This window comes from Enterobacter sp. E14S, from assembly GCF_055666685.1.
This window is the reverse complement of the sequence record NZ_JBVODQ010000001.1, coordinates 851,524-909,194: the sequence shown is the minus strand read 5'-3', so window position 1 is coordinate 909,194 and position 57,671 is coordinate 851,524. Positions and strand designations below refer to the sequence as shown.

General features: G+C 56.5%; 48 protein-coding genes and 1 tRNA gene (2 of these 49 only partly in view). 31 read left to right on the top strand and 18 right to left on the bottom strand.

The window, feature by feature from the left end:
* Positions 1-405, top strand: the 3' portion of a protein-coding gene (locus ACZ6J2_RS04360; protein WP_471724914.1) for a hypothetical protein. 21 nt of this gene lie to the left of the window's left edge; 405 of the gene's 426 nt are visible here — the last part of the coding sequence; the start codon falls outside the window, past its left edge; its stop codon occupies positions 403-405.
* Positions 406-466: 61 nt separating this feature from the next.
* Here ACZ6J2_RS04360 and ychF read toward each other — a convergent pair whose 3' ends face one another.
* Both ychF and pth read right to left on the bottom strand, forming a co-directional pair.
* Positions 467-1,561 (bottom strand): redox-regulated ATPase YchF, encoded by a 1,095-nt coding sequence (gene ychF, locus ACZ6J2_RS04355; protein ID WP_010432886.1) that lies wholly within the window; start codon positions 1,559-1,561, stop codon positions 467-469.
* A gap of 126 nt (positions 1,562-1,687) precedes the next feature.
* Positions 1,688-2,272: an aminoacyl-tRNA hydrolase gene (pth, locus tag ACZ6J2_RS04350; RefSeq protein ID WP_023336005.1), complete on the bottom strand. Its 585-nt coding sequence runs from the start codon at positions 2,270-2,272 to the stop codon at positions 1,688-1,690.
* Between the two features lie 274 nt (positions 2,273-2,546).
* Between pth and ychH the strand changes: the two genes are divergently transcribed.
* Positions 2,547-2,822, top strand: a complete 276-nt coding sequence (ychH, locus tag ACZ6J2_RS04345; protein WP_023312132.1) for a stress-induced protein YchH — start codon at positions 2,547-2,549, stop codon at positions 2,820-2,822.
* Positions 2,823-2,943: 121 nt separating this feature from the next.
* Entirely contained in the window at positions 2,944-4,002 is a 1,059-nt protein-coding gene (locus tag ACZ6J2_RS04340; RefSeq protein ID WP_471724913.1) for a MerR family transcriptional regulator, read from the top strand.
* Here ACZ6J2_RS04340 and dauA read toward each other — a convergent pair.
* The 4 genes from dauA to lolB all read right to left on the bottom strand — a co-directional run bounded on the left by dauA (position 3,988) and on the right by lolB (position 8,342).
* A complete protein-coding gene (gene dauA, locus ACZ6J2_RS04335) occupies positions 3,988-5,667 on the bottom strand; it encodes a C4-dicarboxylic acid transporter DauA (RefSeq protein ID WP_471724912.1) in 1,680 nt (559 codons plus the stop codon). The two genes, ACZ6J2_RS04340 and dauA, sit on opposite strands and share 15 nt — an antisense overlap.
* Positions 5,668-5,791: 124 nt before the next feature.
* Positions 5,792-6,739: a ribose-phosphate diphosphokinase gene (prs, locus tag ACZ6J2_RS04330; RefSeq protein WP_003856663.1), complete on the bottom strand. Its 948-nt coding sequence runs from the start codon at positions 6,737-6,739 to the stop codon at positions 5,792-5,794.
* Between the two features lie 125 nt (positions 6,740-6,864).
* Positions 6,865-7,734, bottom strand: a complete 870-nt coding sequence (gene ispE, locus ACZ6J2_RS04325) for a 4-(cytidine 5'-diphospho)-2-C-methyl-D-erythritol kinase (protein WP_471724911.1) — start codon at positions 7,732-7,734, stop codon at positions 6,865-6,867.
* Positions 7,731-8,342 (bottom strand): lipoprotein insertase outer membrane protein LolB, encoded by a 612-nt coding sequence (gene lolB, locus ACZ6J2_RS04320; RefSeq protein ID WP_471724910.1) that lies wholly within the window; start codon positions 8,340-8,342, stop codon positions 7,731-7,733. Before lolB ends, ispE begins: the two co-directional genes overlap by 4 nt.
* A gap of 201 nt (positions 8,343-8,543) precedes the next feature.
* Between lolB and hemA the strand changes: the two genes are divergently transcribed.
* The 6 genes from hemA to kdsA are packed head-to-tail and all read left to right on the top strand — an operon-like array spanning position 8,544 to position 13,847.
* Entirely contained in the window at positions 8,544-9,800 is a 1,257-nt protein-coding gene (hemA, locus tag ACZ6J2_RS04315; RefSeq protein WP_023335999.1) for a glutamyl-tRNA reductase, read from the top strand.
* A 41-nt stretch (positions 9,801-9,841) separates the two neighbouring features.
* A complete protein-coding gene (prfA, locus tag ACZ6J2_RS04310) occupies positions 9,842-10,924 on the top strand; it encodes a peptide chain release factor 1 (protein ID WP_023335998.1) in 1,083 nt (360 codons plus the stop codon).
* Complete coding sequence (prmC, locus tag ACZ6J2_RS04305) at positions 10,924-11,754, top strand: peptide chain release factor N(5)-glutamine methyltransferase (protein ID WP_471724907.1); 831 nt, start codon at positions 10,924-10,926, stop codon at positions 11,752-11,754. Before prfA ends, prmC begins: the two co-directional genes overlap by 1 nt.
* Positions 11,751-12,143 (top strand): invasion regulator SirB2, encoded by a 393-nt coding sequence (gene sirB2 / locus ACZ6J2_RS04300; protein WP_471724905.1) that lies wholly within the window; start codon positions 11,751-11,753, stop codon positions 12,141-12,143. Before prmC ends, sirB2 begins: the two co-directional genes overlap by 4 nt.
* A 3-nt stretch (positions 12,144-12,146) precedes the next feature.
* Entirely contained in the window at positions 12,147-12,956 is an 810-nt protein-coding gene (sirB1, locus tag ACZ6J2_RS04295; RefSeq protein ID WP_023312124.1) for an invasion regulator SirB1, read from the top strand.
* Between the two features lie 36 nt (positions 12,957-12,992).
* A complete protein-coding gene (gene kdsA / locus ACZ6J2_RS04290; protein ID WP_023335996.1) occupies positions 12,993-13,847 on the top strand; it encodes a 3-deoxy-8-phosphooctulonate synthase in 855 nt (284 codons plus the stop codon).
* Positions 13,848-13,935: 88 nt separating this feature from the next.
* On the opposite strand, the gene chaA is transcribed toward kdsA, so the two are convergent.
* Positions 13,936-15,036, bottom strand: a complete 1,101-nt coding sequence (gene chaA, locus ACZ6J2_RS04285) for a sodium-potassium/proton antiporter ChaA (RefSeq protein WP_471724903.1) — start codon at positions 15,034-15,036, stop codon at positions 13,936-13,938.
* A gap of 270 nt (positions 15,037-15,306) precedes the next feature.
* On the opposite strand from chaA, the gene chaB reads away from it, so the two are divergent.
* The gene (chaB, locus tag ACZ6J2_RS04280) at positions 15,307-15,537 is read left to right on the top strand and encodes a putative cation transport regulator ChaB (protein ID WP_023312121.1); all 231 of its coding nucleotides are present in this window, start codon (positions 15,307-15,309) and stop codon (positions 15,535-15,537) included.
* A gap of 177 nt (positions 15,538-15,714) precedes the next feature.
* Positions 15,715-16,410, top strand: coding sequence for a gamma-glutamylcyclotransferase (locus ACZ6J2_RS04275; RefSeq protein ID WP_047061041.1), 696 nt, complete (start codon positions 15,715-15,717; stop codon positions 16,408-16,410).
* 30 nt (positions 16,411-16,440) lie between these two features.
* Here ACZ6J2_RS04275 and ACZ6J2_RS04270 read toward each other — a convergent pair whose 3' ends face one another.
* The 3 genes from ACZ6J2_RS04270 to ACZ6J2_RS04260 all read right to left on the bottom strand — a co-directional run bounded on the left by ACZ6J2_RS04270 (position 16,441) and on the right by ACZ6J2_RS04260 (position 19,136).
* Positions 16,441-16,680, bottom strand: coding sequence for a DUF1883 domain-containing protein (locus ACZ6J2_RS04270; RefSeq protein WP_010432930.1), 240 nt, complete (start codon positions 16,678-16,680; stop codon positions 16,441-16,443).
* A 211-nt stretch (positions 16,681-16,891) separates the two neighbouring features.
* Positions 16,892-18,676 carry a methyl-accepting chemotaxis protein gene (locus ACZ6J2_RS04265; protein WP_471724902.1) on the bottom strand — a complete coding sequence of 595 codons (1,785 nt, stop codon included), beginning with the start codon at positions 18,674-18,676 and terminating at the stop codon, positions 16,892-16,894.
* Between the two features lie 106 nt (positions 18,677-18,782).
* Positions 18,783-19,136 carry a DsrE/DsrF/TusD sulfur relay family protein gene (locus ACZ6J2_RS04260; RefSeq protein ID WP_471724901.1) on the bottom strand — a complete coding sequence of 118 codons (354 nt, stop codon included), beginning with the start codon at positions 19,134-19,136 and terminating at the stop codon, positions 18,783-18,785.
* A gap of 72 nt (positions 19,137-19,208) precedes the next feature.
* Here ACZ6J2_RS04260 and nasR point away from each other — a divergent pair, with 72 nt between their 5' ends.
* From nasR to ACZ6J2_RS04225, 7 genes are all read left to right on the top strand, one after another.
* Positions 19,209-20,393, top strand: a complete 1,185-nt coding sequence (nasR, locus tag ACZ6J2_RS04255) for a nitrate regulatory protein NasR (protein WP_471724899.1) — start codon at positions 19,209-19,211, stop codon at positions 20,391-20,393.
* A gap of 225 nt (positions 20,394-20,618) precedes the next feature.
* Complete coding sequence (locus tag ACZ6J2_RS04250) at positions 20,619-21,866, top strand: CmpA/NrtA family ABC transporter substrate-binding protein (protein WP_471724898.1); 1,248 nt, start codon at positions 20,619-20,621, stop codon at positions 21,864-21,866.
* Between the two features lie 2 nt (positions 21,867-21,868).
* Complete coding sequence (gene ntrB / locus ACZ6J2_RS04245; protein WP_471724897.1) at positions 21,869-22,747, top strand: nitrate ABC transporter permease; 879 nt, start codon at positions 21,869-21,871, stop codon at positions 22,745-22,747.
* A 9-nt stretch (positions 22,748-22,756) separates the two neighbouring features.
* Positions 22,757-23,545, top strand: coding sequence for an ABC transporter ATP-binding protein (locus ACZ6J2_RS04240; RefSeq protein WP_471724896.1), 789 nt, complete (start codon positions 22,757-22,759; stop codon positions 23,543-23,545).
* Between the two features lie 13 nt (positions 23,546-23,558).
* On the top strand, positions 23,559-27,545 hold the full coding sequence (nirB, locus tag ACZ6J2_RS04235; protein ID WP_471724895.1) for a nitrite reductase large subunit NirB: 3,987 nt from the start codon (positions 23,559-23,561) through the stop codon (positions 27,543-27,545).
* Positions 27,542-30,067: a nitrate reductase gene (locus ACZ6J2_RS04230; RefSeq protein WP_471724894.1), complete on the top strand. Its 2,526-nt coding sequence runs from the start codon at positions 27,542-27,544 to the stop codon at positions 30,065-30,067. The genes nirB and ACZ6J2_RS04230 overlap by 4 nt, the downstream gene beginning before the upstream one ends.
* 47 nt (positions 30,068-30,114) lie before the next feature.
* Positions 30,115-31,521, top strand: a complete 1,407-nt coding sequence (locus ACZ6J2_RS04225; RefSeq protein WP_471724893.1) for a YchO/YchP family invasin — start codon at positions 30,115-30,117, stop codon at positions 31,519-31,521.
* Positions 31,522-31,524: 3 nt separating this feature from the next.
* Here ACZ6J2_RS04225 and narL read toward each other — a convergent pair whose 3' ends face one another.
* Both narL and narX read right to left on the bottom strand, forming a co-directional pair.
* Complete coding sequence (narL, locus tag ACZ6J2_RS04220) at positions 31,525-32,175, bottom strand: two-component system response regulator NarL (RefSeq protein ID WP_471724892.1); 651 nt, start codon at positions 32,173-32,175, stop codon at positions 31,525-31,527.
* Positions 32,168-33,964, bottom strand: a complete 1,797-nt coding sequence (gene narX, locus ACZ6J2_RS04215; RefSeq protein ID WP_471724890.1) for a nitrate/nitrite two-component system sensor histidine kinase NarX — start codon at positions 33,962-33,964, stop codon at positions 32,168-32,170. Before narX ends, narL begins: the two co-directional genes overlap by 8 nt.
* A 309-nt stretch (positions 33,965-34,273) precedes the next feature.
* Between narX and ACZ6J2_RS04210 the strand changes: the two genes are divergently transcribed.
* The 5 genes from ACZ6J2_RS04210 to narI all read left to right on the top strand — a co-directional run bounded on the left by ACZ6J2_RS04210 (position 34,274) and on the right by narI (position 42,712).
* Positions 34,274-35,671: a NarK family nitrate/nitrite MFS transporter gene (locus ACZ6J2_RS04210; RefSeq protein ID WP_033145765.1), complete on the top strand. Its 1,398-nt coding sequence runs from the start codon at positions 34,274-34,276 to the stop codon at positions 35,669-35,671.
* Between the two features lie 381 nt (positions 35,672-36,052).
* Positions 36,053-39,796 (top strand): nitrate reductase subunit alpha, encoded by a 3,744-nt coding sequence (locus tag ACZ6J2_RS04205; RefSeq protein WP_471724888.1) that lies wholly within the window; start codon positions 36,053-36,055, stop codon positions 39,794-39,796.
* Positions 39,793-41,328 (top strand): nitrate reductase subunit beta, encoded by a 1,536-nt coding sequence (narH, locus tag ACZ6J2_RS04200; protein WP_471724886.1) that lies wholly within the window; start codon positions 39,793-39,795, stop codon positions 41,326-41,328. The genes ACZ6J2_RS04205 and narH overlap by 4 nt, the downstream gene beginning before the upstream one ends.
* Positions 41,325-42,035, top strand: coding sequence for a nitrate reductase molybdenum cofactor assembly chaperone (gene narJ / locus ACZ6J2_RS04195; protein ID WP_039263578.1), 711 nt, complete (start codon positions 41,325-41,327; stop codon positions 42,033-42,035). Before narH ends, narJ begins: the two co-directional genes overlap by 4 nt.
* Complete coding sequence (gene narI, locus ACZ6J2_RS04190; RefSeq protein ID WP_023312107.1) at positions 42,035-42,712, top strand: respiratory nitrate reductase subunit gamma; 678 nt, start codon at positions 42,035-42,037, stop codon at positions 42,710-42,712. The genes narJ and narI overlap by 1 nt, the downstream gene beginning before the upstream one ends.
* Here the strand turns inward: narI and ACZ6J2_RS04185 are convergent.
* Positions 42,709-43,605: a DMT family transporter gene (locus ACZ6J2_RS04185; RefSeq protein WP_471725071.1), complete on the bottom strand. Its 897-nt coding sequence runs from the start codon at positions 43,603-43,605 to the stop codon at positions 42,709-42,711. The genes narI and ACZ6J2_RS04185 overlap by 4 nt on opposite strands.
* Positions 43,606-43,713: 108 nt before the next feature.
* Here ACZ6J2_RS04185 and ACZ6J2_RS04180 point away from each other — a divergent pair, with 108 nt between their 5' ends.
* Complete coding sequence (locus ACZ6J2_RS04180; protein WP_029740417.1) at positions 43,714-44,157, top strand: Lrp/AsnC family transcriptional regulator; 444 nt, start codon at positions 43,714-43,716, stop codon at positions 44,155-44,157.
* 108 nt (positions 44,158-44,265) lie between these two features.
* On the opposite strand, the gene ACZ6J2_RS04175 is transcribed toward ACZ6J2_RS04180, so the two are convergent.
* From ACZ6J2_RS04175 to ACZ6J2_RS04165, 3 genes are all read right to left on the bottom strand, one after another.
* A tRNA-Tyr gene (locus ACZ6J2_RS04175) sits at positions 44,266-44,350 on the bottom strand.
* Positions 44,351-44,507: 157 nt separating this feature from the next.
* On the bottom strand, positions 44,508-45,350 hold the full coding sequence (gene purU / locus ACZ6J2_RS04170) for a formyltetrahydrofolate deformylase (protein WP_023312104.1): 843 nt from the start codon (positions 45,348-45,350) through the stop codon (positions 44,508-44,510).
* Positions 45,351-45,396: 46 nt separating this feature from the next.
* Complete coding sequence (locus ACZ6J2_RS04165; protein WP_471724883.1) at positions 45,397-45,855, bottom strand: YchJ family protein; 459 nt, start codon at positions 45,853-45,855, stop codon at positions 45,397-45,399.
* 114 nt (positions 45,856-45,969) lie between these two features.
* Here ACZ6J2_RS04165 and rssA point away from each other — a divergent pair, with 114 nt between their 5' ends.
* From rssA to galU, 3 genes are all read left to right on the top strand, one after another.
* Positions 45,970-46,872 (top strand): patatin-like phospholipase RssA, encoded by a 903-nt coding sequence (rssA, locus tag ACZ6J2_RS04160; protein ID WP_023312102.1) that lies wholly within the window; start codon positions 45,970-45,972, stop codon positions 46,870-46,872.
* A gap of 91 nt (positions 46,873-46,963) precedes the next feature.
* The gene (gene rssB / locus ACZ6J2_RS04155; protein ID WP_471724881.1) at positions 46,964-47,977 is read left to right on the top strand and encodes a two-component system response regulator RssB; all 1,014 of its coding nucleotides are present in this window, start codon (positions 46,964-46,966) and stop codon (positions 47,975-47,977) included.
* A 200-nt stretch (positions 47,978-48,177) separates the two neighbouring features.
* On the top strand, positions 48,178-49,086 hold the full coding sequence (gene galU / locus ACZ6J2_RS04150) for a UTP--glucose-1-phosphate uridylyltransferase GalU (protein ID WP_008502780.1): 909 nt from the start codon (positions 48,178-48,180) through the stop codon (positions 49,084-49,086).
* A 201-nt stretch (positions 49,087-49,287) separates the two neighbouring features.
* Here the strand turns inward: galU and hns are convergent, their stop codons facing one another.
* Positions 49,288-49,701, bottom strand: coding sequence for a histone-like nucleoid-structuring protein H-NS (gene hns / locus ACZ6J2_RS04145; RefSeq protein WP_008502781.1), 414 nt, complete (start codon positions 49,699-49,701; stop codon positions 49,288-49,290).
* 549 nt (positions 49,702-50,250) lie between these two features.
* Here hns and tdk point away from each other — a divergent pair.
* Positions 50,251-50,865, top strand: coding sequence for a thymidine kinase (tdk, locus tag ACZ6J2_RS04140; RefSeq protein ID WP_032656689.1), 615 nt, complete (start codon positions 50,251-50,253; stop codon positions 50,863-50,865).
* 66 nt (positions 50,866-50,931) lie between these two features.
* On the opposite strand, the gene adhE is transcribed toward tdk, so the two are convergent.
* A complete protein-coding gene (gene adhE / locus ACZ6J2_RS04135; protein WP_023312099.1) occupies positions 50,932-53,610 on the bottom strand; it encodes a bifunctional acetaldehyde-CoA/alcohol dehydrogenase in 2,679 nt (892 codons plus the stop codon).
* A 478-nt stretch (positions 53,611-54,088) separates the two neighbouring features.
* Between adhE and ACZ6J2_RS04130 the strand changes: the two genes are divergently transcribed.
* The 3 genes from ACZ6J2_RS04130 to oppB form a co-directional block, all read left to right on the top strand.
* Positions 54,089-54,736, top strand: a complete 648-nt coding sequence (locus tag ACZ6J2_RS04130; protein WP_023312098.1) for a YchE family NAAT transporter — start codon at positions 54,089-54,091, stop codon at positions 54,734-54,736.
* A gap of 752 nt (positions 54,737-55,488) precedes the next feature.
* Positions 55,489-57,135: an oligopeptide ABC transporter substrate-binding protein OppA gene (oppA, locus tag ACZ6J2_RS04125; protein ID WP_471724878.1), complete on the top strand. Its 1,647-nt coding sequence runs from the start codon at positions 55,489-55,491 to the stop codon at positions 57,133-57,135.
* 84 nt (positions 57,136-57,219) lie between these two features.
* Positions 57,220-57,671 carry the 5' portion of an oligopeptide ABC transporter permease OppB gene (gene oppB / locus ACZ6J2_RS04120; protein ID WP_008502786.1) on the top strand. Its footprint extends 469 nt past the window's final position, so only the first 452 of its 921 coding nucleotides appear in the window; the start codon lies at positions 57,220-57,222; its stop codon lies beyond the right edge, outside the window.

The following is a 57,671-nucleotide window of genomic DNA, read 5'->3' as shown; positions in this document are numbered from 1 at the left end:
AAAATTGAATCCGAAATTAACTCCTTTGTTGAAAAAGGAAACGAGTTTCACGATGACAAAAAATACGCCGAGGCTTTAGAGCAATACCAAAAAGCATGGCAAGCTCTCCCTGAACCAAAGCTTGAATGGGAACTCGCCAACTGGATCTCTGCGTGCATGTACAGCGCTTACTTTGATCTTGAGGATTACGATGAGGCGAAGAAATGGGGAGAGACGACTTTGCGCACACGTGGATCGGATATAGACACCGCACCATCAATCGACCTCGGCATGGTCTGTTACGAGTTGAATCAATTCGATGAAGCGTATAAATATTTCAACGATGCTTATAACTACGGCAAAGAGCGTGCGTTTCAGGATAGACCTAAAAAATACCTTGAGTTCTATCTGCGCAAGAAGGCGTAAAATCGGTAATTTATGAAAAAAAATCCACGCCAAAGCGTGGATTTTTTTCATTCAAAACAACTCAAACGTTAAACAAGAAGTTCATCACATCGCCATCTTTAACGATGTAATCTTTCCCTTCCGCACGCATCTTGCCTGCTTCTTTCGCGCCTTGCTCACCCTTGTAGGTGATAAAATCTTCAAACGCGATAGTCTGCGCACGAATAAAGCCTTTCTCGAAGTCGGTGTGGATCTTACCGGCCGCCTGAGGCGCAGTCGCACCTACAGGAATCGTCCACGCACGCACTTCTTTCACGCCAGCGGTGAAGTAGGTCTGCAGGTTCAGCAGCTCATAGCCTGCGCGGATCACGCGGTTCAGGCCCGGCTCTTCCAGACCCAGTTCGGCCATGAACTCTTCACGGTCAGCGTCGTCCAGCTCGGCGATGTCGGATTCAACGGCAGCGCAAACCGCCACAACCACAGAACCTTCAGCTGCTGCGATTTCGCGCACTTTGTCGAGGTACGGGTTGTTCTCGAAACCGTCTTCGTTAACGTTGGCGATGTACATGGTTGGCTTCAGGGTCAGGAAGCTCAGGTATTTGATCGCCGCCTTGTCTTCTTCAGTCAGGTTTTTCAGCGCGCGCAGCATGCCCGCGTTTTCAAGCTGTGGCAGACATTTTTCCAGCGCAGCCAGTTCCGCTTTCGCGTCCTTGTCGCCGCCTTTGGCTTTCTTCTGCACGCGGTGAATAGCGCGTTCGCAGGTGTCGAGGTCAGAGAGCGCCAGCTCGGTGTTGATAACGTCGATGTCGTCAGCCGGATCCACTTTGTTGTTAACGTGGATGATGTTGTCGTTTTCGAAGCAGCGCACAACGTGGCCGATCGCTTCGGTTTCACGGATGTTGGTCAGGAACTGGTTACCCAGGCCTTCACCTTTGGATGCGCCTTTTACCAGGCCCGCGATATCCACGAATTCCATGGTGGTTGGCAGAATGCGCTGCGGCTTCACGATTTCCGCGAGCTGGTCCAGACGCGGGTCCGGCATTGGCACAACGCCGGTGTTAGGTTCGATGGTACAGAACGGGAAGTTCGCCGCTTCGATACCCGCTTTGGTAAGCGCGTTAAACAGGGTGGATTTGCCCACGTTTGGCAGACCGACGATACCGCATTTGAATCCCATTTCTAAATCACCTTAATATCTTGATAATCAATCCGTTAACGATAACCGACTGATGAAAAGTAAATAACTACGCCTATTATACACGTAACCCGCATGACGCGCGGTAAAAAAGCCGGATCGGGCGGATTATTGCGCTTTGAAAGCGTGTAAGCGGTTTGTCGCTTTGGTTAACCCATCTTTCAGCCAGATTTCGGTGCAGCGCGCCGCTTCGTCTACCGCCTCGTCAATCAGTTTCTGCTCAGAAACCGGGGGCTTACCGAGTACGAAACCGACAACTTTGTTTTTATCGCCCGGATGGCCGATTCCTACGCGCAAACGGTGGAAATTCGGGTTATTGCCCAGCTTGCTGATGATGTCTTTAAGACCATTATGGCCGCCGTGCCCGCCGCCCAGCTTGAATTTTGCCACGCCGGGCGGGAGATCCAGCTCATCGTGGGCGACCAGAATTTCATCCGGATTGATGCGATAAAACGTTGCCATCGCCGCCACCGCTTTGCCGCTCAGGTTCATAAAGGTGGTGGGCACCAGTAAGCGAACATCCGCGCCAGCAAGGTTGATACGTGAGGTATACCCGAAGAATTTAGGTTCTTCACGCAGGGGAGCACGTAACCGCTCGGCCAGCAGATCGACGTACCATGCTCCGGCGTTGTGGCGGGTGGCCGCATACTCTGCGCCGGGGTTGGCGAGGCCGACAATCAGTTTAATCGTCACGATTCAATTCCTAATGGGTTCCAGATCTGGCGCGTAGTTTACTGTTTGGCGCGCCGCTTGACAAAATTCTGCGATCTTCTCAGCGAAATACGAATAATTTCTGATTTGAACAATTAGAATTTCAAGCTGTTCAAAGCCTTATTTGTAAATTTTTGTTTGGGACTTATCTGTAATTGTGATCATTCACGCAACTCATAAAAGGGGCGTTGTCTATACTTTACACACAAGGATTAGGGGCTTTTCCCCTGACAACCCAAAGTTCCGGAGGTGACACATGAAACGCAAAAACGCTTCGTTACTCGGTAACGTTCTGATGGGATTGGGGCTGTTCGTGATGGTAGCCGGCGTGGGTTATTCCATTTTAAATCAGTTACCTCAGATTGACCTCCCGCAATACTTCGCGCACGGCGCGATATTGAGCATCTTCGTTGGTGCGGTATTGTGGCTTGCAGGGGCGCGCGTGAGCGGCCATGAGGAAGTCTGCGATAAATACTGGTGGGTGCGCCACTACGACAAACGCTGTCGTCGCGATCAGCATAAGCACAGCTAGTGCTACGATAAAGAACGCCGAAACGGCTCCCGAGGGAGTCGTTTTTTTTTGCATCAAGGGTTGACCCTCACGTAACGTAAGGCTCCAGAGTGGCGCCACTGGCAAAGAAAAAGGAGCAGTTATGTTGATTCAGGTGGGTGAACTGGCGAAACGCGCCGGGATCACCGTGCGGACATTGCACCACTATGAGCAAACAGGGTTGTTGCTGCCTTCTGCCAGAAGCGCGGCAGGTTACCGGCTTTACAACCTGGCGGATGTCCAGCGTCTGCATATGATCCAGGCGCTGGCAAAAGCGGGGCTGGAACTTGCTGAAATCAGGGATTTCCTGGAACAGGAGTCGCTGTCGTTAACCGAGCTACTCGATGCGCAAATCACGCTGCTGGATAAACAGCTGCGCAGCATACATACGCTGCGCGACCGGCTGGTGGAGCTGCGGACCGGGCTTCTCGACGATGCGACGCCGGATCTGGAATCCTGGCTACAGACTCTGGAGTTAATGAATATGTACGATCGCTGGTTTAGCAAAGAAGAGTTACAGCAGCTGCCGTTTGCGGTGCAGAAGGATGCGCTGGCGGCTATCTGGTCAGGGCTGGTTGCAGAGGCCAACACGCTACTGGAGCACCATATACCCGCTACGGACGCCCGGGCGATGGACCTGGCGATGCGCTGGATGGAGCGCCTTGAGCAGGACACGGCGGGCAAGCCGGAGTTTCTCACCCGGCTGAACGAGATGCACAGCGTTGAACCGCAGATGCAGGCGCAGACCGGCATCACGCCGGAGATGACGGATTACATCACGCGCGCGTTTGCTGAGTCTAAGCTCTGCATATGGGAGAAGTATCTCACTGCCGAAGAGATGGCCTTTACCCGGGCACACTACTTTGACCGCATGATGGAGTGGCCGCCGCTGGTGGCAAAACTGCATCAGGCGCAGCGGGAAAATACCGATCCTGCCTGTGAGGAGGCGCAAAAGCTGGCTGAAAACTGGCTGGCATTGTTCCAGTCTTACGCGGGCAAGAACCCGGAAACTCAGCAAAAGTTTCGTACTGCCATGCAGCAGGAGCCGCACCTGATGAAAGGAACCTGGATGACGCCTGCCGTGCTTGCATGGCTCCAACAGGCGATCGGGGTGATGATGCAGAGACGTTTCTCTGCATCAGGTAACTCACAGATCCGCTAACGCGGCTTCACGGTTAGGGTAGAAGGAGAGTCGGCCAGGGATAGGCTGTACACCCGCGCGCGCCATGGTGCGCAGCGGCTGAAACTCCAGGTTACTCACCCGCAGCTCGCAGCCTTCCGGCAGACGTTTCACAAAGCGCTGGAAGGCATCCAGGCCGCCTGCATCCAGTACCGGTACGGCATCCCATTTCAGCACCACAACCCGTTTGCCCGCGATGCGGGACTCCAGATCGCTGAACAGACCTTCCGCCGCCGCGAAGAACAGCGGGCCAATCACGCGCAGCACCAGCACATCGTCAGGCACCTCGACGTTAACCGGAGAAAGGCGCGTCATCTGCGCGATACGGCGCATGAACAGCAGGGAAGCCAGCACGATCCCGACGCTGATGGCGATAACCATATCGAACAGCACGGTCAGCGACATGCAGATCAGCATCACGATGATGTCGTCTTTCGGCGCGCGACGAAGCAGGTTCACCACCTTGTGCGCCTCGCTCATGTTCCAGGCCACCATCAGCAGCAGAGCGGCCATGGCGGAAAGCGGTAGCCAGGAGAGCAGCGGGGCGAGGATCAGCAGGGCGAGGATCACCAGCACGGAGTGGATAACCGCCGAAACCGGTGAGGTTGCCCCCGCGCGCACGTTGGCCGCAGAACGGGCGATGGCTGCCGTTGCGGTAATACCGCCGAAGAACGGCGCGACGAGGTTGCCTAATCCCTGACCGACCAGTTCGCTGTTGGCTTTGTGTTTGGTGCCGGTCATACCGTCCAGAACGACGGCGCAGAGCAGGGATTCAATCGCCCCCAGCATCGCCATAGAGAACGCGGCGGGAAGCAGGGCACGCAGGGAATCCCAGCTTAGGGTGAAGCTGGAGCCGGGCATGTCCCACGGCAGCACCAGCTGCGGCAACAGTTGCGGAATGCCGCTGCCCTGTGAACCGTCCGCCAGAACATAGTGGAACTGCGAGCCAATAGTCGCGACATGACCACCGAACATATTGACGAGGGCCATCACCGCGCAGCCCAGCAGCAGCGCGGGAAGGTGTCCCGGCAGACGGATCCCCAGACGGGGCCAGACGATCAGCGTGCCCAGCGTTACAATCCCAATGGCGGCGTCGCCCAGGTTAGCCGTCGGCAGCGCCATGAACAGCGCCCCCACTTTTTGCAGGTAGTGTTCCGGTACGTGGGGCATCTGCAGACCGAGGAAGTCCTTGATCTGCATGGTTCCGATGGTGATACCAATCCCCGAGGTGAATCCCAGCGTCACGGAAAGGGGGATGTACTCGATCAGCCGCCCAAAGCGGGCCAGGCCAAACAGAATCAAAAAGACGCCGGACATCAGGGTGGCGACCAGCAGGCCTGCCAGACCAAACTGCTGCGAAACCGGGTAGAGGATCACCACGAAGGCGGCGGTCGGGCCGGAGACGCTGAAGCGCGAGCCGCCCGTCAGGGCAATGACTATCCCGGCAACGGCCGAGGTGTACAGACCGTACTGCGGCGCAACGCCGCTGCCAATCGCCAGCGCCATCGCCAGCGGGATGGCGATAATGCCGACGGTGATCCCGGCAATCAGGTCACGGACAAAGCGTGACGAGGTGTACTTCTCTTTCCAGCAGGCGTCGATGAGGGCGCGAAAGGGCAGAACATGTGAGGAGGTTACGTTTTTCACAATTATCTATCATCCGTATGCGCATCATCTGTCATGTGAATGGCAGGTGAAGGAGGCATTAATCATACAAATAAAACCCGGAGACAAAAAAACCCGCCGCAGCGGGTTTTTCGGCCGTGTTCGATTAGTGTTCGAACATTGCTGAGATGGATTCTTCGTTGCTGATACGACGAATCGCTTCGGCCAGCATCCCGGACAGGGTCAACGTGCGCACGTTTGGCAGTGCTTTGATCTCGTCGCTCAGTGGGATGGTATCGCATACCACAACTTCGTCAATGACGGAGTTGCGCAGGTTGTTCACCGCGTTACCGGAGAAGATCGGGTGAGTCGCGTAAGCGAATACGCGCTTGGCACCACGCTCTTTCAGCGCTTCAGCTGCTTTACACAGTGTACCGCCGGTATCGATCATGTCGTCAACCAGCACGCAGTCACGGCCAGCAACGTCACCGATGATGTGCATCACCTGAGAAACGTTAGCGCGCGGACGGCGTTTGTCGATGATCGCCATGTCGGTATCGTTCAGCAGCTTAGCGATAGCGCGGGCACGTACCACGCCGCCGATGTCCGGAGAAACCACGATTGGGTTATCCAGGTTCAGCTGCAGCATGTCTTCCAGCAGGATTGGGCTGCCGAATACGTTATCAACCGGAACGTCGAAGAAGCCCTGGATCTGCTCTGCGTGCAGGTCAACGGTCAGTACGCGGTCAACGCCGACGCTGGACAGGAAATCAGCAACAACTTTGGCGGTAATTGGCACACGCGCGGAACGGACGCGACGGTCCTGGCGGGCATAGCCGAAGTAAGGAATAACAGCAGTGATACGGCCTGCGGAAGCGCGACGCAGTGCGTCGACCATAACAACCAGTTCCATCAGGTTGTCGTTCGTTGGAGCACAGGTGGACTGGATGATGAAAATATCACCACCGCGTACATTTTCGTTAATTTGTACGCTGACTTCGCCGTCGCTAAAGCGACCTACGGCGGCGTCGCCGAGGGAAGTGTACAGGCGGTTGGCAATACGTTGTGCTAGTTCCGGGGTGGCGTTACCAGCAAAAAGCTTCATATCAGGCACGAGAAGAACCTCAGGCATGCGTCCAGTGGTGGATAGCGTTCGCCGCAAACTGTGCGGGCCAGGCGAAGGCTATCCAGGCGGTGTATTAAAGAGCGCGATGCAACGTCTGGAACAGGGTGACGTTGTCACCGAAACTCAGTCTGCGCCAGAATGGTCTGCTGTAGGGGGGAGGTGTTCATCCCGCGTGCTACAAAACCATGCAGCCAAACCGGCGCTTGCTCAAGCACCTGACGAGCGGCGGATTCGGTGTCAAATTCAGCAAAGACACAGGCCCCTGTACCAGTCAGGCGCGACGGCGCGTATTCTAACAGCCAGGAAAGCACCGCATCAACCTCGCGAAAACGTTTTCTTGCGATATCCTCGCAATCGTTGCTGAATTCACAATTTAATAACGTTTCTATTGACCGAACCGGGGTATTCCTTTTCAGGTCAGGATCTTTAAAGATGACCGGCGTCGGAATACTTACGCCAGGGTGGGCAACCAGATACCACTTCTCCGGCGGTTCAGCCGGGGAGAGGATTTCACCTACGCCTTCAGCAAAGGCCGCATGACCGCGCACAAACACCGGGACATCCGCCCCCAGCGTCAGGCCCAGGGCTGCCAGTTCGTCCTTCGACAGCCCGCAGCCCCAGAGGTGGTTCAGCGCAACCAGCACGGTGGCGGCGTTGGATGAGCCGCCGCCCAGACCGCCGCCCATCGGCAGGCGTTTCTCGATACGGATATCCGCACCGCTTCCCGCGGGCAGACGGCCCGATTCCGCCGCGGCTTTCATCAGCAGACGCGCGGCGCGCACGATCAGGTTGTCCTCATGCGCCACGCCGTCGACCGGCGTTAGCAGGCAAATCAGCCCGTCCCGGCGCAGTTCAATGGAGATCGTGTCGCCATAGTCAATAAACTGAAACAGCGTCTGCAGGGTGTGATAACCGTCAGCACGCTGGCCGGTAATGTATAAAAACAGGTTCAGCTTTGCCGGAGAGGGCCAGTGGGTCATCATTTAACGATCCAGTTGTCCATTTTCAGCTTGATACGCTGGCTGCCCTGGGTCAGCTCCATGTTTGATGGCAGCGACGGTTTACTCTTGCTGTCATAGGCGCTGTACACCACTTTCCAGGTTTTGCCGTTCTGCGTGTAGTTCACCTGGCTCAGACGGTACTGGTCGTCAAGGGTGTAGTCAGTTGCCTCACCCGGCAGGCCAAGGATCCACTGGCGCAGGCTGTTGAGCGGGATAGGCATCCCGGTCAGCTTGCCAATCATCTCTTCGGCATCGGTCGCGGTATAGTGCTGGCCTTTGTTATCGGTGATCTGCGCTTCGCCCGGCCTGGCGATAAGCTCCAGTTCGGTGCTGCCCAGCGGGTTCAGCAGCAGCAGGCGGTAGTTGTCCTGACCGGTTTGCTGCCAGAAGAAGCGGGCATAAACCTTTTGTTCGTCAGAGAGATAAGCGAAGGCGCCGCGGGTCTGATACTGGTTCAAATTACGGACGTCCTGCTGGTGCTGACGCCACTGCGGTGAATCAGGGCTTTTGCCCGGGCCTTTTGGTTGGGTGACGGTACACGCGGTCAGAACCAGTGCTGCCAGCGGCAGCAGGCGAATCAGTCGGGTCATAATGAGGACAAATCCTTGAGATACGTTGCAGTTATAACTGTTAATGCTAGCGTCGAAGGGGGCTACCGTCTACGTTCAAATTATCTCAAAGGGTTGTGTAACCTATTACTCCGAAAGGAGGCAGTCCCTTTTATTGATCTCGCGCATCCTGTATGATGCGTTCTGCTAACCTTATTAACGCTGGTACTACTCCCGCTCAACATGACCCTATTAGCACTCGGCATCAACCACAAAACGGCTCCGGTTTCGCTGCGAGAACGCGTGACGTTTTCGCCGGATACGCTTGACCTGGCGCTGGACAGCCTGCTTGCACAGCCTATGGTGCAGGGTGGCGTGGTGCTCTCGACGTGCAACCGTACCGAGCTGTATTTAAGCGTGGAAGAGCAGGACAACCTGCACGAAGCGCTGATCCGCTGGCTATGTGACTACCACAACCTCAATGAAGACGAGCTGCGCAACAGCCTGTACTGGCATCAGGACAACGATGCCGTCAGCCATCTGATGCGCGTCGCCAGCGGGCTGGATTCGCTGGTGCTGGGCGAGCCGCAAATTTTGGGTCAGGTGAAAAAAGCGTTTGCGGATTCGCAAAAAGGGCATCTGAAGGCCAGCGAGCTGGAGCGCATGTTCCAGAAGTCGTTCTCCGTGGCGAAGCGTGTGCGAACCGAAACCGACATTGGTGCCAGTGCGGTTTCTGTTGCTTTCGCGGCCTGCACCCTTGCACGCCAAATCTTTGAATCCCTTTCTACCGTCACCGTGATGCTGGTGGGGGCGGGCGAAACCATCGAACTTGTGGCGCGCCATCTGCGCGAGCATAAAGTGAAAAAGATGATTATCGCTAACCGCACCCGCGAACGCGCGCAGGTGCTGGCGGATGAAGTGGGTGCAGAGGTGGTTGCCCTGAGCGACATCGATGAACGCCTGAAAGAGGCGGACATTATTATCAGTTCTACCGCCAGCCCGCTGCCGATTATCGGAAAAGGGATGGTGGAGCGTGCGCTGAAGTCCCGCCGTAATCAGCCGATGCTGCTGGTGGATATCGCCGTTCCGCGCGATGTTGAGCCGGAAGTGGGCAAGCTGCCTAACGCCTATCTCTACAGCGTGGATGACCTGCAAAGCATCATTTCGCACAACCTTGCCCAGCGTAAAGCGGCGGCGGTTCAGGCGGAAACCATCGTTGAGCAGGAAACCAGTGAGTTTATGGCCTGGCTGCGCGCGCAAAGCGTCAGCGAGACCATCCGCGAGTACCGCGGGCAGGCGGAGCAGGTGCGTGATGACCTGACTGCCAAAGCGTTAGCAGCCCTTGAGCAGGGCGGCGACGCAAATGCGATTATGCAGGATCTGGCGTGGAAACTGACCAACCGCCTGATCCATGCACCAACCAAATCTCTTCAGCAGGCTGCCCGTGACGGGGATGATGAACGCCTGACTATTCTGCGCAACAGCCTCGGGCTGGAATAGCGCCCTATACCCATTTTCTAAGACAAGGTGCACTTACGCCTATGAAGCCTTCTATCGTCGCTAAACTGGAAGCTCTGCACGAGCGCCATGAAGAAGTACAGGCGCTGCTCGGGGATGCCGGGACCATTGCGGACCAGGAACGTTTTCGCGCGCTCTCGCGTGAATACGCGCAGTTAAGTGATGTTTCTAAATGCTTTACCGACTGGCGACAGGTTCAGGAAGATATCGAAACCGCGCAGATGATGCTCGACGATCCTGAAATGCGCGAGATGGCGCAGGAAGAGTTGCAGGATGCGAAAGCGCGTTCTGAAGAGATGGAGCAGCAGCTTCAGGTGCTTCTGCTGCCGAAAGATCCGGACGATGAGCGTAACGCGTTTGTGGAAGTGCGCGCCGGTACCGGCGGTGACGAAGCGGCGCTGTTTGCCGGGGATCTGTTCCGCATGTACAGCCGCTACGCCGAATCGCGTCGCTGGCGCGTGGAGATCATGAGCGCCAATGAAGGCGAACATGGTGGCTACAAAGAGGTTATAGCCAAGATCAGCGGCGACGGCGTGTACGGTCGTCTCAAGTTTGAATCCGGCGGTCACCGCGTGCAGCGCGTACCGGCCACCGAATCTCAGGGCCGCATTCACACCTCCGCCTGTACGGTTGCGGTGATGCCGGAGCTGCCGGAAGCTGAACTGCCGGACATCAATCCTGCGGACCTGCGTATTGATACGTTCCGCTCCTCTGGCGCTGGCGGTCAGCACGTTAACACTACCGATTCCGCTATCCGTATTACCCACCTGCCGACCGGCATCGTCGTTGAATGTCAGGACGAGCGTTCGCAGCACAAAAACAAAGCCAAAGCGTTGTCCGTGCTGGGCGCGCGTATCCACGCAGCTGAAATGGCGAAGCGCCAGCAGGCGGAAGCGTCTACGCGCCGTAACCTGCTGGGCAGCGGCGATCGCAGCGACCGTAACCGCACCTATAACTTCCCGCAGGGCCGCGTAACCGACCACCGCATCAACCTGACGCTGTACCGTCTGGACGAGGTGATGGAAGGGAAGCTGGATATGCTGATCGAGCCTATCGTGCAGGAATACCAGGCCGACCAGCTGGCGGCCCTGTCAGAGCAGGACTAATGGATTTTCAGCGCTGGTTACGTGAGGCGGCCGGTGAGCTTTCAGAAAGCGAAAGCCCGAAACGCGACGCCGAGATTTTGCTTCAGCATGTGACGGGTAAAGCCCGCACGTATCTGCTGGCTTTTGGCGAGACCGAACTGACCGCGGAACAGGAAGGCCAGCTATCCGTGCTGCTTGCCCGCCGTAAAACCGGCGAGCCGGTGGCGCATCTGGTCGGTGAACGTGAGTTCTGGTCGTTACCGCTGTACGTCTCGGCGGCGACGCTGATCCCGCGTCCGGACACCGAGTGTCTGGTGGAGCAGGCGCTGGCGCGTTTACCGGCGGCGGCCTGCAGCATTCTCGATCTCGGTACCGGCACCGGTGCTATCGCGCTGGCGCTGGCCACCGAGCGGCCCGACTGCGCGGTGACGGCGGTGGATGTGATGCCCGACGCGGTGGCGCTGGCGCAGCGTAACGTGGAACGTCTCGGGCTTCGCAACGTGACGGTGCTGCAAAGCAGCTGGTTTGCCGCGCTGGAGAATCGCTCATTTGCGATGGTTGTCAGCAATCCTCCCTACATCGACGAACATGACTCGCACCTTTCGCAGGGAGACGTGCGCTTCGAACCGCTGACGGCGCTCGTGGCCGCCAACGCGGGATTAGCCGATCTTGATCATATTGTGACAACGTCACGGAAACATTTGCTTCCCGGCGGCTGGCTGCTTGTGGAGCATGGCTGGACGCAGGGAGAAGCCGTGCGGACGCTGTTTACGCAAGCTGGCTACGCCGCAGTCGAAACCTGCCGCGACTACGGCGGCAACGAACGCCTGACGCTGGGGCAGTGGCTATGAGCCTGTTTACCGTGCTCATTACTGTCCACCTCATTTCCGTTGCGCTGACCATCAGCTTGTTCATCGTCCGTTACTGGTGGCGCTACAGCAACAATCCGCTGATGGATGCCCGCTGGGTGCGTATCGCGCCGCACTGCATCGACACGTTATTGCTCCTTTCCGGTGCCGGGCTCATGTGGAAGACCGGCTATCTGCCATTTACTGATAAAGGTGCATGGCTGACTGAAAAGCTGTTTGGCGTTATCATCTACATCGTTTTGGGTTTTATCGCGCTTGGGCGTCGTCGTCCGCGCAGCCAGCAGGTCGGGTTTATCGCCTTTCTGCTGGGTCTGGTGGTGCTGTACATCATCATTAAACTCGCCACCACAAGAATACCGTTACTGGGGTAAGTCATGAGGTCCTTAGCCGATTTCGAATTTAATAAAGTGCCGCTTTGCGATGGCATGATCCTGATTTCTGAGATGATTCGCGACGATTTTACGTCGCAGTTTGTCTACGATGAGCTGGAGAATCTGGTCAGCCTGGCGCGTGAAGAGATTAATCAGGCTCGCCCGCAAGACTGGCAATTAGAGAAGCTGCTGGAGCTTTTCTACGGCGAATGGGGTTTCTGCGACACGCGGGGCGTGTATCGCCTGTCTGACGCGTTATGGCTGGACCAGGTCTTAAAAAATCGTCAGGGCAGCGCCGTGGCGCTGGGCTCTATTTTGCTGTGGGTCGCGCACCGTCTGGATATTCCGCTGGTTCCGGTCATTTTCCCGACGCAGATGATCCTGCGTGCAGAGTGGCTGGACGGCGAAATGTGGCTCATTAATCCCTTCAACGGCGACACGCTGGATGAACATACGCTGGACGTGTGGCTGAAAGGCAATATCAGCCCGGTGGCTGAACTCTTCAACGAAGATCTCGACGAGGCGGATAACGCAGAAGTGATCCGCAAGCTGCTGGATACGCTGAAGTCTGCGTTAATGGAAGAACGTCAGATGGAGCTGGCGTTGCGCGCCAGCGAAGTGCTGCTGCAGTTCAACCCGGAAGATCCGTACGAAATTCGCGATCGCGGGCTGATCTATGCGCAGCTCGACTGTGAGCACGTGGCGCTGAATGATTTGAATTATTTCGTTGAGCAGTGTCCGGAAGATCCCATTAGCGAAATGATTCGTGCGCAGATCAACGCGATCTCGCACAAACAAATTACACTGCATTAATCTTAATTCCGATTCACACCTGAATAAGGCGATCCTATGAAACAAAAAGTGGTTAGCATTGGTGATATCAAGGTAGCAAACGACCTGCCGTTCGTACTGTTTGGCGGCATGAACGTGCTGGAATCCCGCGATCTCGCCATGCGTATCTGCGAACACTACGTGACCGTGACCCAGAAGCTGGGCATCCCGTACGTGTTTAAGGCCTCTTTTGACAAAGCCAACCGCTCCTCCATCAACTCTTACCGTGGCCCGGGCCTGGAAGAGGGAATGAAAATTTTCCAGGAGCTGAAGCAGACCTTTGGCGTGAAAGTGATCACCGACGTGCATGAAGCCTCACAGGCGCAGCCGGTGGCAGACGTGGTGGACGTGATTCAGCTCCCGGCGTTCCTGGCGCGCCAGACTGACCTGGTTGCGGCGATGGCGAAAACCGGTGCCGTGATTAACGTGAAAAAACCACAGTTCGTCAGCCCTGGTCAGATGGGTAACATCGTCGATAAGTTTATCGAAGGCGGCAACGATCAGGTGATCCTGTGTGACCGTGGCGCAAACTTCGGTTACGACAACCTGGTTGTCGACATGCTGGGCTTCAGCGTAATGAAAAATGTCTCCGGTCAGTCTCCGGTGATTTTCGACGTGACGCACGCTCTGCAGTGCCGCGACCCGTTTGGCGCCGCGTCCGGCGGCCGTCGCGCTCAGGTGACCGAGCTGGCGCGCGCCGGCATGGCGACCGGCCTGGCCGGCCTGTTCATTGAAGCGCACCCGGATCCGGCTAACGCGAAATGCGACGGCCCATCCGCGCTGCCGCTGGACAAGCTGGAGCCGTTCCTGAAGCAGATCAAAGCGATTGACGATCTGGTGAAGAGCTTCGACGAGCTGGATACCAGCAACTAATAAAAAAACCCGCTTCGGCGGGTTTTTTGTTCTCCCTCTCCCTGTGGGAGAGGGTTGGGGTGAGGGCATCAGCCCGCACCGGATAAAATTACGCAAATATCGTCATCAGATACGCAATAAACAAGGCCATATGCGCCGCGCCGTTCAGCACGTTGGTACGCCCGGTTGAGAACGAAATCTGGCACAGCAGCAACGAGGCGACCATCACAATCATCTCCGGCGCGCCCAGCGCAAACTGCAGGTTGTTACCGGTCATAAAGGCAATCAGCGTCACCACCGGTACGGTAAGTGAAATCGTCGCCAGTACGGAGCCGAAGAACAGGTTCATTGCGCGCTGCACCTGATTATTCAACACCGCTTTCAGCGCGCCCAGCCCTTCAGGAGACAGGATCAGCAGCGCCACCAGGAAGCCGGTAAACGCCACCGGCGCGTTCAGCTCGGTTAACAGCGTCTCCAGCGGGTTAGCGTTCATCTTGGTGACGGCAATCACCGCAATCAGATGCACGATCAGCCAAACCGTATGCCACGCGCTGCTGTGGGCCGACGGTTTGCCGTGGTGCGGGTCATCATCGTCACCGTCGTCTTCATGCTCGTACACAAACAGGCTCTGGTGCGTTTTGGTCTGAATCAACAGGAACACGCCGTACATGGCGGCGGAAATCAGTGCGACCAGCAGCGCCTGCCCGGTGGAAAAGTTTGCACCCGGCAGCGCCATCGGGAAGACCAGCACGATAATCGCCAGCGGGAAGAGGGCGATCAAATACTGTTTAATGCCGAACAGGTTCATATACTGGGTCGCAAATTTGCGCCCGCCCAGCAGCAGAGAGAAGCCTACCAGGCCGCCCGTCACAATCATAATGATCGAATAGAGCGTGTCGCGCATCAGCGTCGGCGCGGCATCGCCGGTCGCCATAAGGGCGGAAATCAGGCTGACTTCGAGAATAACAACGGAAAGGCTGAGAATTAACGATCCGTACGGCTCGCCCAGACGGTGGGCCAGGACGTCCGCATGGCGAACAACGCTAAATGCGCTGGTTAAGATGCCGACCAGGGCAAGAATATTGATACCAACCACCACTGGCAGTGACTGACTGCTTCCCCAGAAGAGCAGCACAGCCAGTGCCAGAACCGGGAAAATGAGTGACGTCTCCTTGTGGCGGGTCTTTACCGCCTCGTGTGTTGCTGTCATGTGCTTCTCCATCAATGCAGGTGCTTGTAATTATAGATAGATTTTTGAGGTCATTAAATTAACAGATTTCTGTTAAATACCCTTTATTTTTTACTTAATTTTACCCTTTGTCATTATTTTTATTGATAATGGGTATAATGCAGATTCTTTGTTGATTACTCATTAAATAACAATTAATTAAAAATGTAGTTTATTCATAAATTATGGCCGTGTGGCACCATGGCGTATCGTCGTCCACACTTATCTCTTTAACCAAAAGAGAGGTTAGTGATGCCCTATAAAGCGAAACGTGAATTACCGGATAACGTGCAAAACGTGCTGCCCGCCCACGCCCAGGATATCTACAAAGAGGCGTTCAACAGCGCCTGGGATCAGTACAAAGACAAGGACGATCGCCGGGATGATGCCAGCCGTGAAGAGACGGCCCACAAAGTCGCCTGGGCCGCAGTAAAACATGAATATGAGAAAGGAGACGACGATAAATGGCATAAAAAGAAATAGCCATGAAATGATTCGCTGCCTTCATTTTGACTTTTCAGGCGGTTGAACTTCCGTTGTATTGCAACTGGTCCGCTAATTGCTTATCGTTATTTAACTGCTGGCAAAATGACCAGCATAGAATGCCGGGAAGGCGAATTACAGATGTCGCAAGGAAGCATGCAGTGGCGGAGGTGGAAAGTGTTAACGCGTGATTTCTTAATGAAGGCAGATTGTAAGACGGCATTTGGTGCTATTGAGGAATCGCTTCTCTGGTCAGCTGAACAACGTGCGGCGTCACTCGCTGCCACGCTTGCCTGCCGCCCGGATGATGGCCCGGTATGGATTTTTGGCTACGGCTCCCTGATGTGGAACCCGGCTCTGGAATTTGTCGAATCGGCAACGGGAACGCTGCCTGGCTGGCATCGTGCATTTTGCCTGCGCCTGACGGCCGGACGCGGCAGCGCGTGCCAGCCCGGGCGCATGCTTGCACTGAAAGAGGGCGGGCGCACCACGGGCGTGGCGTATCGCCTGCCGGATGCCACGCTGGAAGAGGAGCTCACGCTGCTCTGGAAGCGCGAGATGATCACCGGCTGCTATATGCCGAGCTGGTGCAAGCTGGAACTGGACGACGGACGCACCGTCAACGCGCTGGTGTTTATTATGGACCCGCGTCATCCCCTGTATGAAGCGGATACCCGCACGCAGGTGATTGCCCCGTTGATTGCCGCTGCCAGCGGGCCGCTGGGCACCAACGCGCAGTATCTCTTCTCCCTCGATCAGGAGCTGACGCGCCTCGGCATGAAGGACGATTGTCTGAATGAGCTGGTGGTGAAGGTGAAGGCGCTGCTGGAAGGGAACCCGCTCAACAGCGCGCTGCGACCGGGTTTTGCCTGACAATACGCCCGGCTTGCCGGGCGTTTAAACTTATGCTGCCACGTAGCTGACGGAGTGCTCCAGCGACTGGCTGTGGCTATCGATCAGCACATCCCACGTGCCGGTATACGGCACGGTAAGCCAGGCCTTATCGTCCTGTACGGTGAGAATATCCGCCTGGGACTGTTTTTGTGCTTTCGAACTCATCAGATGAATACGACAGCGTTCTGAGCAACGCACCACTACCGTATCCCCGCCAAACAGTTTCAAACTTGTTTTTACCAGTGCCATTTTTTACCCCGTAGTCTTAAACAACGCTCTCCCTGCTGCCATATCCGAGCGTGATGTTGTTCACAATTCACTCATGGCATAACACCAAAGGGGAGGGGGCGGGATGCTGATTTTGATCAAAAAATGGCATAACGATTAAACAAAAATGACAAAATTCCTCAAAATTTAGGCTGGCGCGCGTTTTACCCGCTAAACGCGCGCCGGAAGAAGATTAAATGCGGAAATGCCCGGCTGTTTCAGCAAGGTCGCCCGCCTGGCTCTGCAGGGCACCCGCGGCGGCGGCGGATTCCACCACCAGTTCGGCGTTCTGCTGAACCATTCTGTCGAGATGGGTCACCGCGTGGTTGATCTCATGAATCCCTTTCATCTGCTCGCTGGTGGCGATGGAGATTTCGCGCATGATGCCAGAGACGCTGCCGATGCTGGAGCGGATCTCATCCATGCTTTCCCCCGCCAGATGCACGTAGCGGGAGCCGGTTGCCACGCTGTCGGTGGTGGAGTCAATCAGAGATTTGATCTCTTTCGCCGCCTGAGCGCTACGGCTTGCCAGGTTACGCACTTCACCTGCTACGACGGCAAACCCGCGCCCCTGCTCACCCGCACGCGCCGCCTCGACGGAGGCGTTCAGCGCCAGAATGTTGGTCTGGAAAGCAATGCCGTCAATCACGCTGGTGATATCGCCAATTTTTGCCGACGCGACTTCAATGGACTGCATGGTGCTGATCGCCTGCGATACCACCTCGCCGCCGCGCGCCGCGGCCGCTGAGGCCTTGCTCGCCTGGTCGTTCGCTTCTGCCGCCGATTCATTCGACTGCGTCACGGAGGCGGTGATCTGCTCCACGGCGCTGGCCGTCTCGCGCAGGCTGGATGCCGCCTGCTCGGTACGTCCGGAAAGATCCTGGTTACCTGCGGCAATCTCCTGCGCGGCGTTTTTCACCGATTCGCTGGCGTCACGGAGCTGCACCATCACCACCGACAGCTTATCGCTGAAGGCGTTAAAGGCCTGAGCAATCTGCGCGACCTCGTCTTCGCCGTTATCCGGCAGGCGCTGGGACAGATCGTTAGTGCCGTTAGCAATGTTGTGCATCGCGTCGCGAATGTCGGACAAACGCTTGAGCAGGCGGGCAATCAGGAAATGCACAATGGCGGCGCTCAGCAGTGCGAGGATCACCAGAGAAATCGCCGAGGCTTTAAGCAGGGAACGCATGCCGGAGGTGGCGTCACCGCTGTCGAGCGCGACGACTAAGAGCCAGTTTGTGCCCGGCACTGCTGTAGCCACGAAGGTTTTTTCCGCGTCGTTCAGCGTTCCGTCGACGGGGTTACCGCTTTTCAGCGCAGCAAAATCAATGCCCTTGATCGTCTCACCAAACGGTTTCAGCGTCAGAGCCGGATCGTTAGCGGCAATCACGCTGCCGTCGCTGTTCAGAAGCAACCCGCTGCTGGCCGGAGTTGGATGGATCCCGCGCACGTTAGCCACCACGCTGTCCATCGCCACATCGCCCGCCACGACCGCTTTGAGCGTGCCATTTTCTTTTACCGGCACGGCGAAGGTTACCACCAGTTTACCGGTCCCCGCGTCAACGTAGGGCGCGGTGACAACCGGACCGTCCGTGCTGACCGCCTGCTGATACCACGGGCGAATAGTCGGGTCATAGTCCGCCGGAACGCCCGCCGGTTCAGAGAATTTCGCCGTTTTGCTGGCGTAGCCAACATAGACGTTGGTGAATCCACCCGCCTGCGCAAGCTGTTTAAACACCGGAACCGGGTCGTCATTCAGCGCAACGGTCTGCGCGGAGGCGATCACCGTCATCTTGCTTTTTACCCAGTCGGCAATCGCCATGTTATGGCTGGCGCTGGTGCTGGTCAGGATATCGCGCTGGGACTGCTGGTTATCCTGGCGCGTGACCTGGAAGTTAATGACGGTATTAAGGAGAAGGGCGACGACCAGACAGCCTGCCGTCGCCGCGATGATGCGTGCACGAATCGATCTGAACATAAGTGAAATACCTGCTGTGTTGTTTCCATGCCTATCGGCAACCCCGCAGGTAAACTTGATGCTGAAACCGCGTCCATAAGAAAATAATATTTTTATGGGTTTATTATTAAAAAGTTAATACTTTATCGGCGGACAGCGTCCACTCGGCGAGCTCAACCAGCGTACCAATCTCTACGCCATCAATCAGCGGCAGACCGGTAATGCCGCGGCCGTCGGTGCAGGTCTTGCACAGCTTCACCGGCACGTTTTGCGCGGTGAGGATCTCCAGCATCTGCTGAATGTTATAGCCCTCTGCCGGTTTTTGACCCTTCAGCCCCGCGGTGACCGCGTCCGACATTAAAAAGAGTCGTAACACCAGGTCGCTCTCTTTTTCACGCAGCGCAATCGCCAGGCGCAGGCTGTTAAAAAGGGATTCGCTGCCGTAGGCCGCACCGTTGGCGACGATCACAATCTTCTGCATGTTGACTCCTGTTCTTATAAAGGCACGAATATTGCTTAGCTTTCCCGAGTTTCGCTGTTCTGGAGAGTAAGCATGACATTAACGGCTGGCATTTCGCCAGGCGCTGCCGAATGGCTCGAGCGCGCAAGGATGATGCGCCGGGAGCAGCTCAGCAAGCTGGCACAGCTTGGCGTGCTTGTGCACGGCATTAGCCAACTTGTGCATATGTTACAGTGCGAGCGTGGGGCGTCCAACGTCTGGCTCTGCTCACAGGGTAAGCTCTACGCCCCCGAATGCAAAGCCAGCCGGGCGCTGGTGGATGAAAACCTCGCTGCACTTTATGACATTCTTGAAAAACAGTCGCCGATCCCGGGAAGTACGGTCTGTGAACGCATCGGCGGTGCGCTCCTGAGCCTTGATATGCTTCCCGCGCTGCGCGACGGTGTTATTCAGCAAACGGTAACGGCACCGCAGGCGATGGAACACTACTCCCGCATGCTTCGCCATCTGCTCAGTATCGTGCCGCAGCTCAATGACAGCATTGACGATCCGCAAATCGCCGGGCGTTTTGTTGCCCTTTATAGCCTGATGCAGGGGAAAGAGCTGGCGGGACAGGAACGGGCGCTGGGGGCGATTGGCTTCACGCAGGGCTTTTTCGATGATGTGACTCGCCAGAGGCTGGTTGACCGCATTGACGGACAGCAGGCATGCTTTGAGATCTTTCTCTCGCACAGCTCCGCTGACGTCCAGACCACCTTTTCCCTGCACTGCCAGCCCGATCGTGAAACGGAGCAACTCCGGCGCGTAGCCTGTACCCGCCAGCCTGCCGCGGATGATGGCCTTACCGCTCTGGCCTGGTTTGCTCTGCAAACCGCGCGCCTCGAGCATCTGCGTTCGCTGGAGGAGACGCTCATCGCCGATCTGATGACGGCGGTGGACGAGCGTATTTACCGTAACGATGAGTACGTGCCTCCCGCCGATGAGCAGGACGATCCGCTGATACAGTATCCGGAAAAACCGTTGCTCACCCTGGTGCGCCAGCAGGCGCGCGAAATAGAACAGCTCTCGCGCCAGCTTGCATCGCTGCGCGATACGCTTGAAGAGCGCAAAGTCATTGATAAAGCGAAAAGCGTGCTGATGACCCATCAGAATATGAGTGAGGAACAGGCCTGGACGGCGCTGCGCAAAATGGCGATGGACAAGAACCAAAGGATGGTGGATATCGCCCGCGCGCTGCTGATGGTGAAGAATTTATGGCAGGTAACACCAAAGGAGTAGCTGCACGATCAGCGGGCATTTTGTGCCTGATTAAGGTGCGTAGAGGCAAGGGGAATTCGGTTAGCGCCCCGGAAACAGCGGGTTAAAACCTGGCATTCACTTTGCATTATCGGATTAACCATTTTTGACGGTGTGCCAACGGCGGCGCATGCGTCTTCGGGATAAAGGCGTCCACTGGTGCTTCGGCATCGTGGGCGCTTTTTTTGGTTTTTTTCAGGAGTGGTCATGGCGGATTTGTCGAGACGGCGTTTTTTGCAGGCCAGCGTGCTGGCGAGTGGCGCAATGCTGTTACCGGGTGTCTTGCAGGCCGCATGGGCGGCAGGCTCGGATAAACCGGAGCAGGAAACGGTGCGCATCGGGTTTATCCCGCTGACCGACTGCGCCCCGGTGGTTATCGCGGCGCTGAAAGGATTTGATAAAAAATACGGTATTACCATCGTGCCCACCAAAGAGGCGAGCTGGGCGGCGGTGCGCGACAAGCTGGTGGCGGGCGAGCTCGACGCCGCGCACATTCTCTACGGCCTGCTGTACGGCCTGGAGCTGGGCATCGCCGGCAAGCCGCAGCAGATGGCTAACCTGATGACCCTCAACCAGAACGGTCAGGCCATCACGCTCTCCAGCGATCTGGCGGAGAAGGGCGTACGAGACCTTGCCGGGCTGAAAAAGCTCATTGGGCAGCAGGCGCCCGGCACCTACACCTTCGCGCACACCTTCCCGACCGGGACGCACGCCATGTGGCTGTACTACTGGCTGGCCAGCGCGGGCATTAACCCCTTTGACGACGTGCGCACGGTGGTGGTGCCGCCGCCGCAGATGGTGATGAACATGCGCATTGGCAACATGGTCGGCTTTTGCGTCGGCGAGCCGTGGAACGCCCGTGCCATCAACGACCGCATCGGTTTTACCGCCGCCACGTCGCAGTCTATCTGGGCCGATCATCCGGAAAAAATCCTCGGTACGCGCCGCGACTGGGTGGAGAAAAACCCGCACACCGCGCGGGCGCTGGTGAGCGCGGTACTGGAGGCGGCGCGCTGGATCGAAGCCTCCCCGGAAAACAAACGCGAGACCGCGCAGATCCTCTCCCGCCGGGCGTGGCTCAACTGCAAAGAACAGTATCTCACCGGACGCATGCTCGGCGAGTACGACAACGGCCTGGGCCAGCGCTGGCAGGACGCGCACCCGATCCGCTTCTTCAACGAGGGGGCCGTCAGCTACCCGTATCTCTCCGACGGCATGTGGTTCTTAACCCAGTTCCGCCGCTGGGGCTTGCTCAAATCCGCGCCGGACTACGCGGGCATCGCGCAGCGCATTAACCAGACCGCGGTCTGGCAGGATGCCGCCGCGGCGGTGGGGGGCATCAGCACACCGACTTCACCATTACGCAGCAGCACATTGATGGACGGCACCGTCTGGAACGGTACCGACCCGGAAGGATACGCCAGCCGTTTCGCCATTCACCGTAAAGGGGCCTGATTATGCAGCATCTGCAAAAGACGAATTCACACGAGACGCCGGAGAGTGGGGAGGTGATTGTCCTGCCTCCGGTGCACGTTCGCCGCCGTACGCCGACGCTTGCGCGTCGGATTAACGCGATCCTCCAGCGCATCATCCCGGCGTTTCTCGGTCTGGGACTGCTGGTGGTGCTCTGGCAGCTGGCGGCGATTAACAGCAAAGGTTTCCCGACGCCGCTCAGCACGCTCGATTCCGCCATCACCCTGTTTGCCGATCCGTTTTATCGCGACGGGCCTAACGATATGGGCATCGGCTGGAACGTGCTCGCCTCATTACAGCGCGTGGCGGTGGGCTTTGGTCTGGCCGCGTTCGCCGGGATCCCGCTCGGCTTCCTGATTGGACGCTTCACCTTTTTCTCTCGCATGTTCGGCCCGCTGATCGCGCTGTTACGCCCGGTTAGCCCGCTGGCCTGGCTGCCCATCGGCCTGCTGCTGTTCCAGAAAGCGGAGCCCGCGTCAAGCTGGACCATTTTTATCTGCTCCATCTGGCCGATGGTGATCAACACCGCCGAAGGCGTACGCCGCATTCCGCAGGACTACCTCAACGTGGCCCGGGTGCTGCAGCTTTCCGAGTGGACCATCATGCGCCGCATTCTCTTTCCGGCGGTGCTGCCCGCGGTGCTGACCGGGGTGCGTCTCTCCATCGGCATCGCCTGGCTAGTGATCGTCGCCGCCGAGATGCTCACCGGAGGTTTAGGGATCGGCTTCTGGATCTGGAACGAGTGGAACAACCTCAACGTCGAAAACATTCTCATCGCCATCGTCATCATTGGCGTGGTCGGGCTGCTGCTGGAGCAGGGGCTGATGCTGATCGCCCGTCGCTTTAGCTGGCAGGAAAAATAAGGAGCGAATATGAAACCATTAATTCAGGTCCAGGCCGTGAGCCAGCGTTTTTCCACCACCAGCGGCGAGTTTCTGGCGCTGCAGAACGTCTCTTTTGATATCCACGAGGGCGAAACCGTCAGCCTGATCGGGCACTCCGGCTGCGGCAAATCGACGCTGCTGAATCTCATCGCCGGTATTACCCTGCCGACGGAAGGCGGGCTAATTTGCGACAACCGCGAAATCGCCGGGCCGGGTCCGGAACGTGCGGTGGTCTTCCAGAACCATTCGCTGCTGCCGTGGCTCACCTGCTTCGACAACGTGGCCCTGGCGGTCGATCACGTGTTTCGCCACAGCATGAGCAAGGCGGAGCGCAGGGAGTGGATTGAGCATAACCTCGACCGCGTGCAGATGGGGCACGCCCTGCACAAGCGCCCGGGGGAGATCTCCGGCGGCATGAAGCAGCGCGTCGGCATTGCCCGCGCGCTGGCGATGAAGCCGAAAGTCCTGCTGATGGATGAACCCTTTGGCGCCCTCGATGCGCTGACGCGCGCGCATCTGCAGGACTCGGTGATGCAGATCCAGCAGGCGCTGAACACCACCATCGTGCTCATTACCCACGACGTGGACGAGGCGGTGCTGCTCTCCGATCGCGTGCTGATGATGACCAACGGCCCGGCGGCCACCGTCGGGGAGATCCTGCGCGTGGACCTGCCGCGCCCGCGCAACCGGGTGCAGCTGGCCGACGACAGCCGCTATCACCACATGCGCCAGCAGATCCTCCATTTCCTCTATGAAAAGCAGCCGAAAGCGGCGTAACGAGGGGGCTCTGATGCGACTGGTCATTATCGGAAATGGCATGGCGGCCACGCGGCTGATTGCCGCGCTCACCGGGCGTGCTGCCGGTCTTTTCGCTATCACCGTCATCGGTGACGAGCCGGAGCATGCCTATAACCGCATCCAGCTTTCGCCGGTCCTGGGCGGTGAAAAGCAGGCTGCAGACATCTGCCTTCAGGATGACGACTGGTACCAGTCGCGCGGCGTGACGGTGCTGCGGGGCGAAAAGGCGATCGCCGTGAATGTGGACGCGCGGGAAGTGCAAACCACCGCCCGCACGCTGGGCTGGGATGCGCTGGTGTTTGCTACCGGATCAACGCCCTTTATTCCGCCAATCCCCGGCTGCGATGCGCCGCATGTCTTCACGTTCCGCACCCTGGAGGATACGCGGGCCATTCGGACGATCGCCGGTCCGGCGGTGGTGCTGGGCGGCGGCGTGCTCGGGGTTGAGACGGCGGCAGCGCTGGCGCGCTCAGGTGACAACGTCACGCTTGTTCATCGCGGTCCGTGGCTGATGGAGCAGCAGCTTGACCAGCAGGCGGGAATGCTGCTGGAAGAGGCGCTGGCGGCGCGGGGCGTGCGCTGTGAGCTTTCCTCAGGCATCGCGGCCATTAACGGCAGTAGCGTGACGCTGCTCAACGGGCGCAGCGTCGCCGCCGCGCGCGTGGTGCTGGCGACCGGCGTGCGGCCCAGCGTTGCGCTGGCGCAGGCCAGCGGCATTCGCTGCGCGCGCGGCATCGTGGTGGATCACCAGATGCAAACCTCCGAACCGAACGTCTACGCCATCGGCGAGTGTTGCGAAATTGACGGGCAGACGTTTGGCCTGGTCGCCCCCTGCCTGGCGCAGGCGGAAATCCTGGCCGCGCGGCTGGCCGGGGACGCTACCGCGCCGTTTACCCTGACCGACAGCGGGATGCGCCTCAAGGTGACGGGCGTGGAGCTGTTCAGCCTCGGCCGTGCGGCGGAGCAGGAGGGCGACGTGGTCTGGAGCGCATGGGATCCGCTGACCCGTCACTATCGTCGTTTATTGATCCATCAGGGGGCGCTGGCTGGCGCGCTGCTGATGGGCGACTGCCGCAGCGCGGCAACGTTTACCGATTTACTGGCAACGGCTGCGCCCGCCCACGCGGACTGGCTGTTCGATCGTTTCACTACGCAACCGCAGGTTGCAGGACAGAATGCTATGACAAAACCTACTCTGGTGGTGGTTGGGCACGGTATGGTCGGCCATCATTTCCTCGAAGACTGCGTTAAGCGCAATCTGCATCAGCAGTATCAGATCGTTGTCTTTGGCGAGGAGCGCTATGCCGCCTACGACCGCGTGCATTTGTCGGAATATTTTGGCGGCCGCAGCGCGGCGTCGCTCTCGCTGGTGGAGGGGGATTTCTTTGCCGACAGCGGCATTGAGCTGCGCCTGTCGCAGCAGATCGTCGCTATCGACCGCGACGCGCGCGTGGTGCGTACCGCCAGCGGGCATGAGACCCACTGGGACAAGCTGGTGCTGGCGACCGGCTCATACCCGTTCGTTCCGCCCGTGCCGGGCAACGATTTGCCGGGCTGTTTTGTCTACCGCACCCTTGACGACCTGGACAACATTGCTGCACATGCGGCGGGCTCGCGCCGCGGAGTGGTGATTGGCGGCGGCCTGCTCGGACTGGAGGCGGCGAATGCCCTGAAGCAGCTCGGGCTGGAAACCCACGTGGTGGAGTTTGCACCCAACCTGATGGCGGTCCAGCTCGACAACGACGGCGCGGCGATGCTGCGCAAGAAAATCGAGGCGTTAGGGGTCGGCGTTCACACCAGTAAAGCCACGACGGAGATCGCCACCGCGGACGGCGGGCTGGTGCTGCGCTTTGCCGATGGCGAACAGCTGGAAACGGACATGGTGGTCTTTTCGGCGGGCATTCGTCCCCAGGACGCGCTGGCGCGCAGCAGCGGGCTGGCTGTCGGCGAACGCGGCGGGATCTGCATTGACGACGGCTGTCACACCTCCGATCCGGACGTGCTGGCCATCGGCGAATGCGCCCTGTGGGAGGGGAAAATCTTCGGACTGGTCGCGCCCGGCTATCAGATGGCGCGGGTGGCCGCCGCCGCGCTGGCGGAGGAGGATAAAACCTTCACCGGCGCGGATATGAGCACTAAGCTCAAGCTGCTCGGCGTGGACGTGGCCTCGTTCGGCGACGCCCACGGGCGCACCCCGGGGGCGCTGAGCTACCAGTGGACGCACGGCCCGCAGCAAATCTACAAGAAAATCGTGGTCAGCCACGACGGTAAAACGCTGCTCGGCGGCGTGCTGGTGGGCGATGCCAGCGAATACGCCACGCTGGTGCAGATGATGCTTAACGGCATCAGCCTGCCGAAAGAGCCGGAAACGCTCATTTTACCCGCGTCGTCAGGCAGCGCGCCAAAAGCGCTCGGCGTGGCGGCGCTGCCGGAAAGCGCGCAGATCTGTTCGTGTCATAACGTCAGTAAAGGCGATATTTGCCGGGCGGTGAGCGCGGGCGCGGCGGATATCGGCGCCGTTAAGCAGTGCACCAAAGCGGCGACCGGCTGCGGCGGATGTAGCGCGCTGGTGAAGCAGGTGATGGAGTTCCAGCTGGCGGAGCAGGGCGTGGAGGTGAAAAAGGACATCTGCGAGCACTTCCCGTACTCGCGCCAGGAGATTTACCACCTCGTGCGCGTCAACCATATCCGCACCTTTGACCAGCTTATCAGCCGCTACGGACAGGGGCACGGATGCGAGATCTGCAAGCCGCTGGTGGGATCGGTGCTCGCCTCCTGCTGGAACGAGTATCTGCTGAAACCGGCGCACCTGCCGCTGCAGGATACCAACGACCGCTACTTCGCCAACATCCAGAAGGACGGTACCTACTCCATCGTGCCGCGCATGCCCGCAGGGGAAGTGACCGCCGACGGGCTGATCGCCATCGGGCAGATTGCGAAACGCTACAGCCTGTACAGCAAAATCACCGGCGGACAGCGTATCGACCTCTTCGGCGCCACTCTGGAACAGCTGCCGGCGATCTGGCAGGCGCTGGTTGAAGCCGGGTTTGAAACCGGACACGCCTACGGGAAATCCCTGCGCACGGTGAAATCCTGCGTCGGGTCAACCTGGTGCCGCTACGGCGTGCAGGATTCCACCGGCCTCGCGGTCCGGCTGGAGCACCGCTACAAGGGCCTGCGCGCGCCGCACAAAATCAAAATGGCGGTTTCCGGCTGCACCCGCGAGTGCGCCGAGGCGCAGAGCAAAGACGTGGGGGTGATTGCCACCGATAAGGGCTGGAACCTTTACCTGTGCGGCAACGGCGGGATGAAGCCGCGCCATGCGGATCTCTTCGCCAGCGATCTGGACGACGAAACGCTGATCCGCACCGTCGACCGTTTCCTGATGTTTTACATCCGCACGGCGGATCGCCTGCAGCGCACCAGCACCTGGATGGACAACCTGGAAGGCGGCCTCGACTATCTGCGGGAGGTGATCATCACCGACAGCCTCGGCATCGCCCACGAGCTGGAGCAGGAGATGGCCCGGGTGGTGGAAGCCTACCAGTGCGAATGGCAAACCACGCTCAGCGATCCCAGCCGCCTGGCGCTGTTCCGCACGACGGTGAACGAGACTGCGCCGGATGAAAGCAAGCGCTGGCAGGAAATTTGCGGCATCGACGATATCCCCGAGCAGGCGGGCATCGGCGCGCGGCTTGGACGTAAGCCGATTGCGCTCTTCCGCTTTGGTAAAACCGTTTACGCCCTCGACGATCGGGAGCCGGGCGGCGATGCGAACGTGCTTTCACGCGGCATTCTTGGCGATGCGGCGGGCGAGCCGGTGGTGATTTCACCGCTCTACAAGCAGCGCATTCGCCTGCGCGACGGCTGTCAGGTAGAGAACGGCGAACCCGCGGTGCGCGCCTGGCCGGTGAAAATTGAAAACGGCAAGGTGTGGGTTGGCAGCGACGCCCTGGTAATGCGTGCGGAGGCCTCATGACGGAAACCCGGACAACGTGCCCCTACTGCGGGGTGGGCTGCGGCGTGATCGTCCGCGTGCAAGGTGAAGCGGTCAGCGTTCGGGGAGATGAAACCCATCCTGCGAACCTGGGCCGCCTGTGCGTGAAAGGATCGGCCCTGGGGGAAACGACGGGCTTACAGGGGCGGCTTTTGCGCCCGGTCGTTGACGGCCTTGAGGTGGACTGGGCGCAGGCGCTGAACGCGGCAGGGGAGCGCCTGCGGGAGATTATCGATAAATGGGGGCCGCAGGCGGTGGCGTTTTACGCCTCCGGCCAGCTGTTGACCGAGGATTACTATGCCGCCAACAAGCTGATGAAAGGGTTTATCGGCGCGGCAAACATCGATACCAACTCCCGGCTCTGCATGTCCTCGGCTGTGGTGGGCTACAAGCGCGCCTTTGGCGAAGACGTGGTGCCGTGCGGCTACGAGGATGTGGAAAACAGCGATCTGGTGGTGCTGGCTGGCTCGAACGCGGCCTGGACGCATCCGGTGCTCTATCAGCGGCTGGTGCAGGCGAAGCACGACAACCCGCGGATCAAGGTGGTGGTAATCGATCCCCGCAGAACCGCCACCTGTGATATTGCTGACCTGCATCTGGCGCTCGCCCCCGGCAGCGACGCCGGGCTGTTTGTCGGTCTGCTTAATGTGATTCAGGGAACGGATGAGTGGCCCGTTGAGCGCGTGGCGGCGTTTTGCGGCCTCTCGCCGCAGGATATAGGCACCTTTTACGACTGGTTTATGACGGCGCCCCGGGCCATCACGCTCTACACCATGGGGATCAACCAGTCCACCAGCGGCAGCGACAAGTGTAACGCCATCATTAACGTTCATCTTGCCAGCGGGAAGTTCAACCGTCCGGGCTGCGGCCCGTTTTCGCTGACCGGACAGCCAAACGCGATGGGGGGAAGGGAAGTGGGCGGGCTGGCTAACCAGCTGGCGGCGCACATGAACTTTGAGCCGGACGATCTCTCGCGGGTGGCGCGTTTCTGGGGAACGGAACGGCTGGCGCAAACCCCGGGCCTGATGGCGGTGGAGCTGTTTGACGCCATTGCCCGCGGCGAGGTGAAGGCGGTGTGGATCATGGGCACCAACCCTGCCGTGTCGCTGCCGGACAGCCACGCGGTGTGTCAGGCGCTGGCGAGCTGCCCGCTGGTGATGGTTTCTGAGGTGATGAAGGATACCGATACCAGCCGGTTCGCCCATATCCGTTTTCCGGCGCTGGGCTGGGGAGAGAAGGACGGGACGGTGACAAACTCGGAACGCCGCATTTCGCGCCAGCGCGCGTTTCTGCCCGCGCCGGGCGAGGCGAAGCCGGACTGGTGGATCGTCGCGCAGATGGCGAAACGGCTGGGCTACGGCGAGGCCTTTGCCTGGCAACATCCGCACGAGATTTTTTGCGAACATGCGGCGCTGACGGCCTTTGAAAATGACGGCGCGCGGGCATTGAATCTTCATGAACTGGCTGCGCTAACCCGTGAGGAGTGGGATCAGCTTGAGCCTTATCAGTGGCCGACGGGGAGTTTTCCGCGCCGAAACATCGTTCCCGTTAACCCTCTGTCGCACGGCGCGACGGTCAGCGCGTTATACCCGCTGACTCTCAACTCGGGGCGCATCCGCGATCAGTGGCATACCATGACCCGAACGGGATACGTGCCGAGGCTGATGCAGCATATCGCCGAACCGTTTGTTGAGATTTGCCCCGCAGACGCCGTTCGCTTTTCCCTGTGCGACGGTCAGCTGGCGCGCATCAGCTCGCCGCGCGGCGTGATGGTGGCAAGAGTGCGCATCAGCGACGGGATACGGGAAGGCGAGGCGTTTGCCCCGATGCACTGGAACGCCGGGTTTGCCCGCCAGGGAAAGGTGAATGCGCTGGTGGAAGGGCGCTGCGATCCGGTTTCGGGCCAGCCGGAGAGTAAACAAACCGCCGTCAGGATCCTGCCCTGGCAGCCCGTCTGGCAGGGGGAACTCTATGCCCGGGAATGGCCGGAAATGCCCTCTTCGGCTTACTGGTGGCGTAAAGCCTCACGCCTGACGGTGGCGGGCGATAAACCGCTGCTGTCGTGGGTAATGGAATACGCGAGCGACCGGGGCTGGCAGCTGCAGGTTGCGCAAACCGGCGAACGCAGCAGCGTACTGGCCTGGCATGAAGGCCAGCTGATGCTGGGCTTCTGGGAGGGCACCGCGTTACCGGCGCTGGCGCATGCGGTGATTGAAGCCGCTTTTCAATCCCCACCCGTGCTTCTCGCAGAACGCCACGCCTTGTTGAACGGGCAGAGCGTCGGGGAGGCGGCGGATCCGGGACGCATCATCTGCAGCTGTTTCAGCGTCGGGGAGAATGCGATACGGGAGGCGATCGTCGGCGGGTGTGATTCCGTCACCGCTCTGGGGGCGACGCTGCGCTGTGGTACGAACTGTGGCTCCTGCGTGCCGGAGCTGAAAGGGCTGTTTCAGGATAATCCTGAAATGTCCGCCAGAACTGCATTTCAGGGCTTATCGCGTTAACATAATAGGAGTTTATTCATAAACACAGGTTCTTATTTACGACGTTGATGGCTGTATCGTCCCGCATTCGTTTGCTGTTTTTACTCTCCCTTGTTACGGTCGGAGCCGTTCACGGTGCGCCGAATTCCTTTATGCAGCAGGCGCAAAATCCCTTTGATAATAACGGGGATAGTTTGCCCGACCTCGGCATGGCGGCACCAACGGGCGAGGGGGAAAAACACCTGGCCGAAATGGCGAAAGCCTTCGGTGAAGCCAGCATGACCGACAACGGCCTGACAACGGGCGAGCAGGCGCGTCAGTTTGCGTTTGGCCAGGTGCGCGACGCGGTGAGCGGCGAAGTGAACCAGCAGATTGAGTCCTGGCTTTCGCCCTGGGGGAACGCCAGCGTGAACCTACTGGTGGATAACGATGGCAAATTTAACGGCAGCAGCGGGAGCTGGTTTATCCCCTGGAACGATAACAACCGTTACCTGAGCTGGAGCCAGCTTGGCCTGACCCAGCAGACGGATGGCCTGGTCAGTAACGCCGGAATCGGCCAGCGCTGGGTCGCCGGGAAATGGCTGCTGGGTTACAACACGTTTTACGATAACCTGCTGGACGAAAACCTGCAGCGTGCCGGGCTGGGCGCGGAAGCGTGGGGGGAAAATCTGCGCCTGTCAGCCAACTATTATCAGCCCTTCGCCGGCTGGCGCGATCGCTCCGACGTCCAGGAGCAGCGTATGGCGCGCGGATATGATGTCACCGCTAAAGCCTGGCTGCCGTGGTTCCATCATCTCAATACCAGCGTGAGCTTCGAGCAATACTTTGGCGATAACGTCGATCTCTTCAATAGCGGAACGGGCTATCACAATCCGGTGGCGGTGAATCTGGGGCTTAACTATACCCCCGTTCCGCTGGTCACCCTGACCGCCGCGCACAAGCAGGGCGAAAGTGGCGCGAGCCAGAATAACCTTGGGCTGAAGCTCAACTATCGCTTTGGCGTGCCGCTGGTGAAGCAGCTTTCCGCCGGTGAAGTCGCCGCCACGCGTTCCCTGCGCGGAAGCCGCTACGACTCGCCGGAGCGCAATAGCCTGCCGGTGATGGAGTTCCGCCAGCGTAAAACGCTGTCCGTCTGGCTGGCGACGCCGCCGTGGGATCTGAAAGGGGGCGAGACCGTTATGCTGAAGCTTCAGGTTCGCAGCGCGAACGGCATTCGTGAGATCCACTGGCAGGGGGATACGCAGGCGCTGAGCCTGACGTCGCCGGCCAAAAGCAACAGCAGCGACGGCTGGAGTGTGATTATGCCTGCCTGGGATGACAGTGAAGGGGCGACAAACCGCTGGCACCTGTCGGCGGTAGTTGAAGATGAGAAAGGCCAGCGCGTCTCGTCCAATGAGATCGTGCTGACCGTCGTGCAGCCGCTGGTCGCATTGCCGGACAACGACCCGCGCTGGAAGCTTCTGCCGGAGGAGTAATCCTTAAAAAATGCGTTCCTGATGCACCCACACCGCGGCTTCAACGCGGGATTTTAACTTCATTTTCTTCAGCATATGCTTCACGTGCACTTTGACCGTGCTTTCGGTGATGTCCAGACGGCGGGCGATCATTTTGTTCGGCAGCCCCTGGGCAATGAGTTTAAGAATATCGCGCTCGCGCGGGGTTAACTGGCTGACGTCACGGTCAGAGGTCGCGCGATTGGCGCGCAGGCTGGCGGCCAGCACCGGCGTTAAGGCTTCGCTGAGAACCATCTCGCCCGCCGCGGCCTGCTGCAGCGCCTTAAGCAAGTCTTCCGGCTCCATATCCTTGAGCAGATAACCATCCGCCCCGCGCTTCAGCGCCGTGACTACATCCTCTTCATGGTTCGACACGCTAAAGACGACGATGCGCCCGGAAAGCGATTTTTCCCGCAGCTTGTCGAGAGTTTCCAGACCGTTCATGCCGGGCATATTCAGATCGAGCAGGATCAGATCGGGATCGAGGGTTTCGGCAAGCTCAATGCCCTGTTCACCGTTGCTGGCTTCGCCAACCACGGTGATATCGGGCGCCATGCTGACCAGCTGTTTCACGCCAGTACGCAGCATCGGATGGTCGTCGATCAACAGGATGGATGCCGGTTCCTGATTAGTCATGGGTTTCTCCTTGAGCAGTTGTAAGCGGTTTCTCGGGAATAAAGGTGACCACGACTTCCGTGCCACCCGTCTCTCTCCGGCGAACCTGGCAATCACCGCGCAGGCTTTGGGCGCGGTCTCGCATAATAATTAAACCATAGTGGTTAGTGCGTTCGGCATTTTCCGGCACGCCGCGGCCGTTGTCGCGAACCGTGAGCTTCACCTGATTGCTGTGCTGGCTGACGGTGACCGTTACCGCCGTCGCGCCGGAATGCTTAAGCACGTTGCTCAGCGCTTCACGGGCGATCTGCAGTACATGTATGGCCTGATGGGAGGGGACAAACCGCGGCGGCAGCTGGTAGTCCAGCTTCACCGGGAACCCCAGCCGGGCGCTAAATTCGTGACAGCTGGCCTCCAGCGCCGGACGCAGGCCCGGCTCGGTCAGCTGCAGACGGAAGGTGGTCAGCAGCTCGCGAAGCTGTATCCAGGAGGTGTTCAGCTCGTTGCGGATCTGGCTGAGGAGCTGCTTGTTGCTTTCGGGCATCTCCGCATCCTGCATCTGCAGGCAGCTCACCTGCATTTTCATACAGGAGAGCGACTGGGCGATAGAGTCGTGAAGCTCGCGGGCGATGGTCGCGCGCTCTTCCATGACGATCAGCTGCTGCTGCTTTTCCTGATGCCTGTCGAGCGCCAGTGTGGCCGTTAGCTGTTCGACCAGCGTATCGACCAGCTGCTGCTGGTCGTGGCTCAGGTGACGCCCGGCTGGCAGCGTTGCCAGCAGAATACCGTACTGGGTGTGGCTGTCGGTCAGGCGCCACTTCAGGGTGGTGCCGCCGGACGTCAGCGGCGGCAGGCCGCGAGGGCAAAGATGGCAGCCTTTGTCATCGCAGGACATATCCGACTGACAGGTAAATTCCTGATGGTTATCTTCGTCTTCCACGTCGTAGACGCGCAGTTCAAGGTCGTGAAGCAGGGTCAGATTTTGCAGGCCATTCAGCACCGGCGAGAGGCGTTCGCATAGCGGCACCTGCATGTGCAGACGACGGTTGGCCTGCCACAGGAAGGAGAGGATCTCGTTTTTCTGCTCCAGTCCGGCCGTTTTTTCCTGAACGCGCTGTTCCAGCACCGCGTAGCTCTCGGAGAGTTCCGCCGACATGGTGTTGAGCGCCTGGCCGAGCATGGCCATCTCGTTGCGCCCGCTGATGTGCGTGCGCTGGGTAAAATCGCGTGCGGTCACCGCGCGGGCCATTGCCAGCAGCTGTTTCCACGGGTTCAGCAACCGCGCGCGGAGCCAGACGATGGTGAAGATCAGCAATAGCCCCATAAACAGCGCCATGGCGCGGTGCACCATCACCACCCGGTCGATGCGTAATTCGGTGGTTTGGTCGAAAGAGGAGACCAGCGCATCAATGCGGGAGACGAACCCCGCCACGTCCTGCGCAACGGTTACGGTGCTGCGCGCCTGTTTCAGCCCGGGCTCCAGCTGGGTGTGCCAGTAGCCCTGAAGGGCTTTGAGCTGATATTGCTGACCGGCGCGGATGGCGGCGTTTTCCAGTTCGGGGCTGAAGACCGTGCGCTCCATTTCATCAATCAGGGGCCGATCGTCCTGCGTCAGGGGAACCGACGCCAGCAGGCGATAACTCTGCATGCGTAGCGAGCCTGCCTCGTTGATGGCATGCGCATTACCCTGTACTCCCTGTACCAGCCAGCCGGAGATCGCCATGCCGGTCACGCCGATGGCGGTGGACAGCAAAACAATCAGAGCGAGCTGATTCACGAGCGTCAGCGGAGATAAACATCTTTTTAACATAGAGGTGGCGTGCTCCTGACGTGGCCTGCTTGCAGGAATGGCGCTATTCTGGTGCATACCCTGGAGTATACCCATACCAATAAAGGATTACCCCTAAATTGCCAACGGAGTAGGGGGAAGGAGGTGGGGGTAGTCTGGAACCGTCAGTGCCGTGAAAAACCATGTCTTTTTTACCGAATTAGCCTACTCACTAAGGGTGAGGCCTTATTTTACGCCGCAAATCCTCCCACTTTTCCTTTGATTTATATCAACTTACCGCCGCCCTAAAACCCTAATGTTTGCAGCATCATTCGAGAATCAGAGGTGTCTATGAGTCACTCATCCGCTCCCGAAAGGGAAAATGGTGCCGTTATTACAGACTGGCGTCCAGAGGATCCGGCGTTCTGGCAACAGCGCGGCCATCGTGTAGCAAGCCGGAATCTGTGGATTTCCGTGCCGTGTTTGTTATTAGCGTTTTGCGTATGGATGTTGTTTAGCGCGGTGGCGGTAAATCTGCCGAAAGTGGGTTTTACGTTTACGACCGATCAGCTGTTCATGCTGACCGCGCTGCCGTCGCTGTCAGGCGCGCTGCTGCGTGTGCCTTACGCGTTTATGGTGCCGGTGTTTGGCGGTCGTCGCTGGACGGCGTTCAGTACGGGTATCATGATCGTCCCCTGCGTCTGGCTCGGCTTCGCGGTGCAGGATACCTCTACGCCGTTCAGCGTATTCGTGATTATCTCCCTGCTGTGCGGTTTTGCGGGTGCGAACTTCGCCTCCAGCATGGCGAACATCAGCTTCTTCTTCCCGAAAGCAAAGCAGGGCGGCGCGCTGGGCATTAACGGCGGTCTGGGCAACATGGGCGTCAGCGTGATGCAGCTCATTGCCCCGCTGGCGATCTCGGTCTCCATTTTTGCGGCCTTTGGCGGCGGTGGCGTTGAGCAGGCGGATGGTTCTTCCCTCTATCTGCAGAACGCCGCCTGGATCTGGGTGCCTTTCCTGGTGGTCTTCACCCTCGCAGCCTGGTTCTTTATGAATGACCTGTCCGCGTCGAAGGCGTCGCTGAGCGAACAGCTGCCGGTGCTGAAGCGTGGACACCTCTGGGTGATGGCGCTGCTGTATCTGGCCACCTTCGGTTCGTTTATCGGCTTCTCTGCGGGCTTCGCGATGCTGTCGAAAACGCAGTTCCCGGAGATTCAGATCCTGCACTTTGCCTTCTTCGGACCGTTTATCGGTGCCCTGGCGCGTTCGCTGGGCGGCATGGTCTCTGACCGTCTCGGCGGTACCCGCGTTACGCTGGTGAACTTCGTCGTGATGGCGGTCTTCTGCGCGCTGCTGTTCCTGACGCTGCCCGTCGACGGGCAGGGCGGTAACTTCATCGCCTTCTTCGGCGTGTTTATGGTGCTGTTCCTGACGGCCGGGCTGGGGAGCGCGTCTACCTTCCAGATGATCTCCGTGATCTTCCGTAAGCTGACGATGGATCGCGTGAAGGCGCAGGGCGGGAGCGAAGAGCAGGCGATGCGCGAAGCGGCGACGGATACGGCTGCGGCGCTGGGCTTTATCTCTGCCATCGGCGCGATTGGCGGCTTCTTTATCCCGAAAGCGTTCGGTATCTCTCTGGACCTGACCGGCTCACCGGCTGGTGCCATGAAAGTCTTCCTCGTCTTCTATATCGCCTGCGTTGTGATTACGTGGCTGGTGTATGGCCGAAATACCAAGAAAAATAAGTAAGTGTGATTATCCGTTTACGCGGCCTTCGGGCCGCGTTTTTTTTAGCCTGAATAATAGTTACAACATACTTACGGCTTTTACGGCAGACGCCTGCGGTGACACTGTGATCGCCATCGCTTTGCAGGTGGGTCTACCCCTTAATACCTGAGATATTAAATGTTGACTGACTTTTTGTACGATAAAATAAAAATAACTCTATATTTCATTATGATATGAAATTCTTGAAGATACCGCTTTGGTGGTATTTGGTGTAATCCCTCCCCGGAAAGTCCCTCCTCGTCTTGATCGTTATCAATTCTCCCCCTCTTTCAGGGCGTTACCTTCGCTGCAAATCAGCAATGTCGATTTAGAGAGCCACAGGCTCCACACAGGAGATACCCGATGAGCAAATTTTTGGACCGGTTTCGCTACTTCAAACAGAAGGGTGAAACTTTTGCCGATGGGCACGGCCAGGTTCTGGATACCAACCGGGACTGGGAAGACGGTTACCGTCAGCGCTGGCAGCATGACAAAGTCGTCCGTTCGACCCACGGCGTGAACTGTACCGGTTCATGCAGCTGGAAGATTTTCGTTAAAAATGGTCTGGTGACCTGGGAAATGCAGCAGACCGACTATCCGCGCACCCGCCCGGATATGCCAAACCACGAACCGCGCGGCTGCCCGCGCGGTGCCAGCTACTCCTGGTATCTCTACAGCGCTAACCGTCTGAAATACCCGCTGATGCGCAAGCGCCTGATGAAAATGTGGCGTGAAGCAAAAGTACAGCACAGCGATCCGGTGGATGCCTGGGCATCCATCATCGAAGACGCGGACAAAGCAAAAAGCTTCAAGCAGGCTCGCGGTCGCGGTGGTTTCGTTCGCTCCTCATGGAAAGAAGTGAACGAGCTGATTGCCGCCTCCAACGTCTACACCGTCAAAACCTACGGCCCGGATCGCGTGGCGGGCTTCTCGCCTATCCCGGCGATGTCGATGGTCTCTTACGCCTCCGGGGCGCGCTATCTGTCGCTGATCGGCGGAACCTGCCTGAGCTTCTACGACTGGTACTGCGACCTGCCGCCTGCGTCTCCGCAGACCTGGGGCGAGCAGACCGACGTGCCGGAATCCGCGGACTGGTACAACTCCAGCTACATCATCGCCTGGGGCTCTAACGTTCCTCAGACGCGTACGCCGGACGCGCACTTCTTTACCGAAGTCCGTTACAAAGGCACCAAAACCGTGGCGGTGACCCCTGACTACGCGGAAATCGCCAAGCTTTGCGATCTGTGGCTGGCGCCGAAACAGGGTACCGACGCCGCGATGGCGATGGCGATGGGCCACGTCATGCTGCGTGAATTCCATCTTGATAAGCCAAGCCAGTACTTCACCGACTACGTTCGCCGCTACACCGACATGCCGATGCTGGTCATGCTGGAAGAGCGTGATGGCTACTATGCCGCGGGCCGCACGCTGCGCGCCGCCGATCTGGTGGATTCGCTGGGCCAGGAAAACAACCCTGAGTGGAAAACCGTTGCGTATAACAGCAACGGCGAGCTGGTGGCGCCAAACGGCTCTATCGGCTTCCGCTGGGGCGAGAAGGGCAAGTGGAACCTTGAGCAACGCAACGGCACCACCGGCGAAGAGACGGAGCTGCGCCTGAGCATGCTGGGTAGCCAGGACGAGATCGCCGAGGTCGGGTTCCCGTACTTCGGCGGTGAAGGTTCAGAGCACTTCAACAAGGTTGAACTGAAAAACGTTCTGATGCACAAACTGCCGGTTAAGCGCCTGCAGCTGGCCGACGGCTCTACCGCGCTGGTCACCACCGTTTATGACCTGACCATGGCGAACTACGGTCTGGAGCGCGGACTGGACGATGAAAACTGCGCAACCGGCTATGACGACGTGAAGGCCTACACCCCGGCCTGGGCGGAACAGATTACCGGCGTGCCACGCGCGCACATTACCCGTATCGCACGTGAGTTTGCAGAAAACGCGGACAAAACGCACGGTCGTTCGATGATCATCGTCGGCGCGGGTCTGAACCACTGGTATCACCTCGATATGAACTATCGCGGTCTGATCAACATGCTGATCTTCTGCGGCTGCGTCGGTCAGAGCGGCGGCGGCTGGGCGCACTACGTCGGCCAGGAAAAACTGCGTCCGCAGACCGGCTGGCAGCCGCTGGCGTTTGCCCTCGACTGGCAGCGTCCGGCACGCCATATGAACAGCACCTCCTACTTCTATAATCACTCCAGCCAGTGGCGCTACGAAACGGTCACCGCGCAGGAGCTGCTGTCGCCGATGGCGGATAAATCCCGCTACAGCGGCCACCTGATTGACTTCAACGTGCGTGCGGAACGCATGGGCTGGCTACCGTCGGCGCCGCAGCTGGGCACTAACCCGCTGCGCATTGCGGAAGCGGCGAAGCAGGCGGGCATGTCTCCGGTGGATTATACCGTGAAGTCCCTGAAGGATGGCTCAATCCGCTTCGCGGCTGAACAGCCGGAGAACGGTAAAAACCATCCGCGCAACCTGTTCATCTGGCGCTCCAACCTGCTGGGCTCGTCCGGTAAAGGCCACGAGTACATGCTGAAATACCTGCTCGGTACCGAAAACGGTATCCAGGGGAAAGATCTCGGCAAGCAGGGCGGCGTGAAGCCGGAAGAGGTCGAGTGGAAAGATAACGGCCTCGACGGCAAGCTGGATCTGGTGGTGACGCTCGACTTCCGTCTGTCCAGCACCTGCCTGTACTCCGACATCGTGCTGCCAACCGCGACCTGGTACGAAAAAGACGACATGAATACCTCGGATATGCATCCGTTTATTCATCCGCTGTCTGCGGCCGTTGACCCGGCGTGGGAATCGAAAAGCGACTGGGATATCTACAAAGACATCGCGAAGAAATTCTCCGAAGTCTGCGTAGGGCACCTCGGCAAAGAGACCGACGTGGTGACGCTGCCAATCCAGCACGACTCGGCCGCCGAACTGGCGCAGCCGCTGGACGTGAAGGACTGGAAAAAAGGTGAATGCGACCTGATCCCGGGCGTAACCGCGCCGCACATTATTCCGGTTGAACGCGACTATCCGGCAACCTACGAGCGCTTTACCTCTATCGGCCCGCTGATGGAAAAAATCGGTAACGGCGGGAAGGGGATCGCCTGGAACACCCAGAGCGAAATGGATCTGCTGCGCAAGCTCAACTACACCAAAGCGGACGGCCCGGCGAAAGGCCAGCCTATGCTGAACACGGCGATTGATGCGGCAGAGATGATCCTGACCCTGGCCCCGGAAACCAACGGCCACGTTGCCGTCAAAGCCTGGGCGGCGCTGAGCGAGTTCACCGGCCGCGACCATACGCACCTGGCGACGAATAAAGAGGAAGAGAAAATCCGCTTCCGCGATATTCAGGCGCAGCCGCGCAAGATTATCTCCAGCCCGACCTGGTCTGGTCTGGAAGATGAGCACGTGTCCTATAACGCGGGCTACACCAACGTTCACGAGCTGATCCCATGGCGCACCCTGTCAGGCCGTCAGTCGCTGTATCAGGATCACCAGTGGATGCGCGACTTCGGTGAAAGCCTGCTGGTCTACCGTCCGCCAATCGACACCCGCTCCGTGAAAGCGGTGATGGGCGCGAAATCGAACGGTAACCCTGAGAAGGCGCTGAACTTCCTGACGCCGCACCAGAAGTGGGGCATTCACTCCACCTACAGCGACAACCTGCTGATGCTGACCCTGTCTCGCGGCGGTCCGATTGTCTGGATGAGCGAAACGGACGCCAAAGATCTGGGTATCGAAGATAACGACTGGATAGAAGTGTTCAACAGCAACGGTGCCCTGACGGCGCGTGCGGTGGTGAGTCAGCGCGTACCGGCCGGGATGACCATGATGTACCACGCGCAGGAACGTATCGTTAACCTGCCGGGGTCAGAAATTACCGAGCAGCGCGGCGGGATCCACAACTCCGTGACCCGCATTACGCCGAAGCCGACCCACATGATCGGTGGCTATGCGCAGCTGGCCTACGGCTTTAACTACTACGGCACCGTAGGATCGAACCGCGATGAGTTCGTGGTGGTACGTAAGATGAAGAATATTAACTGGTTAGACGGCGAAGGTAATGACCAGGTACAGGAGAGCGTAAAATGAAAATTCGTTCACAAGTCGGCATGGTGCTGAATCTGGATAAATGCATCGGCTGTCATACCTGCTCAGTCACCTGTAAAAACGTCTGGACCAGCCGTGAAGGTATGGAGTACGCCTGGTTCAACAACGTGGAAAGCAAGCCGGGCACCGGCTTCCCGACCGACTGGGAAAACCAGGAGAAGTGGAAGGGCGGCTGGATCCGTAAAATCAACGGCAAGCTGCAGCCGCGCATGGGTAACCGTGCGATGTTGCTGGGAAAAATATTCGCTAACCCGCACCTGCCGGGCATCGACGATTACTACGAGCCGTTTGACTACGACTACCAGAACCTGCACAACGCGCCGGAAAGCAAGCACCAGCCGATCGCCCGTCCTCGCTCGCTGATCACCGGTCAGCGCATGGACAAAATCACCAGCGGTCCAAACTGGGAGGAGATTCTGGGCGGCGAGTTCGAGAAACGCGCCAAAGACCAGAACTTCGAGAACATGCAGAAGGCGATGTACGGCCAGTTCGAAAATACCTTCATGATGTATCTGCCGCGCCTGTGCGAGCACTGCCTTAACCCGGCGTGCGTGGCGACCTGCCCAAGCGGCGCCATCTACAAGCGTGAAGAAGATGGCATCGTGCTGATCGACCAGGACAAGTGCCGCGGCTGGCGTATGTGCATCACCGGCTGCCCGTACAAAAAAATCTACTTCAACTGGAAGAGCGGTAAATCTGAGAAGTGCATCTTCTGCTATCCGCGTATCGAAGCCGGAATGCCGACCGTCTGCTCAGAAAGCTGCGTAGGCCGTATTCGCTACCTCGGCGTGCTGCTGTATGACGCGGATGCGATTGAAAATGCCGCCAGCACCGAGCACGAGAAAGATCTGTATCAGCGTCAGCTGGACGTGTTCCTCGATCCGAACGATCCGAAGGTGATTGAGCAGGCGCTGAAAGACGGCGTGCCGCAGAGCGTGATTGACGCGGCGCAGCAGTCACCGGTGTACAAAATGGCGATGGACTGGAAGCTGGCCCTGCCGCTGCATCCGGAATACCGCACCCTGCCGATGGTCTGGTACGTGCCGCCGCTGTCGCCGATTCAGTCTGCCGCTGACGCGGGCGAACTGGGCAGCAACGGCATCCTGCCGGACGTGGAAAGCCTGCGTATTCCGGTTCAGTACCTGGCGAACCTGTTGACCGCTGGGGATACCCAGCCGGTTCTGCTCGCGCTGAAGCGTATGCTGGCGATGCGTCACTTCAAACGTGCGGAAACCGTAGACGGTGTGATCGATACCCGCGCGCTGGATGAGGTCGGTCTGACCGAAGCGCAGGCGCAGGAGATGTACCGCTATCTGGCGATTGCCAACTACGAAGACCGTTTCGTGGTGCCGAGCAGCCACCGCGAGCTGGCGCGTGAAGCCTTCCCGGAAAAAAATGGCTGTGGCTTTACCTTTGGCGACGGTTGCCACGGGTCAGACAGCAAATTCAACCTGTTTAACAGCCGCCGCATCGATGCCATGGATGTAACCAGCAAAACGGAGCCGCACCAATGATTGAACTCGTCATTGTTTCGCGTCTGCTCGAGTACCCTGATGCTGCGCTTGCGCAGCATCAGCAGGAACTCTTTGATGCACTCGCGTCATCTGAAAACCTGGATAAAGACGATGCCCAGCGGCTTGGCGTTTTCCTCCGCGATCTGCTGGCGCGCGACCTTCTGGATGCCCAGTCGGACTACAGCCAGCTGTTTGACCGGGGGCGTGCGACCTCGCTGCTGCTGTTTGAACACGTTCACGGTGAGTCCCGTGACCGCGGTCAGGCGATGGTGGACCTGATGGCCCAGTACGAACAGCACGGCCTGCAGCTCGACAGCCGCGAGCTGCCGGATCATCTGCCGCTGTATCTGGAGTACCTGGCGCAGCTGCCGAAAGAAGAGGCGCTGGGCGGTCTGCAGGATATCGCGCCGATCCTGGCGCTGCTCGGTGCGCGTCTTCAGCAGCGGGAGAGCCGCTATGCGGTGCTGTTCGATCTGCTGGTGAAGCTGGCCAACGCCGCGGTCGACAGTGAAAAAGTGGCGGAGAAAATCGCGGATGAAGCCCGCGACGATACCCCACAAGCGCTGGATGCAGTCTGGGAAGAAGAGCAGGTGAAATTCTTTGCTGACCAGAACTGCGGCGAGTCTGAAATCTCCGCTCATCAGCGTCGTTTTGCCGGCGCGGTTGCCCCGCAATATTTGAATATCTCTAACGGAGGACGGCACTAATGCACTTCCTGAATATGTTCTTCTTTGACATTTACCCGTATATCGCGGGCACCGTGTTCCTGGTGGGAAGCTGGCTGCGTTACGACTACGGCCAGTACACCTGGCGTGCTGCATCCAGCCAGATGCTGGATCGTAAAGGGATGCATGTGGGCTCTAACCTGTTCCATATCGGTATTCTGGGGATTTTTGCCGGTCACTTCCTCGGGATGCTGACGCCGCACTGGATGTATGAAGCGTGGCTACCGATCGAGGTGAAGCAGAAGATGGCGATGATCGCCGGCGGTGCCTGCGGCGTGATGACTCTGGTGGGTGGCCTGCTGCTGCTGAAACGTCGTCTGTTCAGCCCGCGCGTGCGTGCGACCACGACCGCAGCGGATATTCTGATCCTCTCCCTGCTGATGGTGCAGTGCGCGCTGGGCCTGCTGACCATTCCGTTCTCGGCGCAGCATATGGACGGCAGCGAAATGATGAAGCTGGTCGGCTGGGCGCAGTCCGTGGTGACCTTCCACGGCGGAGCCTCCGCGCACCTGGACGGCGTAGCGTTTATCTTCCGCGTTCACCTGGTACTGGGGATGACGCTGTTTGTGCTGTTCCCGTTCTCTCGTCTGGTGCATATCTGGAGCGCGCCGGTGGAGTACCTGACGCGCAAATACCAGATTGTGCGCGCCCGTCGCTAATTCGCCGTTTTGATACCAACCCCGCACTCGCGGGGTTTTTTTTCGCCCCAGCCCAGGTTATTGCCCGCGGCAGCAAACAGGATCAGCGCGCCACCCGCCAGCTGCGTCAGGTTCAGCGAGTGTCCAAACACCAGATTATCGACAACGATCGCCACCACTGGATAGATAAACGACAGGGAGCCGGTAATGGGCGTAGGCAACTTCTGGATCGCGCTGTAGAGCAGCTGGTACATAATGCCTGTATGGACGATGCCCAGCATCAGCAGGATCGGCCAGGGAAAATCACCGGAAAATGACGGCATGCTGGCAAACGGCAAAAGCATCACGACGCCCGTCAGCACCTGAATAAAGGCAATATGCTGCGGCGCAACGGATCTGAGCTTGCGGGCGATAATGGCCGTGACCGCATAGAAGAAAGCCGCGGCCATCGCCAGGCCGATTCCGGCGAGCCATTCACTGCCGTGCGCGCCGGTCAGCTCGCTGGAGAGCAAGATCACCACGCCACCGAAGGCGAGGAACAGCCAGCCCCATTTCACCAGGCTAACGCGCTCACCTAAAAACATCCCCATTAAGACCAGCATAAACGGCTGGGTGTTATAGACCACGGTAGAAAGACCAATGGAGATCCGCTCATAGGCTGCGAAGAGCAGCAGCCAGTTCCCCACGAGCGCTACGCCGCCGAGAATGGCCAGCAGCAGCGTGGTGCGGGTGAGGGGACTAAAGGGCTTTTGACTCACCCGGATAAAAATAAAAAGCGCTATTGCCCCGATAAGACAGCGCCAGAACACCACTTCCGTCACCGGCAGACCGCTGAGTAAAACAAACGCACCGATAGAGCCGGAAATTAACATCGCCAGGCTCATTTGCCAGACGCCTTTATGGAAATCACGCATCATCCACCTCCTGATTGTATGACGCTATTGTCGAAAATCGCTGTCGGGTTTTACAGGGATGAGATAAGGTGAAATGCAGTGATGTCTTTTTAAAATTAGGTGAAAACGATGGAATACCTTCTCGATGATATCGACCGTCAAATTTTAGCCTGTCTGGTCGAGGATGCGCGCATGTCTTTGAAGGTGCTCAGCGGACGCATCGGTCTGACTTCCCCCAGCACGGCAGAACGCCTGAAGAGGCTGGAAGAGCGCGGTGTGATTCAGGGGTATGGCGCACGGGTGAATCTGGCGGCGCTGGGGTATACGCTGCAGGCGCTGGTGCGCGTGCGGCCTTTGCCGGGGCTGTTGCATAAGGTGGATAAATACATTCAGGCGATGCCGGAGTGTATTGAGAGCGACAAAGTCACCGGGGAAGATTGCTTTGTGATTAGGCTGGTGGTGCGATCGATAGAGCAGCTGGATGTGCTGCTGGACGGCCTGGCGGAGCATGCCCAGTGCAATACGTCGATTGTGAAGAGTTCGCCGGTGAAGCGTCGTTTGCCGCCGATGTAGGCTTCTGGATTCTGTCGCCAGGTGGCGGCTGCGCCTACGAAGGCTTCCCCGTTACGGAAATACATGATGCCTGGTGCAAAAAGGAGGTTTGGAGTTATTTGAAAGTGATGGTGGTGGGGGAAGGATTCGAACCTTCGAAGTCGATGACGGCAGATTTACAGTCTGCTCCCTTTGGCCGCTCGGGAACCCCACCACGGGGTAATGCTTTTTACTGGCCTGCTTCCTGCTGGAAGCGGGGCGCATCATATCAAATGAGGCGCCCCTGTAAAGCATTCCTTTAGGTAAATGAAGCTGTTTGCCTGCTTTTTATCCGTAAAGGCGCAAAGCTAATCAATTCATTTTCCGAAAGATTAAAGAATGATGGTTCTGTTGCCGTAGACAAAGACACGCTGCGCCAGCACCTGATACAGCGCACGACTGAGCACGTTCTTCTCAACGTCACGCCCTGCACGCATCATGTCCTCGGCCGTGTAGGTGTGGTCCACGTGAATCACGTCCTGCATGATGATTGGACCTTCGTCCAGGTTGTCATTCACATAGTGCGCGGTCGCACCGATGATCTTCACGCCGCGCTCGTAGGCCTGGTGGTAGGGACGCGCGCCAATAAAGGCCGGCAGGAACGAGTGGTGAATGTTGATGATCTTGTTCGGGAAACGCGCCACGAAGGATGGCGTTAACACGCGCATGTATTTCGCCAGCACCACGTAGTCCGGGTTATGCGCTTCAATGGCCTGCGCCATCAGATCGTCGTGTTCTTCACGGGTATGGCCTTCGTGGCTCACCAGCTCGAACGGAATATCAAAACGCTCGACCAGCGTGCGCAGCGTCTCATGGTTGCCAATAACGGCAGCTATTTCCACGTCCAGACCGCCGTAGTTTGCTTTCATCAGCAGGTCGCCCAGACAGTGTGCTTCTTTGGTCACCAGGATCACGATGCGGCGTCGACCGGCTGGGGTCAGTTCGCGCACGGAACCTTCCGGAAGCGCACTGTCGAGATCGGCAAGCAGGGTGGTGTCGTTGAAAATACCTTCGAGTTCGGTACGCATAAAGAAGCGGCCGGTACGGTGGTCAACGAACTCGTTGTTCTGCACGATATTCAGTTCATGTTTGTAGCAAATGTTGGTAATTCGTGCGATCAGTCCTTTTTGATCGGGACAGATGGTGCGCAGAACTTTACGTTGTAATGATTGCATCGCCGGGAAATCCTGTTTGTATTTGCGAAGTCTGGGTTGTCAGGCATTACTGCCCGCAACACTTTTTAAATTTTTTACCTGAACCACACGGGCAGGGATCGTTACGACCAAACTGTGGGCGCGTTCCGTCAATATAATACCACTGCCCGCTTTCCTTTAAGAACCGGGAACGCTCGATAATGGCACCAGGTTTATTATTCTCGGTAAAACGAGCAACAAAGCTGACGTAACCTTCATCCACATGACTGCCCGTTGCGGATTCATAGACGGTGAGGCCGAGCCACTGCGTGTTCGCGAAGCCGGCTTCGATGTCCTGTCTGAATTCGGCAGCGTGGCAGGAGGGATGCCAGGTTTTAATCAGGTAGTCTGCGTCTTTGATCACAAAAGCGGTGTAACGTGAACGCATGAGGTGTGACGGGTCTGGTGCAACCTGATCGCCAGACAGATATCGCTGGCAACATAGGCTATACTCCAGAGCGCTACCACAAGGGCAGAGTTGAGACACGATTCTCTTCCTGGAACAAATAATAAAGGCGTAAAACGCTTCGGGTAGCACTATGTTAACTGAGCTGTTGCGTTGACGCTATGTCAGGAATCCAGGGGAAGTAAAACAGGGCTAATGAGAAAGGTTAAAATTGGACTGGCGCTGGGCTCAGGTGCAGCCCGGGGATGGTCACACATCGGCGTGATTAATGCCTTAAACAAGATGGGCATTAACGTAGATATTGTCGCAGGTTGTTCAATAGGATCGCTTGTCGGCTCCGCTTACGCGTGCGGGAAGCTTCCGGAACTCGAGACCTGGGTGCGTTCCTTCAGTTACTGGGACGTCCTGCGCCTGATGGACCTCTCGTGGCAGCGTGGTGGGCTGTTGCGCGGCGAACGCGTCTTTAACCAGTTCCGCCAGGTTATGCCTCTCGAAGACTTCACTGATTGTCAGATGCCCTTCGGCGCCGTCGCGACGAACCTCAGCACGGGACGCGAACTCTGGCTAACCGAAGGGGATATCCATCTTGCCGTGCGCGCCTCCTGCAGCATGCCGGGGCTCATGGCGCCTGTCCCACACAACGGTTACTGGCTTGTCGACGGTGGCGTTGTAAACCCGGTTCCCATCTCTCTGACCCGTGCAATGGGGGCGGATATCGTGATTGCCGTCGACCTGCAGCACGACGCCCACCTGATGCAACAGGATCTCATGCCGGTCAATCTCCAGAGCGAAGATGCCGAGGGCGAGAAACTGGCCTGGCATGAGCGCCTGCGCGGTAGAATCGGGCGTATGGCCGCGCGACGCTCGGTTGCCGCGCCGACGGCGATAGAAATCATGACCACGTCAATCCAGGTACTGGAGAATCGCCTTAAGCGCAATCGTATGGCAGGCGACCCGCCAGATATTCTTATTCAGCCTTACTGTCCGCAAATCTCTACTCTTGATTTCCATCGGGCTGAGGCCGCCATCGCAGCGGGCTCGTTAGCCGTCGAAAAGAAAATGGACGAATTGTTGCCTTTTGTGCAAACCGCACGTTAAGCACCTTTTTTTGACTACTTCAGCAAAATCTGACAGGCGATAGTGCCGATCGCATGCCACTATTTAGTTACTGTCAGCCAGGGGAGGAACCATGACGCAGCCATTGGCCGGAAAACACATTTTGATTGTAGAAGACGAGCCCGTTTTCCGATCGCTACTGGATTCGTGGTTATCCTCGCTGGGAGCAATCACTTCACTCGCTGAAGATGGTATCGACGCCCTGGAAAAAATGATCAGCATTACGCCCGATTTGATGATTTGCGACATTGCGATGCCGCGCATGAATGGGCTGAAGCTGGTTGAACATCTGCGTAACGAAGGCAACCAGACGCCGATTCTGGTGATCTCTGCCACAGAGAATATGGCGGATATCGCCAAAGCATTGCGTCTTGGCGTCCAGGATATTCTGCTTAAGCCGGTCAAGGATCTGAACCGGCTGCGAGAAACGGTCTTAGCGTGCCTTTATCCAAATATGTTTAATTCCCGGGTAGAGGAAGAGGAGCGTCTTTTCCAGGACTGGGATGCACTGGTGAGCGATCCTCCTGCTGCGGCGAAACTGTTGCAAGAACTTCAGCCACCCGTACAGCAAACTATTTCACACTGCCGCGTAAATTATCGTCAGCTGGTGGCGGCTGATCAGCCGGGACTGGTACTGGATATCGCACCTTTATCTGATTCCGACCTTGCGTTTTATTCTCTGGATGTCACCCGTGCGGGGGATAATGGCGTATTAGCCGCGTTACTTCTTCGCGCGCTATTTAATGGTTTGCTGCAGGAACAGTTATCGCATCAGGGACAACGGCTGCCGGAGTTAGGCAGTTTGCTCAAACAGGTAAACCAGCTTTTTCGCCAGGCTAATTTGCCCGGACAGTTCCCGCTGCTGGTCGGCTATTACCACAGCGGTTTAAAGAATCTAATCCTCGTTTCAGCAGGTCTAAACGCTTCACTGAATACCGGTGAACATCATATTCAGGTGAGTAACGGCGTTCCGCTTGGGACATTGGGTACGGCGTATCTTAATCAAATTAGCCACCGCTGTTCCTCCTGGCAGTGCCAAATTTGGGGCGCCGGGGGACGGCTACGCTTAATGTTGTCCACGGAATAAGCAATTGGATCTTAATTTTAAGATTGCTTTACCTGTGTTTTACGGGGAGTGCTACTATCGCTGCCCAGATTCATGCGTATTTGTCCTAATTGATCGGCAACGCGTTCTTTTCAGACCCGGACTGCGGGGCGAGGCTGATATACTCAACGCGTTATTTATTGCATAAAAGTTCAAAACTTGAACAGCTCAGGAGAATTTGAATGGCTGCCCTAAATTCGAAAGTCAGAAAGGCCGTCATCCCGGTAGCGGGATTGGGGACCAGGATGTTACCAGCAACTAAGGCAATTCCTAAAGAGATGTTGCCTCTGGTTGATAAGCCATTAATCCAGTATGTCGTTAATGAATGTATCGCAGCCGGCATCACTGAAATTGTGCTGGTTACGCATTCATCAAAAAACTCTATCGAAAACCATTTCGATACAAGCTTTGAACTTGAAGCCATGCTGGAAAAACGTGTTAAGCGTCAGCTGTTAGAAGAAGTTCAGTCTATTTGCCCGCCACACGTTACCATTATGCAGGTTCGTCAGGGCCTGGCTAAAGGTCTGGGCCACGCTGTGATGTGTGCACATCCTGTTGTAGGCGATGAGCCTGTAGCGGTAATTCTGCCTGACGTAATTCTGGACGAATACGAATCCGATCTTTCTCAGGATAACCTGGCAGAGATGATCAAACGTTTCGACGAAACCGGTAGCAGCCAGATTATGGTTGAGCCTGTTGAAGACGTGACGGCATACGGTGTGGTTGACTGCAAAGGCGTTAACCTTGAGCCGGGCGAAAGCGTGCCAATGGTTGGCGTGGTAGAGAAGCCTAAAGCCGACGTAGCGCCTTCAAACCTGGCCGTTGTAGGTCGCTATGTCCTGAGCGCTGAAATCTGGCCTCTGCTGGCGAAAACGCCTCCAGGAGCGGGTGATGAGATTCAGCTGACGGATGCCATTGATATGCTGATCGAGAAAGAGACCGTTGAGGCTTACCATATGAAAGGTAAGAGCCATGACTGCGGTAATAAGCTTGGTTATATGCAGGCATTCGTTGAATATGGTATTCGCCACAATACTCTTGGTGAAGAATTTAAAACCTGGCTCAAAGAGAGCGTAGGTATTAAGAAATAAGCCACGGTTAGATATGTCCGAAACCGGTGAGGCGCTGCCCACCGGTTTTTTTATGCCCTAAACACTTCCAAAACCTGTCTCAAAGTACAGTTATTAAAATTTCCAAATAATGCTTTATGACAGAGTGTAAGGGGATGTTTGCGACAAATTTAGGTTAAAAAAAATCCCGCATTACGCGGGATTTTTCTGAATACGGCTTGATTAATCCTTGATCAGGAAGTCGTCCAGCTGTTTACCTTGTTCGTCCATGGCTTTCTTGATAACAGCAGGAGTGCGGCCCTGGCCAGTCCAGGTTTTAGTTTCGCCGTTCTCGTCAACGTAGCTATATTTAGCAGGACGAGCAGCACGCTTGGCTTTAGTACCGGTTTTAGCTGCAGCCATGCTGTTCAGCAATTCATTTGGATCGATACCATCAGCAATCAGCATTTCACGATATTGCTGCAGTTTACGAGTACGTTCTTCGATTTCAGCGGCAGCTGCGCTTTCTTCTTCACGACGTTCATTAACTACAACTTCTAATTTTTCCAGCATTTCTTCAAGCGTTTCGAGGGTGCATTCTCTTGCTTGCGCACGAAGAGTACGGATGTTGTTCAGAATTTTAAGTGCTTCGCTCATTGTAGTAATCTCAAACTTATAATGGGGGGTGGTTTGTTGACCTAATAATAGAGCCATAAATTCAGTTGTGCAATAGCCAGGAATGTAAGGAATTCAAAAAATACTAAATAATGCCGCTATTATTAATTACGCTAACTTAAATTTCATCACCCAACAGTCTCGTTTGTTATCAGCTACCCCGGCTGGACTCGGTCGATTGCCTCTTTTTTTTGTGACATTTACCGCAGGAATTATAGTTGCGGCGGAGAAATATCAGTCTTTTGTATTAGTTCCCCACCGTGATGTTAAGACTGTAATAGTTAATAAATAGTGAATTTTAAAGAACGGGGATTCCACTATAAAAAGCAGTGTTATGTTTGGCTAAACATATAACATATTGGCCAGGCTGAAGGAGTTTACTTCATGTTTTAGCGGGTTATTTTCATGAAAAGAAGGTTGTGAACTCCGCGCTGAAACGCTTCCTCTGTGTGCTACATCGCTGATGACCAGACAAATTATGGTACAATGAATCATCGGGAATATTACACATTGATTAGGGTTTTACGGCCAATGGCACAACTTTATTTCTACTATTCGGCAATGAATGCCGGGAAATCCACCGCGTTGCTGCAATCCTCGTACAATTACCAGGAACGCGGGATGCGTACCGTTGTTTATACGGCTGAAATTGACGATCGCTTTGGCGCAGGGAAGGTGAGCTCCAGAATAGGGCTCTCGTCGCCTGCCAGACTGTTTAACCCTAAAACCGATCTATATGAGGACATTCGCACAGAACATGCCGTGCAGCCCATTCACTGTGTCCTGGTAGATGAGAGCCAGTTCCTGACGCGTGAACAGGTTCATGCCCTTTCAGAGGTGGTCGATGAGCTCGATATTCCCGTGTTGTGTTACGGCCTGCGTACGGATTTCCGCGGTGAGCTCTTTGCCGGTAGCCAGTATTTGCTTGCCTGGTCGGATAAGCTTGTCGAATTGAAAACAATCTGCTTCTGCGGTCGCAAAGCCAGCATGGTGCTTCGTCTCGACCAGGCCGGGAAACCTTATGCAGATGGCGAGCAGGTGGTTATAGGCGGTAATGAACGCTATGTTTCAGTCTGTCGTAAGCATTATAAAGAAGCGTTGTCTGTAGGCTCGCTGACGGCGATACAACACGACAACAGGAAATAACGCCAGCCTTGTTATACAGACATAAAAAAACCCGCCATAAAGGCGGGTTTTTTCTTCTGCTTTCAATTAAGCGCTTTTCTTCGCTTTCTTGTCAGCTTTGATGACAGGAACTTCTGTTTTCACAGCGGCAACGTCACCTTCTTTGAACTCACGACCGTAGAAGGTATCCAGCAGAATCTGTTTCAGCTCGGAGATCAGTGGGTAGCGCGGGTTAGCACCAGTACACTGGTCATCGAATGCATCTTCAGACAGCTTATCTACGTGAGCGAGGAAGTCAGCTTCCTGAACGCCTGCTTCACGGATAGATTTAGGAATACCCAGCTCAGCTTTCAGGCTTTCCAGCCATGCCAGCAGTTTCTCAATCTTCGCAGCAGTGCGGTCACCCGGTGCGCTCAGACCAAGGTGGTCTGCGATTTCAGCGTAACGACGACGCGCTTGCGGACGATCGTACTGGCTGAAAGCAGTCTGCTTGGTTGGGTTGTCGTTAGCGTTATAACGGATAACGTTGCTGATCAACAGGGCGTTCGCCAGACCGTGAGGAATGTGGAACTGAGAACCCAGTTTGTGCGCCATTGAGTGGCAAACACCCAGGAAGGCGTTCGCAAACGCGATACCGGCGATGGTAGCTGCACTGTGAACGCGTTCACGTGCTACCGGGTTTTTAGACCCTTCGTTGTAGGACGCTGGCAGGTTTTCCTTCAGCAGTTTCAGAGCCTGAAGAGCCTGACCGTCAGAGAACTCAGACGCCAGTACAGAAACGTAGGCTTCCAGGGCGTGAGTTACCGCATCCAGGCCACCGAACGCACACAGTGACTTCGGCATTTCCATAACCAGGTTCGCATCAACGATAGCCATGTCTGGGGTCAGTGCATAGTCAGCCAGTGGGTATTTCTGACCTGTTGCATCGTCCGTTACTACAGCGAATGGCGTAACTTCTGAACCGGTACCGGAAGTGGTGGTTACCGCGATCATTTTCGCTTTTACGCCCATTTTCGGGAACTTGTAGATACGTTTACGGATGTCCATAAAGCGCAGCGCCAGTTCTTCGAAGTGGGTTTCAGGATGCTCGTACATGACCCACATGATTTTCGCGGCGTCCATTGGGGAACCACCACCCAGTGCGATAATCACATCTGGTTTGAAAGAGTTAGCCAGCTCAGCACCTTTACGCACAACGCTCAGGGTAGGGTCAGCTTCAACTTCAAAGAACACTTCAGTTTCAACGCCAGCCGCTTTCAGTACAGAGGTGATCTGGTCAGCGTAGCCGTTGTTGAACAGGAAACGGTCAGTCACGATGAGCGCACGTTTGTGGCCATCAGTAATCACTTCATCCAGCGCGATTGGCAGTGAGCCACGGCGGAAGTAGATAGATTTCGGAAGTTTGTGCCACAACATGTTTTCAGCTCGCTTAGCAACGGTTTTCTTGTTGATCAGGTGTTTTGGACCAACGTTTTCAGAGATGGAGTTACCACCCCAGGAACCACAACCCAGAGTCAGGGAAGGTGCGAGTTTAAAGTTGTACAGGTCACCGATACCACCCTGAGAAGCAGGGGTGTTAATCAGGATACGTGCAGTTTTCATCATCTGACCGAAGTGAGCAACACGTTCTGGCTGGTTATCCTGGTCGGTGTACAGACAAGACGTGTGACCGATACCGCCCATGGCAACCAGCTTCTCGGCTTTCTCTACCGCGTCTTCGAAATCTTTCGCACGGTACATTGCAAGCGTTGGAGACAGTTTTTCGTGCGCAAACGGCTCGCTTTCGTCGACAACTTTCACTTCACCGATCAGGATTTTGGTAGTTGCCGGAACGGTAAAGCCTGCGAGTTCAGCAATTTTGTACGCTGGCTGGCCCACGATAGCGGCGTTCAGCGCGCCATTTTTCAGGATGATGTCCTGAACCGCTTTCAGCTCTTTGCCCTGCAGCAGGTAGCCGCCGTGGCTGGCGAAACGTTCGCGAACGGCGTCGTACACGGAATCGACAACAACAACAGACTGTTCAGATGCACAGATCACGCCGTTATCGAAGGTTTTAGACATCAGTACAGACGCAACGGCACGTTTGATGTCAGCGGTTTCGTCGATAACAACTGGGGTGTTACCGGCGCCAACACCGATGGCAGGTTTACCGGAGCTGTATGCGGCTTTAACCATGCCAGGACCACCGGTCGCCAGGATCAGGTTAATGTCCGGATGATGCATCAGGGCATTGGAGAGCTCAACGGAAGGTTGGTCGATCCAGCCAATCAGATCTTTTGGTGCGCCAGCAGCGATCGCCGCCTGCAGGACAATATCCGCAGCTTTGTTAGTCGCGTCTTTCGCACGTGGATGTGGGGAGAAGATGATTGCGTTACGGGTCTTCAGGCTAATCAGTGATTTGAAGATAGCAGTAGACGTTGGGTTAGTAGTCGGAACAATACCGCAGATGATGCCGATAGGTTCAGCGATGGTGATGGTACCGAAGGTGTCGTCTTCGGACAGCACGCCACAGGTTTTCTCATCTTTATAGGCGTTGTAGATATACTCGGAAGCAAAGTGGTTTTTGATCACTTTATCTTCCACGATACCCATGCCGGATTCGGCAACGGCCATTTTAGCGAGAGGGATTCGAGCATCTGCAGCAGCCAGTGCGGCCGCGCGGAAGATTTTATCAACCTGTTCTTGGGTGAAATTGGCATATTCACGCTGGGCTTTTTTAACGCGCTCGACGAGTGCGTTCAGTTCAGCGATATTAGTAACAGCCATAATGCTCTCCTGATAATGTTTAAACTCTTTTAGTAAACCAGCGCTCGATACGTCACACAGTATAGACAGAGCCGATACGACTTGCGTAACACAAAGTAAAACAAAGAGTTACTTTCTGCGTCAGCACACTAATTTACTAAAAGAGCCTTACCTTAGCATCATCCCTTTTTGTCAGGCGATCTCCCTGGGGGCGTAACCAAGATTACTCACTTCTGAGTACGGAAATCATGATCTGCGTCAATTTTCCCCCAAGCTGATACCTTTCAGCAGGGTTATTTCGTTGAGATTTTTCCAGTGTTAAATAATTACGTAAGTATTGGAAGCGCCGCTATCATTGATTATACATATGTTTAACATCCTGAAATGATAACGTTTTGGCACAGATTTCGAGTGAAGTGTGCTAATAAAAAGGGTATCTTCAGCGCGATTTCTCATGACAAATTGTCAGTCCCGGGCATGTGTATAAGCGGAGCAAAACGTGATCCAAACGCTCTTTGATTTTCCAACGTATTTCAAATTTTTTATTGGTTTGTTTGCCCTGGTCAACCCGGTGGGGATCATTCCTGTCTTCATTAGTATGACGAGTTACCAGACGGCGGCGGCGAGGAATAAGACCAACCTCACCGCTAACCTGTCAGTGGCTATCATATTGCTCACCTCCCTTTTTCTGGGGGACGCCATTCTCCAGCTCTTCGGGATTTCGATTGACTCTTTCCGCATAGCGGGTGGGATCCTGGTCGTGACCATCGCCATGTCCATGATCAGCGGTAAGCTGGGCGAGGATAAACAGAACAAGCAGGAGAAGTCAGAAACCGCCATCCGCGAGAGTATTGGCGTGGTGCCGCTGGCCTTACCGCTCATGGCTGGCCCTGGCGCCATCAGTTCAACCATTGTCTGGGGCACGCGTTACCATAGCCTGATGCACCTGATTGGCTTTTCCGTTGCCATTGCGCTTTTCGCACTCTGCTGTTGGGGAGTATTCCGCATGGCGCCCTGGCTGGTGCGCCTGCTGGGGCAGACGGGCATTAACGTCATAACGCGTATTATGGGTCTGCTGTTGATGGCGTTAGGGATTGAATTCATCGTGACAGGTATTAAAAGCATTTTCCCCGGTTTGCTGCACTGATATTTCGTATGAAAGAACGGAGCCACGGCTCCGTTTTTTTACGTCATTATCAGTAAATCCTATAACTAAAGTTGAAATGCTCACATATCATAATAAATTCTACTAATAATGTTCATTGCTTGTATTTCAATGAGTTATTAATTCCCGCCAAACCCGCCTGCGCAGAAAACCTGCGATCGCTCTGTTATTTTACTCACATGATACTCTGGGGCTTGCTGAGAGATAACCGAAATGATATTAGTAAATTCAACATTCCCCTAGATGAATGTGCTAAATAATAACCAGTTGTTAAATTTTTGTACAAATCACTCGATGATAGCGCAGCGACGCGCGTGTAGAGAAAATTTTCTCTATCTTTTGAATTCCATGATTTTTAAGTGGTGTTCGATGTCCGGCAGGGCTGCCCTCAACGATGCGGTACTCACCGTAAAAGAGAATTGCTTAACAAATTTGCAAAATGTATTGGCGCGCGTTTACGCCATTTGATACTTTCCGGCCTAATATTTTGCAGCATAAAACAAGAAGATGAGAATTATTTTCATATGGTTCTCTTCTCAGATATCCATCGCAGGTCTCAAACAGGGGAGGCCTGTAAAGAATCGACGCAAGACGGCCATACGAGCGGTCAGTAATAAAAAAGTCGGTGATAGCAAGCAGTAAAAGAAGAACCTGACAGCAGCAAAAAAAACTCCTGCGCTGTACAGGCCCCAACAGGGGATTACACAGCTGGCGAAGGCCAGTCATTATAATGAGTGGAGTACCAACACAATGTCCATCATCACAAAAAAAATCTGGTAGCGGCGGGGATTTTAACTGCGCTAATCGCGGGCAACGCTGCAATGGCTGCGGACGTTCCTGCAGGTGTTCAACTGGCGGAGAAACAAACGCTGGTGCGTAACAACGGTGCGGAAGTTCAGTCTCTTGACCCGCACAAAATTGAAGGTGTTCCTGAGTCTAACGTTAACCGCGACCTGTTCGAAGGCCTGCTGGTGACAGACGTAGACGGCCACCCGGCACCGGGTGTAGCAGAAAAATGGGAAAACAAAGATTTCAAAGTCTGGACCTTCCATCTGCGTAAAGATGCGAAATGGTCCGACGGTACACCGGTTACGGCCGAAGATTTCGTTTATAGCTGGCAGCGTCTGGCGAATCCAACCACCGCCTCTCCGTATGCGAGCTACCTGCAATATGGCCACATTGCCAATATTGATGACATCATCGCGGGCAAAAAACCTGTTACCGACCTGGGCGTAAAAGCGATCGATGCCAATACCTTTGAAGTGACGTTGAGCGAACCTGTTCCGTACTTCTATAAGCTGCTGGTTCACCCGTCCGTTTCTCCGGTACCAAAATCTGCCGTGGAAAAATTTGGTGAGAAATGGACGCAGCCTGCCAATATCGTGACCAACGGTGCCTATAAGCTGAAAGACTGGGTGGTCAACGAACGTATGGTGCTTGACCGTAACCCGCAGTATTGGGATAACGCGAAAACCGTTATTGACCAGGTGACCTACCTGCCAATTTCGTCCGAAGTGACTGACGTTAACCGCTATCGCAGCGGTGAAATCGACATGACCTATAACAACATGCCGATTGAACTGTTCCAGAAACTGAAAAAAGAGATCCCTAAAGAAGTTCACGTCGATCCGTACCTGTGCACCTATTACTACGAAATTAACAACCAGAAAGCACCGTTTACCGACGTACGTGTTCGTACCGCGCTGAAGCTGGCACTGGATCGCGATATCATCGTGAACAAAGTGAAAAACCAGGGCGATCTGCCGGCGTACAGCTATACCCCTCCATACACCGATGGCGCAAAACTGACCGAGCCAGAGTGGTTCAAACAGACTCAGGAACAGCGTAACGCAGAAGCGAAGAAACTGCTGGCCGAAGCGGGCTACACCGCAGATAAGCCGCTGACCTTCAGCCTGTTGTACAACACTTCCGATCTGCACAAAAAACTGGCTATCGCCGTTGCCTCAATCTGGAAAAAGAACCTGGGCGCGAACGTGAAGCTGGAAAACCAGGAGTGGAAAACCTTCCTCGACAGCCGTCATCAGGGCACCTTTGATGTGGCACGAGCTGGCTGGTGTGCGGACTATAACGAACCGACCTCCTTCCTGAACACCATGCTGAGCGACAGCTCGAACAACACCGCGCACTATAAGAGCCCGGCGTTCGACAAGCTGATTGGCGACACGCTGAAAACCACTGACGAAGCGCAGCGTACAGAACTGTACTCTAAAGCCGAGCAGCAGCTGGATAAAGATTCCGCGATCGTTCCGGTTTACTACTACGTTAACGCCCGTCTGGTGAAACCGTGGGTAGGTGGATATACCGGTAAAGACCCGATGGATAATATCTACGTTAAAAACTTGTATATTATCAAGCATTAATGGCAATGAGTGGGGCGGGCATGCTCGCCCCACGGTGTCTAACCAACGTCACATAATATAGGCACACGCCAGAAGGTACGGGCAATGTTGAAATTTATCCTACGTCGCTGTCTTGAAGCGATTCCAACGCTATTTATTCTCATCACGATTTCCTTCTTCATGATGCGTCTTGCGCCGGGCAGTCCATTTACCGGTGAGCGTACGCTACCGCCTGAAGTTATGGCGAATATCGAAGCGAAATACCACTTAAACGATCCAATCTCCACCCAGTACTTCAATTACCTGAAGCAGCTGGCCCACGGCGATTTTGGACCGTCATTTAAATATAAAGACTATTCCGTTAACGACCTGGTCGCGTCCAGCTTCCCGGTTTCGGCTAAGTTGGGTGCTGCGGCATTTATTCTGGCCATCGTTTTCGGGGTCACCGCAGGCGTCATCGCCGCGCTCAGACAAAATACCAAATGGGATTATGCCGTAATGGGGGTGGCAATGACCGGGGTAGTAATACCCAGCTTCGTTGTCGCGCCATTACTGGT

Coding starts and splice junctions, on each gene's coding strand:
- ychF (WP_010432886.1), bottom strand. CDS start 1,561: ATGGGATTCAAATGCGGTATCGTCGGTCTGCCAAACGTGGGCAAATCC.
- ntrB (WP_471724897.1), top strand. CDS start 21,869: ATGCAGCATCTGCAAAAGACGAATTCACACGAGACGCCGGAGAGTGGG.
- ACZ6J2_RS04225 (WP_471724893.1), top strand. CDS start 30,115: ATGGCTGTATCGTCCCGCATTCGTTTGCTGTTTTTACTCTCCCTTGTT.
- ychH (WP_023312132.1), top strand. CDS start 2,547: ATGAAACGCAAAAACGCTTCGTTACTCGGTAACGTTCTGATGGGATTG.
- chaB (WP_023312121.1), top strand. CDS start 15,307: ATGCCCTATAAAGCGAAACGTGAATTACCGGATAACGTGCAAAACGTG.
- narI (WP_023312107.1), top strand. CDS start 42,035: ATGCACTTCCTGAATATGTTCTTCTTTGACATTTACCCGTATATCGCG.
- ACZ6J2_RS04240 (WP_471724896.1), top strand. CDS start 22,757: ATGAAACCATTAATTCAGGTCCAGGCCGTGAGCCAGCGTTTTTCCACC.
- hemA (WP_023335999.1), top strand. CDS start 8,544: ATGACCCTATTAGCACTCGGCATCAACCACAAAACGGCTCCGGTTTCG.
- adhE (WP_023312099.1), bottom strand. CDS start 53,610: ATGGCTGTTACTAATATCGCTGAACTGAACGCACTCGTCGAGCGCGTT.
- narL (WP_471724892.1), bottom strand. CDS start 32,175: ATGACTAATCAGGAACCGGCATCCATCCTGTTGATCGACGACCATCCG.
- sirB2 (WP_471724905.1), top strand. CDS start 11,751: ATGAGCCTGTTTACCGTGCTCATTACTGTCCACCTCATTTCCGTTGCG.
- ACZ6J2_RS04265 (WP_471724902.1), bottom strand. CDS start 18,676: ATGTTCAGATCGATTCGTGCACGCATCATCGCGGCGACGGCAGGCTGT.
- lolB (WP_471724910.1), bottom strand. CDS start 8,342: ATGACCCGACTGATTCGCCTGCTGCCGCTGGCAGCACTGGTTCTGACC.
- nasR (WP_471724899.1), top strand. CDS start 19,209: ATGACATTAACGGCTGGCATTTCGCCAGGCGCTGCCGAATGGCTCGAG.
- ACZ6J2_RS04250 (WP_471724898.1), top strand. CDS start 20,619: ATGGCGGATTTGTCGAGACGGCGTTTTTTGCAGGCCAGCGTGCTGGCG.
- tdk (WP_032656689.1), top strand. CDS start 50,251: ATGGCACAACTTTATTTCTACTATTCGGCAATGAATGCCGGGAAATCC.
- ACZ6J2_RS04210 (WP_033145765.1), top strand. CDS start 34,274: ATGAGTCACTCATCCGCTCCCGAAAGGGAAAATGGTGCCGTTATTACA.
- narH (WP_471724886.1), top strand. CDS start 39,793: ATGAAAATTCGTTCACAAGTCGGCATGGTGCTGAATCTGGATAAATGC.
- rssA (WP_023312102.1), top strand. CDS start 45,970: ATGAGAAAGGTTAAAATTGGACTGGCGCTGGGCTCAGGTGCAGCCCGG.
- nirB (WP_471724895.1), top strand. CDS start 23,559: ATGCGACTGGTCATTATCGGAAATGGCATGGCGGCCACGCGGCTGATT.
- narX (WP_471724890.1), bottom strand. CDS start 33,964: ATGTTAAAAAGATGTTTATCTCCGCTGACGCTCGTGAATCAGCTCGCT.
- rssB (WP_471724881.1), top strand. CDS start 46,964: ATGACGCAGCCATTGGCCGGAAAACACATTTTGATTGTAGAAGACGAG.
- ACZ6J2_RS04185 (WP_471725071.1), bottom strand. CDS start 43,605: ATGCGTGATTTCCATAAAGGCGTCTGGCAAATGAGCCTGGCGATGTTA.
- sirB1 (WP_023312124.1), top strand. CDS start 12,147: ATGAGGTCCTTAGCCGATTTCGAATTTAATAAAGTGCCGCTTTGCGAT.
- ACZ6J2_RS04270 (WP_010432930.1), bottom strand. CDS start 16,680: ATGGCACTGGTAAAAACAAGTTTGAAACTGTTTGGCGGGGATACGGTA.
- ACZ6J2_RS04180 (WP_029740417.1), top strand. CDS start 43,714: ATGGAATACCTTCTCGATGATATCGACCGTCAAATTTTAGCCTGTCTG.
- prfA (WP_023335998.1), top strand. CDS start 9,842: ATGAAGCCTTCTATCGTCGCTAAACTGGAAGCTCTGCACGAGCGCCAT.
- narJ (WP_039263578.1), top strand. CDS start 41,325: ATGATTGAACTCGTCATTGTTTCGCGTCTGCTCGAGTACCCTGATGCT.
- ACZ6J2_RS04230 (WP_471724894.1), top strand. CDS start 27,542: ATGACGGAAACCCGGACAACGTGCCCCTACTGCGGGGTGGGCTGCGGC.
- ACZ6J2_RS04205 (WP_471724888.1), top strand. CDS start 36,053: ATGAGCAAATTTTTGGACCGGTTTCGCTACTTCAAACAGAAGGGTGAA.
- chaA (WP_471724903.1), bottom strand. CDS start 15,036: ATGACAGCAACACACGAGGCGGTAAAGACCCGCCACAAGGAGACGTCA.
- ACZ6J2_RS04340 (WP_471724913.1), top strand. CDS start 2,944: ATGTTGATTCAGGTGGGTGAACTGGCGAAACGCGCCGGGATCACCGTG.
- ispE (WP_471724911.1), bottom strand. CDS start 7,734: ATGATGACCCACTGGCCCTCTCCGGCAAAGCTGAACCTGTTTTTATAC.
- kdsA (WP_023335996.1), top strand. CDS start 12,993: ATGAAACAAAAAGTGGTTAGCATTGGTGATATCAAGGTAGCAAACGAC.
- hns (WP_008502781.1), bottom strand. CDS start 49,701: ATGAGCGAAGCACTTAAAATTCTGAACAACATCCGTACTCTTCGTGCG.
- purU (WP_023312104.1), bottom strand. CDS start 45,350: ATGCAATCATTACAACGTAAAGTTCTGCGCACCATCTGTCCCGATCAA.
- prmC (WP_471724907.1), top strand. CDS start 10,924: ATGGATTTTCAGCGCTGGTTACGTGAGGCGGCCGGTGAGCTTTCAGAA.
- ACZ6J2_RS04260 (WP_471724901.1), bottom strand. CDS start 19,136: ATGCAGAAGATTGTGATCGTCGCCAACGGTGCGGCCTACGGCAGCGAA.
- galU (WP_008502780.1), top strand. CDS start 48,178: ATGGCTGCCCTAAATTCGAAAGTCAGAAAGGCCGTCATCCCGGTAGCG.